This is a genomic window from Isoptericola sp. GX10416 (genome assembly GCF_056590155.1).
In genome coordinates, this window is record NZ_JBWPVO010000012.1 from 55,986 (window position 1) to 107,771 (window position 51,786).

The window sequence follows — 51,786 nt, forward strand, 5'->3', positions numbered from 1 at the left end:
GCACGCTGGTCGCGCACCATGTCCCACACCGACCCCGTCGCCCCGGCCTTCGGGTCCCACGCGCCGAGCACCAGGCGGTCGACCCGCGCCGCGACCAGCGCCCCCGCGCACATGACGCACGGCTCCAGCGTCACGACCAGGGTGCAGCCGTCCAGCCGCCACCCGCCGCGCTGCTCGGCCGCGGCGCGCAGGGCCAGCACCTCGGCGTGCGCCGTGGGGTCGCCCGTCTCCTCGCGGCGGTTGCGGCCGATGCCGAGCACCTGCCCGTCCGGGCCGACGACGACGGCGCCCACCGGCACGTCGTCCGTGGCCGTCGCGTGCGCCGCCTCGGCCAGGGCCGCTCCCATGAGCTCCGCCCAGACGGCGCGGCGGGCACCGAGGGAGGGCGGCGGGAAGGTGTCGTCCGGGGCTGACCGGTCGGCCGAGGGGTGGTCCACGCGGTCAGGCTACCGACACGTCCGCGGAGCCGGTCGTTGCGCCGGGGGACAATTCACCCGAGGTCGGACCTTCCCCTCGACACCGACATGATGCTCTAATAGCATGCGTCCCCGTTTCCTGCCCGCTGAGCGCCTCGGTTCGCGCTCGCGCCCACCCGCTGAAGGGATCACACAGCCGTGAAGAGAATGCTCGCGAGCGTCGCCACCGCCGCGCTCGCACTGGGAGGGCTCGTCGCCACCGCGATGCCCGCCTCCGCCCACACGCCGAAGGTCAGTGCCGACTGCCAGAACCTCACCGTCGACCTCCGGGCCTACGCCGACGGCTCGCAGTACAGCTGGTGGTACGGGAAGAAGCGTGGCGGCCACCACGGGTCCGAGGACAAGGTGAACACCGTCACGGTCACGGTCAACGGTGAGGTGGAGATCGAGGAGGCCTTCGGCAAGTCCTTCCGCCGGACCCTCGAGCTGGACCCCACGCAGAGCAACGAGTGGACCGTCGACGTCGACGCGTGGGACAACGACGTCTACGACTTCGACGAGGCCGGCACGACCGAGCCCTGCGTCGCGCCGTCGCCCCAGCCGGAGCCGGAGAACGAGATCCAGACCGCGTTCTACGTGTACCCGAAGCTGCGCGCGCACGAGCCCGCCGCTTGGCACAACTCGGGCAAGCAGACGCGGATCGCCGTCCGGGACGGTGCCGAGTTCTGGGAGACGCTGCCCGAGGAGTACCCGGGTGAGTACTTCGACGTCGCGGACCTGCCGGCGGACGTCTGCGAGTCCTGGGGCGTCCAGCAGGACATCGTCGGGATCCACCAGGGCTTCGACTGGGCCGACTACGTGCACATCACGTACCCCCACGGGCCGCTCTTCCAGGACCTCATCGCTCACCGTCACACCGACCTGAGCGAGTTCCTGCCCGAGTGCGGCGACCAGCCCAAGGAGAAGGTCACCCTGCCCGCCCCCTCGTCCGTCGAGCAGTGCGACGCCGAGGACTCCGTCGTGCTCCCCGAGAGCGAGCACGCGACGTACACCGAGAAGTGGAACGACGACCGCACCGAGGTCACCGTCACCGCGACGCCGCACGAGGGCGTCGAACTCACCGAGGACAGCGAGACCAGCTGGACGTTCACGTTCACCCATGAGCCCTGCGAGGTCGAGCTCGAGCCCGTGGTCGTGACGCCGGACCTCCCGACCGTCGAGGACCTGTGCGGTACCGAGAACGACGACGTCCGCCTCCCCGCGAACACGGACGAGGTCACCTACGAGACCACCGCCGACGGCATCGTCGCCACCCCGGCCGAGGGCTTCGCCTTCGGCGAGGAGCTCCCCGCCGAGTACACCGCGCAGAACGACGGCACGGCGATCTACACCCTCCCCGAGGGCTCCTTCACCGACGAGCCCTGCGAGCTGGTCCCGGGTGACATCGGCGCCGTCTGCGACGCCGAGACGCCGTACCTCGTCTACGAGGTCTCCCTGCCCGAGGGTTCCGAGGCCGCCGGCGAGAACCCGCTGACGGTCACGTTCCTCAACCCGGACGGTGAGGACCACGTCACCACCGACCTCCCGCTCGAGGGCCGCCTGCTGTGGCCGGGCGCCTCCGCCGAGGAGCCGCTGCAGTGGCCGGGCTGGGAGCAGCTCGAGGACGGCTCGTACGTCGAGACCGACGACAACTACGCGTGGACGCGCGACGGCGTCCAGGTCCAGTTCGAGGTCAACCCGGACTACTCGATGGTCGTGAACTACCCGCCGGCCTCCGAGGAGTGCGCCGACGCGCCCAGCGATCTCCGTGAGGCACCCGCGCAGACCGTCGTCGACGTCCCCGTGGACGCCGAGGAGGTCGCCGCCCAGGAGGACGAGCTCGCGGTGACGGGTGCGACCATCGGTGTCGCCGCCGCCGTGGCACTCCTGCTGGTCGGTGGTGGTGTCGCACTGTTCGTCGTGCGCCGTCGCCTCCAGCAGAGCTGACCTGCTCACGACTGAGCACTGAACGGCGAAGGGCCCGACCGGCACGACCGGTCGGGCCCTTCGCCGTGCTGACGGCCGAGCGGTCATCGTGCCCCGGTACGGTGTGACCATGCGCCTGCACGTCACCGACCACCCGCTGGTCGCCCACAAGCTCAGCGTCCTGCGGGACGAGTCGACGCCGTCGCCCATCTTCCGGCTGCTGGTCGACGAGCTCGTCACCCTGCTCGCCTACGAGGCCACCCGTGACGTGCGGACCGTGCCCAAGGAGATCACCACCCCGGTCACCACGACGACGGGCGTCAAGCTGAGCGATCCCAGCCCGATCGTCATCCCGATCCTGCGCGCGGGCCTGGGCATGCTCGAGGGCATGACCCGCCTGCTCCCGACCGCCGAGGTCGGGTTCCTCGGTCTGCAGCGGGACGAGGAGACGTTCGAGGCCGTCACGTACGCCAACCGGCTGCCCGACGACCTCACCGACCGCCAGGTGTTCCTGCTCGACCCGATGCTCGCCACCGGCGCCACCCTGGTCGCGGCGATCGACTACGTGCTCGAGCGCGGCGCCCACGACGTCACGGCCGTGTGCCTGCTCGCCGCGCCGGAGGGGTTGCAGGTGCTCCAGGACGCGATCGGTGACCGCGTGGACGTGCAGGTCGTCGTCGCCGCCGTCGACGAACGGCTCAACGAGAAGAAGTACATCGTGCCGGGGCTCGGCGACGCCGGGGACCGGCTCTACGGCGTGGTGTGAGCGACCGCGTGGCGTGAGCGACGGCCGTCCCGCGTCAGCGGTACTCGCAGAGGCCCGTCTTCTCCCACTGCTTCCACTGGCCCATCCACACGCCGTCCCACTGCTCGGACTCGTACCAGCGCTTGCCGTGGTCGTGACCCTTGCCACGATCACGGCCCTTGCCGTGACCGTGCTCGCCGGCGGGCGGTGCGCCGTCCCAGTCCAGGTAGCGGTAGGCGTGGCCGTTCCACGACCGCACGTCGCCGCTGGCGTACTTCGCTCCCCAGGCGATCCGTTCGGCACACCACCCGGCCTCTGCCGCAGTGAACGTCTCGACCTCGAGCTTCGTCGACCAGTCGCCGGCGGTCACCGTCCACGTCCCGCCCTGACGGCCGTCGACGCGTCGGCTCTCGACCGCACCGGTCTCGCCGGCCGCCACGACGATCTTCTGGGCGTGGCCGTGCGGGCCCTCGACGCGGAAGGTCGTGCGCACGGTCGATCGGCTGTTGTCGAGAAGCACACCGACCTTCCGCCACGACGTGGCGTGATCGCCGTGCAGGTCCATCTGGACGTCACCCTCGTCGAGGCGGGCCCGGGGTTCACGGACGACGCACCGGGCGGAATCGTGCGACGCCTCCCGCTCGGCGGTGAACTCGCGCCCCTCGATGGTGCGTGCGAGGCGGACGGTCACGCTCCCTGAGCCGGTGCGCCACGAACCGTCGTCGATCACGAACCGGGTGGATCCGCGTGCCGCGAGGTCCCGCGTCTCGACACCCTCCCCGCGGCGCAGCAGCGTCGCCGCCCAGGCCCGGTGGTCGTCGCCGGCGACCTCCACGACGACCTGCGCGGTTCCCGCGTCGCACTGCGCGGCGGCGGAGACGTCGACGGCGGCCGGCCATCCGGGCGCCTCGGCACAGCTGTCGAAGCCGACGTCGATCCCCCGCAGCTCGACGCCGTCGGCGAGCACGGTGCCGGACGCCGTGCCCCAGGGGACGCTCAGCTCGAGGGTGCCCTTCGCCCCGGCGGCGAGGCGGACCTCGTCGGTGCTCCCGCCGGCCCGGGCCCTGAAGACCACCGGCAGGGTCGAGCCGGTGTTGTCGACCGGGATGGTGAAGGTGCGCGCCGACGTCTCGCTCGCGGCGTCGTAGGTGCAGGCCTCCGCCGCCTCGGCCCGGCCCGCGGCGGGGGCGATCCGCGCTCCGTCGTAGGCGGCGGTCGGGGCGACGGCCGGCACGACGCCGGAGGTCGGCTGGTCGCCGTCGGAGTCGGTCACCCATCGGTACAGGTTGAACGTGGCGGTGCCGGCGGCGAGATCGCCGCCACCGGTCGTGCGCCCGAGGTCGACCGACTCCCCCGCGCCGAGACGCACGGCGTCGGTGGTCCCGCCGGCGGCCGTCAGCGACGCCTGCATCGGTTCGCCCGTCCGGTTGGTGATCGTGCCCTCGATGCGGACCTTCCCGCCGTCGTTGAGCACGGTGGCCGCTGTCTGCACGTCCCAGCTCGGGTCGTAGCACTCGGCGGAGCCGTGGGTCCCGGCCGTGACCGTCCGGCTGTACGTGGTGCCGCCGACCACCGTCGACACCGTCCAGGTGCCGGCGCCGGCGGGGACGCGCAGCCCGTCGGGTGCCGTGAGTGTCGTCGACTCGCCCGGGGCCAGCGTCGAGGGGGTCGAGACCTTCGTGCCGGCGGCCTCGAGCGTGGCGGAGATCGTGCGGCCGGTGAGGTTGGTGTAGGTGCCGGTGACGACGGCGTCCGCCGTGGCCAGCCCGCCGGTGGCGCGGCACGACGCCTGCATCGACGACACCCCGGCGTTGGCACCCTGCCACCCGCGGGGCGCCGTGACGACGGCGACGGAGCGGACCGTCGGGACGCCATCCAGCGCGGGGACCACCGTGACGTCGTAGCTGCCCTGCGCGGTGGTACCGTCGGCGACCACGGCGGCGCTGCCCGAGACGGACTCTCCGGGAGCGAGCCCGGCCCCCGTGCACAGCCACACCGAGGCGCCGTCGTCGGCCGAACCGTCGCGGGCGGTGCAGTCGAGTCCTCCACCGACGCCGTGCGGGACGAGCCCGGCAGGGACGCGGACCTTCGCCGTCCATCCGGCGTCGACCGGCTGGTCGCCGCTGTTCCGCACGGTGAAGGGGATCTCTGCCAGGCCAGGGTTGGCGACGGAGGTCGCGCCGGCGGCCGCCGCGGTGAGCTCCGGGCCGAAGTACTCGACCCGGACCGGATCGAGCGCGACGCTGCGGGCGTCCACGCCGTCGGCCCACGTCTGCGCGGAGACGGTGTACGAGCCGCCGTCCCGCACGACGAGAGGGACGGTCACGGTCCGCGCCTCGCCCGGCGCCAGCGTGCCCACAGCGCAGAGGGTGTCCTGCGGCCTCGTCGTCGGTGTGCAGGCCAACGACTCGGACGTCGGGTGATGGGTCCCGGCGGAGGCGCCGGACGGCGTCGACGTCGACGCGAGCCCGACGCCCTCGGGGAGCGTGAGGAGCACGTGCGAGCCCGCGGCCGCGGTCTCGCCGAGGTTCGTGACCCGCAGCGCCAGGTCGTTCGTGACCCGCGGCTCGAGGTCGGCGTCCGGTTCGGCGACGGCGACGACCACCTCGGCGGGCGTCGGGACGTGGACGTCGTCCGCGACCAGCTCGGCGTCCTTCAGGAAGGGGATGTTCGTCGGGTCCGTCGGGTCGTCGCTCGGTGCCGGCGTCGGGTCGCTCGGTGCCGGCGTCGGGTCGGCGGAGGGCCACGGCAGGCTCTCGGCGGAGTGCAGCGGCGGCTCCGGGACCCCCGGGAGTTCCTCGGAACCGATGGCACCGAGCACGCTGACCACACCGGCGGCAGCGACGGCGACAGCGCCGGTGGAGGCCGCCACGGTCGCTCCCGAGACCCCGGCCGTGGTCGCGGCGACGGCAGTGGTCGTCGTGCTGGCGGTGACCGTGGTCGCTCCAGCGGTGGCAGCAGTCGCGGCACCTCCGGTCGCGGCACCACCTGTCGCCGCGCCCGCGGTGGTGGTCGTGCCGGCAGCGGCACCGACCCCGGCCGAGACGCCCGAGGTGGCCCCCGCCGTCGCGCCCCCGACCGATCCCGTGACGCCCGCACCGACACCACCCGCGGTGCCCGCGGCACCGGCGGCACCCGCAGCTCCGACCGCGCCTCCGGTGACGAGACCCAGCGGCAGCGCCCCCAGCACTGCCATCCCGGCCACACCGACGACCAGCGGCGCGACGACGCCACGCATGCCGTGCGCCACGTCGCCCAGCTCGAGGACCAACGTCCGGCAGTCGCCGCAGCCGTCGAGGTGGGTGTCGACCTGGGCGATCTCGCGGCGGGCGAGGCTGCCCCGGACGTACCCGCCGAGCAGCGCGTTGACCTGGCGGCACGAGTCGGCGGGCTCCGCCGTGAGGTGCTCCTGCAGGTAACCGACCCGCAGCCCTTCGCGCGCGCGGTAGGCGAGGGCGGAGACCCCGTTGGGCGTGAGCCCCAGGATCGGCGCCACCTGGGCGGGCGTGAGCTGTTCGATCTCGGTGTACCACAGCACCGCCTGCCACCGTTCCGGCAGCCCCTGGTAGGCCCGCGCCACGATGGTGCTCTCGAACCCGGCCAGCGTGGGGTCCTCGGGCGAGGCCGACGGGCCGAGGGCGGCCTCGAAGGTCCAGTCGTCCGCCGTCGGGCGCGTGCGCTGAGCACGGCGAGCGAGGTCGGCGGCGAGCCGACGCACCACGGTGAAGAGGTAGGCCCGGAAGTGGGTGTCGGGGCCGTCGCCGTGCTGCAGGACCCCCAGCACGCGGTGGAACGCCTCGGAGACCACGTCGTCCGCGTCGCTCACCGTCGTGACGTACTGGCGGGCGAGGACCCGCGCCGCAGAGGCGTGCCGCTCGTAGAGGGCGCCATAGGCGTCGAGACTGCCGCTGCGCACCTCAAGGATCAGCTCGCCATCGCTGGGAGCTGATCCGTCCGAACCCACGTAGACGTCGGTCACGTCGCAACCCGCTTCTTCGTCACTCCCCCGAGCGTGCCCGCACCCAGCAGAGCACGGACGGCGTCACTCTACGCTGGATCATGGCCGGCGGGGTGCTGGGCGGAGGGTGAATCATCAGTGGCGCGATTCACCCTCACCGGTTGGCGCGAACTGCGTCATGATGGAGACCTATGAAAGTCCCTCCACCATGAGTTTCCCACCCAGCGGTGCACCCGCCGCCGCCACCCGTGAACGCTGGCGCACCGCCAGCCTCACGGAGGTATGGCTGCGCCCCGGCGACTGGTACCACCCTGCCGTGGACGCGCTGGTCGAGGCGGTCGAGGCGGGGCGCAGCCCGGAGGCTGCCTCGCACCGGCTGGGCACGGCACGCAGCGCCGCGGGCATCGGCCTCGACGAGACGCTGGACGACGTCGCCTGCCTCTACCGGTCCGTCGGGGCGCCGCTCGACGTGGATGCGGTCCGCGGTGCCGCGCAGGGCTGGGTGCTGGTGCGCGAGCGGGACCCGGCACCCCGGGGCATCCGCGACCCTGCCACCGGGCTGCCGACGTCCGCCTACCTCGGCGAACGGCTGCGGGAGACGTACGGCCGTGCCGCCGGGAACGAGCAGGACGCCTCCGACTCGCACTGCCTCGTCGTCCTCGACGTGGCGGTGGACGAGCTGGACGCCTGGCAGCGCATGGGGCGGGCCGCGTCGGTCGGCAGGACGCTGGGACAGGTCTTCGGTGACGGCCACCCGATGGCGTCGCTCAGCGACGGCGTGTTCGCGGTCCTCTGTGAGCGGAGCGCCGCCACGGCACGGCTGGCGCAGTCGGTCCGCAAGATCGTCGAGCGCAACGCGGAGGTCCTGGGCGTCGCGGAGAGCCTGCGCCGCCCGGTGCGCGTGTGGGTCGAGCGGCTGCCGGAGTCCCACCAGGCCGCCCTGGAGCTGATGCGGAACCTGCGCCGCTGACCGGCCGTCCCATGACGAGGGCCCCGGACGCTGCCGTCCGGGGCCCTCGTCATGTCCGGCGACCTGTCATGCCGTGGTGAAGGTGAGACAGTCCGCGTGGCTCGGGTCCTGCGGTCCGGCGCCGACGCGGATGGCGCTGGCCGCACACTCCAGGTCCTCGTTGTGGACACAGTCCGTGCGCTGGCAGGCACCGACGTGCGCCACGACCTTCTCGAGCCCGCCCTTGGTGCTGAGCGGGATGAACGTCGCGCAGGAGGCGTCCCCGGGGACGCCCGCGATCGTCACGGCCCCCGCGTGGCAGTCGTGGTCGTGGTTGTAGCTGCAGCCGTCCACGGTGCAGCTGGTGACCTCGGGCATCTCCATCAGGGTGGTCATGATCTCGCTCCTCGCGTCAGGTCTCGCACTCGCCGATATCTCGATGATAGGCGTGAATGAGATTCCTGCACAGGAAAGCGAGATATTCACCAGCGGTAAGGAAAGCCTTACCAGAGAAGAATCTATTGACGAAAGAATGCCGTTCCTGAAAGCAGGCGCTCAGTCGCGGTGCGGCGCCGGGCGCCACAGCACGAGCGCTCCGCCCTGCTCGCGGCGCGACTCGACGTACAGCTCGGTGCGCCGCACCCGCTGCCCGCGCGGCACCGCCACCACGTCGCCACCGGTCCCGGCGGCGAACACGCGGCCCTCGGCACGCTCGCGCTCGGCCAGGAGGCTCGCGAGCTCGTCCAGGCGGTGCTCGAGCACCATGACGTGCTGCTCGAGGTCGAGGATGCGCTTGACCCCGGCGAGGTTGATGCCCTCGCTCTGCGCGAGGTGCTGCACCTCGAGCAGGCGGGCCACGTCGCGGCGGGAGTAGCGCCGTCCGCGGCCACGGGTCCGCCGCGGCACGACCAGTCCGAGCCGGTCGTACTGGCGCAGCGTCTGCGGGTGCAGCCCCGTGAGCTGCGCGGCCTGCGAGACCGTCAGCACGGGTGCGTCGTCGGTGACCATGTGGACCTCCTTCGCTCCCTGACGTGGTCCGGCGGACCAGCCCTTACTGTGCGGCCTGGGCGGCCAGCGCGGCGCGCACGTCCTCGCCGTCGGCCTCCGCGGCGAACTCCTCCAGAGCCTTCTTCGCGGCCCGGCTCAGCTTCTGCGGCACCACCACCTGCACGCTCACGAGCAGGTCGCCGGTACGCTTCGCCGTCGCCACGCCGCGGCCCTTGACGCGCAGCACCCGGCCCGACGGCGTGCCCGCCGGCACCTTGAGCCGCACCTTCTCGCCCGAGAGCGTCGGGACCTCGACCGTGGTGCCCAGCGCGGCCTCCGCGAAGGTGACCGGGAGGGTCATGCGCAGGTTGACGCCGTCGATCGAGAACACCGGGTGCTCGCTGACGTGCACCGCGATGAGCAGGTCGCCCGCGGCCCCGCCGGCCGTGCCCGGACGGCCCTTGCCGCGCAGCCTGATCTTCTGCCCGTCGTGCACCCCGGCCGGGATGCGCGCGGTGATCTTCTTGCCGTCCACGGTGAGCTCGACCGTGGTGCCCTCGACGGCGGCGCGGAACGGGAGCGTGGCGCGCGTCTCGACGTCTGGCCCCCGGCGCTGCTGCGGGCCTCCGAACCCGGCCGGCCGGCCGGTGCCCGCGCCGCCGAACATCGAGCCGAGGATGTCCTCGAACCCCGCACCGCCGGACTGGTACTGCTGGTACTGCGACCCGGGGCGCGCTCCACCGCCGAACATCGAGCTGAAGACGTCCTCGAACCCACCGGACGCGCCGCCCGGGCCCGCGTTGAAGCGCGCGCCGCCACCGGCCATCGACCGCACGGCGTCGTACTGCTGGCGCTGCTCGGTGTCCGAGAGCACCGCGTAGGCCTCGCCGATCTCCTTGAACCGGGACTCGGCGGAGGCGTCACCGGGGTTCTGGTCCGGGTGGTACTGGCGGGCCAGCTTTCGGTATGCCTTCTTGATGGCCGCCTGGTCGGCGTCCTTGGGGACGCCGAGCGCGGCGTAGAAGTCCTTCTCGATCCAGTCCTGACCGGTCACGACGTCCCTTCCTCACCTTCTCCGACGGTTGTGGGCGCGATTTCTGGCCCGTTTTGCCCGTGATGGCCGGGTATGGAGCCCAGAAATCGCGCCCACAACGATCACTCGGGTCCGACGACGCCTACGCGGGCGGCGCGGACCACCTTGTCACCGATGCGGTAGCCCGGCTCGATCACCAGGTTGATCGTGGCGACCTCGACCTCGGCGTCCGCGTTGTGCATCAGCGCCTCGTGCAGCGTGGGGTCGAACTCCTCGCCCACGCGGCCGAACCGCTCGATGCCGAACTTCGTCAGCGACACGTCGAGCTTCTCCGCGATGGCCGCCATCGGGCCCGACAGCTCGGCGTGCTGCTTGGCACGCTCGATGTCGTCGAGGACCGGCAGCAGCGCGACGAGCACGTCCTGCGTGCCCTGGGTCCGCGCGACCTCCTGGTCGCGCAGCGCCCGGTTGCGGTAGTTCGTGAAGCTCGCGCGCTCCCGCTGCAGGGCGTCGAGGTTCTCCGCCGCCTGGGCCTTGGCCCGCAGCAGCTCGGAGTCCTCGACCGCCTCGCCCGAGGGCTCGAAGTCGAGCGCCTCCAGCGGGTCGCCGGCGTCGGCCGCCGCACCCGCGCCGTCGGCCGCGTCCGACGGCGCGGCCTCCGGACGCTTCTCGCCCGAGGTGGGGTCGACCTTGCGCTTGTCCCGGAACTGGAAGGGGGTGTCCCCCGAGCGGCCCTCCTCGGGCTGCTCGGGGGTTCCCTGCGTCTCGTCGGGCGTCACTTGGCGTCCTTCTTGTCGTCCTCGTCGTCGACGATCTCGGCGTCGACGACGTCCTCGTCGGAGTTCTCGGACTCCGGCGTGGCGCCGTCCGCCGGCGCACCGTCCGCACCGGCGCCCGCGGCCTGCTCGGCCGAATAGATCGCCTCACCGATCTTCTGCGAGGACGTCCCGAGCTTCTCGTAGGCGGTCTTGACGGCGTCGGCGTCCTCGCCCTCCAGGGCGGTCTTGACGGCGGCGATGTCCGCCTCGACCTCGGAGACGACGTCGGCGGGGAGCTTGTCGCGGTTGTCCGCGACCTGCTTCTCCATCGAGTAGGCGAAGGACTCCGCCTGGTTGCGGGTCTCGGCCTCCTCGCGACGCTTCTTGTCCTCCTCGGCGTGCTCCTCCGCCTCCTTGACCATCCGGTCGATGTCCTCCTGCGGGAGGGCCGACCCACCGGTGATCTTCATCGACTGCTCGGTACCCGTGCCGCGGTCGCTGGCGGACACGTGCACGATGCCGTTCGCGTCGATGTCGAAGGTGACCTCGATCTGGGGGACGCCGCGCGGCGCCGGCGCGATGCCGGTCAGCTCGAACGTGCCCAGCGGCTTGTTGTCCCGGGTGAACTCGCGCTCGCCCTGGAAGACCTGGATCGCCACCGACGGCTGGTTGTCCTCGGCCGTGGAGAAGATCTCGCTCCGCTTGGTCGGGATCGCCGTGTTGCGCTCGATGAGCTTGGTCATCACGCCGCCCTTGGTCTCGATGCCGAGGGACAGCGGGGTGACGTCGATGAGCAGGATGTCCTTGCGCTCACCACCGATGACACCGGCCTGCAGGGCAGCGCCGACGGCGACGACCTCGTCCGGGTTGACGCCCTTGTTGGGCTCCTTGCCACCGGTGAGCTCACGCACGACGTCGGCCACGGCCGGCATGCGGGTGGAGCCGCCGACGAGGACCACGTGGTCGATCTCCGAGATGGAGACGCCCGCGTCACGGATGACGGCGTGGAACGGCTCCTTGGTGCGGTCGATGAGGTCCTGCGTCATCTGCTGGAACTGCGCGCGGGTCAGCTTCTCGTCCAGGTGGACGGGGCCGTTCTCGCTCATGGAGAGGTACTGCATCGAGATGTTGGTGCTCGTCGCGGACGAGAGCTCCTTCTTGGCCTGCTCGGCCGCCTCGCGCAGACGCTGCAGGGCGATCTTGTCCTTGGACAGGTCGACGCCCGCGGAGTTCTTCACCTGCTTGATGAGGTGCTCGACGATGCGCTGGTCCCAGTCGTCACCACCGAGGCGGTTGTCACCGGAGGTGGCGCGGACCTGGATCGTGGAGAAGTCGTCCTCGTCCTTGCCCACCTCGAGCAGGGAGACGTCGAACGTGCCGCCACCGAGGTCGAAGACGAGGATGAGCTCGTCCTCCTTGCCCCGGTCGAGGCCGTAGGCGAGGGCCGCGGCGGTCGGCTCGTTGACGATGCGCTGCACGTTGAGGCCGGCGATCTGCCCGGCGTCCTTCGTGGCCTGACGCTCGGCGTCGTTGAAGTACGCGGGGACGGTGATGACCGCGTCGGTGACGGGCTCGCCCAGGTACTCCTCGGCGTCGCGCTTCAGCTTGCCGAGCACGCGGGCGGAGATCTCCTGCGCGCTGTACTTCTTGTCGTCGATCTCCTGCGACCAGTCGGTGCCCATGTGGCGCTTGACCGACGCGATGGTGCGGTCGACGTTGGTGACGGCCTGCCGCTTGGCGACCTCACCCACGAGGACTTCGCCGTTCTTGGAGAACGCGACGACGGACGGGGTGGTGCGAGCGCCCTCGGCGTTCGCGATGACGGTGGGCTCGCCGCCCTCCAGGACGGCGACCACCGAGTTGGTGGTTCCGAGGTCGATGCCGACTGCACGAGCCATGGTGGTTGCTCTCCTTCGTGACGTGGATTGAGTCGTCTGCACTCAACTTAGGACGCGGTGCCGCGAGTGTCCAGCCAGCGGCGTCAAACTTGAGCCTGCCTGACTCAACCTTGCGCGCGGCGCGTATGTTCCCGCAGGCGGAACGGGCCGTTCGCTCTGAGCGAACGCGCAGACGTCGGCATCCTCGAACCCTCCGGCGGACGGTTCCGCCGAGGTCTACCAGGCGTCGGCGCTGCTGCAGATGATGGACCGGCTCGTGCCGGGCATCCAGCCCACCGCCCTCCCGAAGCCGCGGCGGGGATGAGCCGCGACCGCCCGCTCAGATCAGCTCGACGCCGTCGGCCTGCGGGCCCCGGTCGCTCTGCCGCACCTTGAACCGGACCCGGTCGCCCTCCTCGAGGACCTCGTCGCCCCGCACGACCGACACGTGCACGAACAGGTCGGCGCCCCCGGAGTCGGGCGAGATGAAACCGAAGCCGCGGTCCGCGTCGTAGCGCGCGACCGTGCCCTCGCCGCCGCGCACCGGCGCGCCCGATCCCGCGGGACGGTTCGACCGACCCCGGTCCGCGCCCCCGCGCGCACCGCCGGAACCTCGCACGAGCTGCACGTGGCGGGCGTTCGGCCCCCTGTCGCCGGCGACGACGTCGTACGTCACGCGGGCGCCCTCGACCAGCTCGGTCAGCCCGCCCGCGAGCGCCTTGGCGTGGACGAAGACGTCCTCACCGCCCGCGTCGGGGACGATGAACCCGAAGCCCTTGGTGCCGTCGTAGAAGGTCACTGTCCCGTCCGCGCCGTCAGAGGTCCCGGCGTCCGCGGCGGCCTGGGCCCCGAGCGGGAGCAGGTGGTCCGCCTGCGGCCCCTTCTCGCCGTCGACGACGAGGAACGCCACCCGCTGACCCTCCGAGATCACACCGCCGGTGACGATGGCCGAGCTGTGCACGAAGATCTCGCGCCCGTCGTCGGGCGTGACGAACCCGTACCCCTTGGCGGGCTCGTACCAGCTGACGGTGCCGAGCACGCCCACGGGGGCGTCGGCGGCCCGGTCTCCCGTGACTCGGACGCGGCGCGCCTGCGGGCCGCGGTCGCCCTCGCCCACCTCGAACTCGACGGACTGCCCCTCTCGGAGCAGCTTCGGACCGTCGTCGCCGACGATCTCGGACGCGTGCACGAACAGGTCATCGCCGTCGTTCCCGAGGTCGATGAAGCCGAACCCTCGGTCGGCGTCGAACCATCGAACTGTCCCCTGGGGCACCTAGAACTCCTCAACTCAACAGACATTGCTGTGGTCCAGTGTCCCCCGAGAGCGCCGCGGCCGGGTGCGCCCGGTCAGGCGAGAGGGTCCGCGACGAGGTCCCGCACGTGGTAGAACTCCTGGTCCCACAGCAGATAGACCAACCAGGTGGGCAGTCCGTACGACGCCTGCAGGTAGTCCTCCTGGGACGCGTGGATCTTCCAGCCTTCCTTCTTCTTGCCGACCTCGGCCGACATGGCGTACTCGGGGTCGGGTTGGTTCTCCACGACCAGCCGCCCCTGCTCGCCGCCGAACATCTCGAGCGCCTTCGTCGGGCTGATGGTGTAGACGAGGTGGTCGGGCCCCCGGTATGAGCCGCCCTCCTCGGCGAGCCGGGCGATCGCCAGCTCCGTGACGCGACCCATCTCCCTGTGGTCGAGGTGCCCCGTCGCGCCGGACGCCGGCCAGAATCCGACCACCACGTCCGGCCGGACGCGTCGCATGGTCGCGGCCAGCCGCTCGACGAGCTCCTCCTCGTCGACGTCGGGCACCCCGCCGTCCGGGTAGTCCCACACCTCGTGCTCGTCGACACCGAGGTTGAAGCTGTTCTTCAACGCCTCCGCCTCGCGGACGGCACCGAGGTCGCCCTGCCGCGCGACGAACGGCACCTGCTCCCCGGCCTCGCCCCGCGTCGCGGTGACCATCGCCGTGTAGGCACCGTCCAGGTCCTTCGCACGCCAGAACAGGCCGTTGACGGTCTGCTCGTCGTCCGGGTGGGCGAAGACGCCGAGCACGCGCTCGCCGTCCAGCTCGCCGACGACGGAGTCGACCTTGGTCGCGGTCGGCATGGCGAACAGGGAGCGGCCCGCCACGATCGCCCCGACGAGCAGGAGGACCACGACGGAGACGACGACGATCAGCGCGATGCGGCTCTTGCGCACGGGTGCTCCTTCAAGGCTACGGCCCCGTCGACGGCGACGGGTCGACGCATGCTACCGGCCGGCGCCGGGAGGTGAGCGGTAGCATCCCCAACTGTCCGGTGCCCCCGCTTTCTGCAGCCAGCCGAGGAGACCTCCCGTGTCCGACATCCTGGAGCACATGGCTGTCGCCGTGCAGGCCGCCCCCGACGACGCACCGTTGCGCGTCCAGTACGCACGGCTCCTCCTCCTGCACGACCGCCCCGCGGAGGCGCTCGAGAACGCCAGCACGGCCCTGCGCCTCGACCCCGCCGACGGTGATGCCCTGGCCCTCGTCACCGAGGCCGCGAGCGCTCTGACGAAGCGGTCGCCGGCCACGCCGGAGCCGGCACCCTCTCCGGAACCCGCTCCGGAAGCAGCGTCGTCGGAGGCTCACGGCTTCGACTGGGAGCGGGTGGAGGCGGAGCTGGGCGTCGACGTCCCGCGACCGTTCGTGGAGGACGCTCCTGCCGGCACGAGCGGCGAGCCGTCCCCCGTCCCCGTGCACGACGACGCCCCCTCGGCCGAGGGCCTGCTCGAGATGTCTCGCGAGACGATCACGCTGGACGACGTCGGTGGCCTGGAGCCTGTGAAGAAGCGCATCCGCGAGGCCTTCCTCGAGCCGATGCGCAACCAGTCGATAGCCCGGGCGTTCGGCAAGTCCCTGCGCGGCGGGCTGCTGCTGTACGGCCCTCCCGGGACGGGCAAGACGTTCATGGCCCGTGCGGTGGCCGGTGAGCTGGGCGCGCGCTTCCTCACGGTGACGCTCGCGGACATCCTCGACAAGTACATCGGGGAGAGCGAGCAGAACCTGCACGCGCTGTTCCAACGGGCTCGGGAGCTGGCACCCGCCGTCCTCTTCCTCGACGAGGTCGACGCGATCGGCGGGAAGCGCACGCAGTACACGGGGTCGTCGGGGATGCGGACGGTCGTGAACCAGCTCCTGCAGGAGATGGACGGCATGGGGTCCGACAACGACGGCCTGTTCGTCCTCGGCGCGACGAACCACCCCTGGGACGTCGACAGCGCCCTGCTGCGCCCCGGCAGGTTCGACCGCATGGTCCTCGTGCTCCCGCCGGACGCACCGGCGCGCGAGTCGATCCTGCGCCACTACCTGGAGGGTCGACCGATCGCCGGGATCTCGTTGTCCACGATCGTGGACCAGACCGACGGGTTCTCCGGCGCCGACCTGGAGCACCTGTGCGCCTCGGCCGCCGAGAAGGCGATGATGGACTCGATCGCCTCGGGCGAGATCCGGCCGATCACGATGGACGACGTGCGGTCCGCCTTGGCCGAGGTGCGGCCGTCGACGACAGCGTGGCTGCACTCCGCGCGGAACGTCGTGTCGTTCGCCAACAACGACGGGCGCTACGACGAGCTGGGGGCGTACCTGCGGTCGCGCCGGATGCTGTGAGCACCGGTTCCACGCCCCGGCCCGTGCAGGACCCGGTCGGCGGGTACGTCACGCGCGCCGAGATGCTGGTCGACGCCGGCCGGCCCGAGCAGGCGCTCGAGGGCGTCGAGGCCGCACTGGCCGAGCACCCGGACGACCCCCGCCTGCACCTGACGTCGGGGTGGCTCCACCTGCGCCTGCAGCGCTCCGCGGACGCGCAGCGGATCCTCGAGCAGGTCGTGGCGAGCTCGCCGGACGACGCGCAGGGGCACGTGCTGCTGTCCGTCGCGCTGCAGAACCGCAGCCGGCTGGCCGAGGCGCGGGCCGCCGTCGAACGCGCGATCGAGCTGCAGCCCGACGACGCCGCGACCCTCGTGCAGCACGCCGACGTGCTCACCAGCGGTCGCGTGCGACGCCCGGAGCGTGAGCTGGCGATGGACCGGGTCGCCCGGGCTCTTGAGCTCGAGCCGGAGAACCCGAGCCGGCTGCTCGGCGCCGCATCGATCCACGCACGGCTCGGGGAACGCGATCGTGCGCGCGCGCTCGTTCACCAAGGACTGGCGGTGGCTCCGCAGCACGAGGGCCTGCTCTACGCCGACGCCCAGCTCTCGGAGGACGACGGGCAGCACTCCCGTGCGCTCGTCGGGGTCCTTGCGCAGAACCCTGAGCACGCCGAGGCGGGCTACGTGCTGTTCCTGCGCGTCTGGCAACGCCTGCTCGCACCGATGGACACCGCCATCGCCGTCCTGACGACCAGCGCCCTCGCCGTGGCGTGGCAGATGAGCGACTCGCAGCACGTCTCCCTGCGGTTCTGGGCGGTGGTGCTCGCCGTCGCGCTCGGCATCTCCGCACTGCGGACCTGGTCGGTGCTGCGCCACGTCCCCCGCGTGCTGGTGCGCCGCAGCCTGCTGGACGGCACCTGGTCCGGACGGCTCGGTGCGGCCGCGCTGATCGCGGGCTGGGCGGGTTCGGTCCTCACGCTGGCCGCCCTCCTCGGGCTGCGCGACGCCGTCGCCGTCCGGTGGTTCCTCGTCCTCCTCGCGCTCACCCTGCTGGTCGCGGGGACCGGGTCGGCCATGCTGCCGGGCACCATGCTGCGGCACGCTCGGAGCGCCGGATACCTCTCCACCTCGGAGCCGGGACGCGCCCGCGCCGACGCGCTGCGTGCCAGCTATCGCGCGGCCACGGCGCGCCGGGCCGTGATCGTCGGGCTCGTCGCCCTGCTCAACGCGGCGGTCGCGGCGGGGGCGGCCCGTCCGGACGCACTGCCCGTCGCCGCTCTCGGCGCCGTCGCGTGGCTGCTGCCGGGCGTCCTGGTCGTCTGGCGGCTGCGTGCGCGCCGCGCCGTCGGGCTCGTCGTCCTCTTCGTGACCACCGTGGCGCTCGGCGCGGGCGGGCTGGTCGCCGTCGCGCACGTACCCGTCCTGCCGAACGAGCACGACGCCGACGGTCGGTACGTCACGACGCCCGGCTCCGGTGGCTCGGAACCGGCGTGCAGCGGGTCGCGCTACACCCGGATCAGCTGCGTCCTGCGCGAGAACCGGGAGCGGATGGAGGAGTGGGAGGAGCGCGAGCCGGTCGACATCCCGACCTTCGACGTGGAGGTCCCCGAGATCCCGGAGATCGTCGTGCCCGACCTCCCGGAGCTCGACGTCCCGGACGGACCGACTAACTGAGGTCAGTCCCAGGCCAGCGTCAGCACCCGCTGCCCGTCCGGCACGGGCGGCAGCTCGCAGAACTCGTCCCGGTCGTAGGAAAGTCCCTCCCAGACCGGTTCCGCCTGCAGCTCCTCCACACCGAGGCGCGCGTCCACGACGCCGGCGGGCAACGCCGTGCAGATCGCCACCGACTCCGCCGAGACGTCGTCGTAGCCGTCCTCGAACATCTCCTCGTGCAGTTGCACCCGCACCCACGCCACGGCGTCGTCGGCCTCGAGGTCCCGCAGCCGACCGGCGATCTCGGCGAGGCCGGGCCGTCCGTAGCCGTGCTGGTTCGGCGCGATCGAGTCCTCGACGTCGTTGCCGTCGAAGAACTCGGCGACGGTGAGCAGCGGGATCCGGTTGCCGCCATCGGCGGCGCGCGCCAGGATCTCTTCACGAGTGATCACGAGGACGATGCTAGAGCGCCGGCACACCGCCGCTGCACCTGATCCTCGACGAGAGGCATGCATGAGCACCGTCCTGTTCTGCCCGGTGATGTTCAACCTGGCCGAGACCACGCGCATGATCCAGGTCGCCCGCGCCCTCGACCCGGCGCACTCGGCCGTCTTCATGGGCTACGAGCACGACTACGTCGACCTGGTCCGCGACGCCGGGTTCCCCTACCGGGCGTGCGAGCCCGCCTGGACGCGTGCCGAACGGGACCAGGCGCTCGCGTTCGACCAGGGACGGTCGGTGCGCAGCCCGTTCACCACCGATCTGGTCCGCGAGCGCGTGCGGGTCGAGCGCAGCGTCGTCCGGGAGACCGGCGCCCGCGCGATGGTGACCGGCTCGAACCTCACGTCGTTCCTCTCGGCCCGGGCCGAGGGCGTCCCGCTGTACTACCCGGTCCCGTTCGCGCTGACCGGGCCGCAGGTGGCGCAGACCCGCCGGATGGGGTTCGTGCGCGGCCGGAGCGGCCTGGCCCGGGCGGCGGACCGGGTCGCGACGTCGGCCTTCCGCTGGGTCTACACCTCCGCGCCGCTCGCCCCGCGGGCGCTCACGACCGTCGCCCGGGAGCACGGAGTCCCGGCGCCGCGCACCGTCGCCGAGCTGATCCGGGCCGACCACAACCTGCTCACCGAGACGGCCTGGGAGCTCGAGGGCGTCGACCTGCCGGACGACTTCGAGCGCGTCGGCCCGATCTTCGCCCACCTCGACGCGCCGCTGCCGGCTGTCGTCGAGGAGCTGGCCGCCGCCCCGGAGCCGTTGGTGTACCTCGGGCTCGGGTCGTCGGCGAGCCGTGCGCTGGTGCTGAGAACGGCGCGAGCGCTCGGCGACCTGCCGGTGAACGTCGTCGCGCCCGTGCGTCACTACCTGCGGGACGACGACGTCCTGCCGCCGAACGTGCACGTCACCGACCTGCTGCCCGCCCACCGGCTCGGCGGGCTGGTCGGCGCCGCCGTGCTGCACGGCGGGCAGGGCACGGTGCAGACCACGTGCGCGACGGGCGTGCCGTTCGTCGGCATGGGCCTCCAGCCGGAGCAGACGTGGAACGTGCGCCGCTGCGAGGAGCGCGGCAACGCCGTCGTCGTCTCGCCGCGGCGGGTGGGCACGCAGGACTTCCGCACGGGGGTGCACCGCGCACTGTTCGACCCGGCCGTACGGGCCGCCGCAGCCGAGGTCCGGGAGGCCTCCGCGGGCGAGGACGGCGCCGCGGCCACCGCGCGCGTCATCGAGCGCGGCCTCGCCTGAGGCACGCGTGAGCAGCTCCCCGGCGAACCTCAGCGCACGCGCGCGATCGCGAACCCGTCCCAGCCCTTCGAGCCGACCGTCTGTAGCGCCGTCGCCTCGAGCCGCGGGTCGTTGCCGAGCGCGTGCAGGAACGCCCGCGAGCCCTGGACGCTCGGGTCGTCGCTGGACGGGTCGACGACGGCGCCGCGGCGCACCACGTTGTCACCCACGATCACGCTGCCGGAGCGTGTCAGCCGCAGCGCGAGCTCGAGGTAGGCCGCCATGTTCGCCTTGTCGGCGTCGAGGAACACGAGGTCGTAGGGCTCGGTGCCGGACTCGGTGAGACGGGCCAGCACGTCGAGCGCCGGACCGACCGCGATCTCGACCCGCTCGCCGACGTCGGCCCGCGCAAGGTTCTCCTGCGCCACCTCGGCGTGCCGGGGGTCGAGCTCGACGGTGGTGACGTGCCCGTGCGCCCCGACGGCCCGCGCGAGCCAGATGGTGCTGTAGCCGGCGAGCGTCCCCAGCTCGAGGACCCGCCGCGCGCCAGCCATCCGCGCCACGAGGGCGAGGAACGCCCCCTGGTTCGGGGCCACCTCGATCGGCGGCAGGCCACGCTCCCGCCCCAGCTCACGGGCGGCAACCAGCGCCTCGTCCTCTGCGACCAGCTCGCCCACCAGGTAGTCGTCGACGGTCGTCCACACATCGTCAGCAGCCATGTCCTGATCCTGGCACACGGCCCGGTCCGCCGTCCCGGACGTCCCCGGAAATTCGCTCGATCCCGTCGCTGCCTCCGCACTACCGTCCCCGTCATGGGAACTCTCTGCTGCGCGCCGTCGACGGCGCTGCTCTTCCGCGACCGCCGCGCCTGACGGCGCGTCCGCGGGTCCACCACGCCACGCGCCGTCGTCCGGGACGTCCTCGCACCCCGGCCGCGCGTCATCTCGTCATGCCCTGACGCTCGTCGGGGTGCTCCGTATCTCTCGCTCGGAGCGCACCCGTGTCTACCCGTTCCCGCCATGGCGGCCGCCATGAGCTCGGCCAGAACTTCCTCGTCCACCGCCCCACCATCGACCGCATCGTCGGTCTCGTCGCCGCCACCGACGGCCCGGTCCTCGAGATCGGGGCCGGCGACGGTGCCCTCACCGTCCCGCTGGCCCGGCTCGGCCGCGACCTGACCGCGATCGATCTCGACGAGCACCTCGTCCGGCGACTGCGACGCCGCCTGCCGGACGTGCGCGTCGAGCACGCGGACGTGCTGCGCCACCCTCTCGACCGGCCGGTCGTGGTCAGCAACGTCCCGTTCCACGTCACCACCCCCGTGCTGCGGCGCCTCCTCTCCCGCGACAGCTGGGAGCACGCCGTCCTGCTCACCCAGTGGGAGGTGGCCCGCAAGCGGGCCGGTGTGGGCGGGACGACGATGATGACGGCGCAAGCCGGGCCGTGGTTCACGTTCACGCTGCACGGACGGGTCCCGGCCCGCCACTTCCGGCCTGTCCCGGGGGCCGACGGCGGCCTGCTGGCCGTGGCCCGCCGCTCGGAACCGCTCGTCCCGGCCCGCGAGCGCAACGCCTACGAGGCGTTCGTCCGTCGGGTCTTCACGGGGCGAGGCCGCACCCTGGCCGACGTCGCCGCCGGCGCCACCAGGACGCCTCGCCGCGAGGCGCACGCGCTGCTGGCCGCCTGCGGCGTGGCAGCCAGGGCGCTGCCGCGCGACCTGGCTCCGGGGCACTGGGCTCACCTCTGGCGCTCGCTCCGAGCCCGGTAGGGCGTACCGCGGCGGCGCCGCGCGACTAAACTCGCACGATGCTCACCTCGTTGCGCCGCGCCGTCGCAGGCCTCTTCTGGCGGATCAGCCGGTGGACCCTCCGCAGCGAGCCGGTCCCTGACCGGGCGGGAATCCTCATCGGCGCTCCGCACACCTCGAACTGGGACTTCGTGCTGATGCTCGCCATCTCGTGGCGGCTCGGCATGGACATCCGCTGGCTGGGCAAGCACACGCTGTTCAGCGGCTGGAAGGGGCCGGTCATGCGGCGGCTGGGCGGCATCCCCGTCGACCGCCGCGACCCGTCGCGCGTGGTGGTCGACGTCCTGGACCACGTCTCCCGGGGCGAGGTCTTCCACCTGGTCGTCACGCCGGAGGGCACCCGTTCGGGCGACGGCTGGAAGTCCGGCTTCTACCGCATCGCCCAGGAGGCCGGGCTGCCGGTCACCCTCGGCTACGTGGACCGCACCACGATGACCACCGGGCTGGGGCCCACGCTGGAGCTGACCGGTGACGTCGGCGCCGACATGGACCGCATCCGCACCTTCTACGCCGACAAGGCCGGCTACAACCCTGAGCTGCGCACCGAACCGCGGCTGCGCTCGGAGTCCGAGGGCGGGTAGATAGGCTCGCCCTCATGCCGCTCCCGTTCTCCCTGCACGACGGCGTCACCCTGCGGCTGCTGCGGCCCGGCGACGGAGCTGCTCTCGCCGACGCCTACTCCCGCAACCGCGATCACCTGGCGCCGTGGGAGCCGGCGCGGACCGAGGCGTTCTTCACGGCCGAGCGCCAGACCGCGCAGGTCTTCGCCGGGCTCCGCGAGCACGAGGCCGGGCGGCAGTGGCCGCTCGTCCTGGAACGCAGCGGTGAGATCGTCGGCCGGGTCAACGTCAACGACGTCGTCGGGGGCGTGTTCCAGAACGGTCACCTGGGCTACTGGGTCGACGTCGGTCTGGCCGGCCGCGGGATCATGTCCGCGGCGGTGCACGCCACGGTCGCTCTCGCCCGCGACGACCTCGGGCTGCACCGCCTGCAGGCGGCGACGCTCCCTCACAACACGGCGTCCCAGCGCGTGCTGGAGCGTGCCGGGTTCGAGCGCATCGGCACGGCTCCGCAGTACCTGCGCATCGCGGGCGAGTGGCAGGATCACCTGCTGTTCCAGCGGATCCTGCCGGAGACCGGCACGAACCCCGCCTGACCGCCGCAGGTCGTCAGGCGGGACTCCTGCGAGCACGGTCGCTAGCCGTGCGCCACGATGACGGGGCAGGACACGTCCCGGGTCAGCCGGTCGGCCACCGAGCGCAGGATCCGGCCCGTGATCGGCGTGTGCCTGCGCCCTCCGACCACGACCAGGTCGTGGCGGCTGAGGCGGGGGGTCAGGACGTCGATCGTCGTGCCGTGCGCCACCTCGACCGACCACTGCACGGTCGGGTACTTCTCCGCCCAGCGCCGCATCTCCTCGTGCAGACTGGCGATCGCCTCGTCTTCGTACTGGTGCACCCAGGCCCCCGCCGCGGCATACGGCCCGGCGACGAAGCTCTGTGCCAGCGCATGGATGGCCACGAGCGGTGCCGCGGCGTGCCGGGCCTCGTCGAAGGCCAGGTCGAGCACCCGGCCGAGGTGGTCGTCGAAGTCCACGGCGGCGACGACCCGCCACACCGGCCCGACGGCGTCGGCCGGGCACGCGGACCGCTGCGCGACGGGATCGATCGGCACCACCGCGACCGCTCCCCGCGCCATCGCCGAGACCGCTGCGGACACCGAGCCCAGCACCAGCCGGTCGACGGCGTGCAGGCCGCGCCTGCCCACGACGACCAGCTGGGCCGCGGCCGAGCGCTCGACGAGCACCCCGGCGGCCGCGCCCTCGGCGACCTCCACGTCGACGTCGGCGGCGTCCGGCACGAGCCCGGGTCGCTGCCGGCGCGCGTCCGCCAGGTGGTCCAGCGCCTTGTCGCCCACGTCCTGCGCCTCGGCGCGCAGAGCCGCCGGGCCGAGTCCGTAACCGTCGACATAGGGCACGGTGGTGACCTCGTAGGCGGTGAGCACCGTCAGCCCGGTCCGGCGACGCACCGCCTCGGCAGCCGCCCACTCCATGGCCTGCTCGCCCGCCGGCGATCCGTCGATCCCGACGACGACTCCGTACCGCATGGTGCTCATGGCGTCCTCCTCCGCTCCAGGACTCCAGTACGCCACAGCGGCACGGGTCCGCGGCAGGGGCACCCGCCCCCTCCGGGGAGGCCGAAGGTCCCGGGCCGGACAGCTCGGACGCCGCTACCGTGAACCCATGACCGACGACGCGGACGTCCTGCTCGAGGCGGTGCTGTCCGTCGGCCGCGGTCTCGAGCTGGAGGGGACCCTGCATCGCGTCGTCCAGGCGGCGGCGGACATGGTCGACGCCCGCTACGCCGCCCTCGGCATCGTCGGGGACGACGGCCAGATCGCCCAGTTCATCACCGTGGGGCTGAGCGAGGAGGAGATCCAGGCCATCGGCCCCTACCCGCGCGGAAAGGGTCTCCTCGGAGAGCTGATCCGGCACCCGGTCCCCGTGCGGCTGCCCGACCTGAGCGCGGATCCACGCTCGGTCGGGTTCCCGGCGAACCACCCGCCGATGCGGTCGTTCCTCGGGGTCCCCCTGCGGGTGCACGGCAACCCGTTCGGCAACCTCTACCTCACCGACAAGCGGGGCGAGGGCGAGTTCACCCCCGAGGACCAGCATCTCGTCGAGGCCCTGGCCTCTGCCGCGAGCGTCGCCGTCGAGAACTCCCGGCTCTACAGCGAGGCGACGTTGCGGGAGCGATGGGCGCACGGCAACGACGAGATCTCCCGCCGGGTGCTCGAGGGCGACCCGCCCGAGCTCGTGCTCGACGCCGTCGCCCAGGAGGCGCTGCAGGTCGCCGCTGCGGACGTCGCGGTGCTGGTCACCGTCAGCGGAGACGCGGACGGCCACCTCCGGGTGCGCTCGGCGCACGGTCCCGGCACCGAGGGCCTGGTGGGCACGCTCGTCCCCGTCGAGGGCACGTTCGCCGCGGAGGCCTACACCTCCGGCCGGCCGGTCGTCACTCCTGACGCCGCGTCCGACCGTCGGCAGACGCTCTCGTTCAACCCGCCGAGCGTCGTCGGGCCGCTCGCCGCGCTGCCGCTCGGCGGCCCTGGCAGGACGTCCGGCGTCCTGACCGTCGGGCGACGGCTCGGCACGCAGGCGTTCCCCCGGGTGGTCATCGACGCGCTGTCCGCGTTCGCGTCCCAGGCGGCGCTCGCCCTGGAGCTCGCCGAACGACGTCACGACGCCGAACGGCTCGCCGTCGTCCGCGACCGGGACCGCATCGCGCGGGACCTGCACGACCTGGCGATCCAGCGCCTGTACGCCACCGGCCTGTCGCTGGAGGGGGTCGGCCGACGGCTGCAGGACCGGCCCGACGCGGCGGCCGACGCCGACCGGGTCACCCGTGCCGTCACCGACCTGGACGAGACGATCAGCCTGATCCGCACCACGATCCGCGGCCTGCAGCCCTCCACGGGCGCGGTGCGGCGTGTCGGCCTGCGCGCCCGTCTCGTCGCCGAGGCCGACGCCGCCTCCCGCACCCTGGGCTTCACCCCGGCGCTGCACATGGCCGGGCCGGTGGACACGTTGGTGCCGACGACCATGGCGGACCACCTCGTGGCGGTGCTGCGGGAGGCGCTGTCCAACGTCGCCCGCCACGCCGCGGCACGCCGTGTCGGCGTCGAGCTCGTCGCGGGCGACGACGTCGTCCTCACGGTGTCCGACGACGGCCGCGGGATCCCCGCTGACGCCCCGCGCAGCGGCCTGGCGAACCTCGAGCGCCGTGCCGCCGAGCTGGACGGGACGTTCAGCGTCGAACGGACCCGGCCGGGCACCACGCTGCGCTGGCGCGTCCCGCTGAACCGGTAGCTGCGCCGTCGGCGGCCGCTGTCTCAGGTGCTGCGCTCACGGGTGCTGCTCGAGGCGGGTCGAGAGCACGGCCGCCTGGACGCGGCGCTCCAGGCCGAGCTTCGCCAGAACGCTGGAGACGTAGTTCTTGACCGTCTTCTCGGCGAGGTACAGCTCGGCGCCGATCTGCCGGTTCGTGAGCCCTTGGCCGATCAGCGCCAGGACGCGGCGTTCCTGCGCGGTGAGGTCCCCGAGCGGGTCCGCCGCGGGATGGTCCTGCGCACGCATGCGCTCCATGACCAGCCGGGCCGCCCGCGGGTCGAGCGTCGACCCGCCCGCCGCGACCGTCCGGATCGCCGACAGCAGGTCGCTGCCGCGCACCTGCTTGAGGACGTAGCCGGCGGCCCCGGCCAGGATCGCGTCGAACAGCGCCTCGTCGTCGTCGAACGACGTGAGCATCAGGCAGGCCACGTCGGTGCCGGATCGCAGCTCCCGGCAGACGCTCACGCCGTCGCCGTCGGGCAGCCGGACGTCCAGCACGGCAACGTCCGGCCGCAGGGCCGGGATCCGGGCCAGCGCCTCGGCAGCCGACCCCGCCTCGCCGACGACCTCGAGGTCCGGCTCGGCCTCGAGGAGGTCGGCGACGCCGCGGCGCACCACCTCGTGGTCGTCCACGAGGAAGACCCGCACCGTCTGTTCGCTCATGGCGGTCACGCTACGCGTGCGAGGCGGTCAGCGCTGCTCGTGCGCCACGATGATCGGGCACTCGACGTCCCGGCCGAGACGGTCGGCGTCCGACCGGAAGATCCGCCCGAGGATCGGGGCGTGCGGACGGCCCCCGATGACCGCCAGGTCGTGCCGGCTCAGCCGGCGGGCCAGCACGTCGACGATCGACCCGCGTGCCGTCTCGACGGTCCACTGCACGTCCGGGTACTTCTGCTGCCAGGCGTCCAGCTCCTCGCGCAGACGAGCCGTCACGTCGCTCGCGTTCTCGTGCGCCCAGGCGGTCTCCATCGCGTACGGTCCGGCGATGAACTCCGAGCGCAGCGCGTGGACGAGCAGCAGCGGGACGCCGGCGTGCTGGGCCTCCTCGAACGCGACGTCGAGGACGCGACCCAGGTGCTCGTCGAAGTCGACGGCCGCCACAACCCGCCACACCGCTGCGATGACGTCGCCCGGGCAGTCCGAGTCGGCCGCGACGGGGTCGAACGGCACGATGGCCACCGGCCCCCTCGCCCTGGCCGACACGACCCCGGAGACGGACCCCAGGACGACCCGGTCGAAGGCGTTCAGGCCGCGCCGGCCGACGACGACGAGAGCGCTGGTCGCCGAGCGGTCGACGAGCGCGCCCGCTGCCGAACCGCTGACCGTCTCCCAGCTGATGTCGTCCGCCTCCGGCACCTGGCTCGCACACTCCTCGCGGGCCTTCGTCAGGTGCTCGGCAGCCCGTCCGACGACCGCGGCGGCCTCCTCTCGCATCGCGTCGGGACCGATGCCGTAGCCCGTGGCGCCCGGGACGGTCGCGACGTCGTACGCGCTCACCACCGTCAGAGGTGCCTTGCGGCGGACGGCCTCGGCCGCCGCCCAGTAGAGCGCCTGGTTGCTGTCCGTCGAGCCGTCGACGCCGACGACTACTCCGTGACGCTTGCTCATCACGTCCTCCTCGGTCGCTGTACTTCCATGGTGTGGCACCGACGACCTCGAGGCCAGGGACGGCCTCGAGGCGGTCGACGCGGACGATCCCGCGACGCGCTCAGCGCAGGACCGGGTAACGCTTGACCAGGTCTGTCGCTGCCCAGCGGCGCCCGAGACCGAACGTGTCGCCGGCGGCGACGGCGGCCAGGCCGATCAGGGCGACGGCCTCGATGAGGTGGTCGTCCAGGAACGGGTTGGTGTCGATCGGCAGGGCAGCCATCCACATCATGACCAGCAGCAGGGCACCCGAGACGGCGGCGACCCGCATCCCGATGCCGAGCGCGAGCGCCAGGCCGATGCCGAGCAGGCCGAGCATGAACAGCCAGTCGATGACGGCGACCCCGGCCAGCGCCCCGAAGAACCCGGCGAACGGGCCCTCGACGTGGCTCAGGAAGCCCTCCGTCGGCGAACCACCGGAGATCCAGGCGTTCTCGGCCGGTGTCGCCAGTCCCAGACCGAACGTCTTGTCCGCGAAGGCCCACAGGAACTGGAAGGCGATGAGCAGCCGGAGCACCGCGAACGTGATCGCAGCGACGGGCGAGAGCCCGGTGCGAGCCGGTGCGGTGGGGACGCCCTGCGTGTCCCGGACGGTGGTGGTCATGGTTCCTCCTTCGGCCGGGAGCCCGGCCCTCGCTGCCCGGTCATCTCCGGGCGACGAGACCAGCATCGCTGCGGTGCGCCACACCTTGGCAGGGGGAAACGACCCCCACCTGGGGGTACGTCGGCCCTGATCGGCGGGCCAAAGGTCCCGATCAGGACACGCGGGGCGCCGAGAGAGCGTCGCCGCACCCCGCGCTCTCAGCTGCCGACGGGCGTCTTCGCTCCGTCAGTGCCGTCGTCGGCCGTCTGGTCCACGTCCTCCGCAGCCCCGGCGTCCTCCGGCGCCGCGTCCTGGGGCGCCGCACCGTCCGTCGTCACGCCGTCCGTCGTCACGCCGGGGGCGGGGATGACCGCCACCACCTGCGGCGCAGTCAGCCGTGCCGCACGCCGACGACGGCGGCGCCGCACCAGCAGCACCGGCACGAGCACGAGGAGGGCGAGCAGGAGCAGCCCGGCGACGATCGCGGCCAGGCCGATCCACAGCGCGCGATCGGCCTGTTCGGAGGTCTCGTCCGCGAGCGCCGCCGCCCGGTCGAGCTCTCCGGCCGCGAGAGCGGTCCGCGCCTTCTGCGCCGTGGACTCGGCGTCGAGCAACGACTCGCCGAGCTCGGTGACCGGGCCGCTGTCCGCGGCGACGGCCCCGGACGCCTCGCTGACCTGCTCTATCGTGGTGGCGGCCTGCGGGAGCAGCGTCGCGAGCTCGGTGTAGCGGGCTTCGGTGCCGGCGTCCTCGTACGCGGCGCGCACCGTCTCCGGGACGTCGAGGCCGGTCGTCTCCGCAGCCTGCTGGACGGCGACCGCCTGCGGTGCGAGGGGGTCGAGCGCAGCCACCGCGTCCGCGGCCTCGTCGAACTTCCAGTCCGTCATGTCCCGCCGAAGGCCCAGCGGCACCTGCCACGCGCCGTCGGCCTCGTCGAGGTCCGCGTAGGCCGCACGGGCGTCGGTGCGCTGACCGAGCAGGGCCGCCCCGGCGCCGTCGACGACCCACTTCTCGTAGGCCTTCGTCCCGTCCACGCCACCCCGTTCGGCGACGAGGTCGAGGAACCGCTGCCAGTCCACCCGCCCGTGGTTCCTGCGGGTGTCACCCGGCTGTTCGTAGGCGCCCTCGCCGGCGTAGGCGGCCGAGACGACCGCGGTGAACTGCTCGTCGTCGAGGTCGCCCAACAGCCCGTGCACGGCGGTGTACGCGGCCGCGTAGGCGTACGTCTCGGTGTCGAGCTCGCGCGTGGACTCGGTCCAGTCGAGCAGCGGCAGGGCGCCGGCAGCCTGCCGCTTCGGGGCCTTGCGGGGCTTGCCCTCGCCGTCGACGGCGGCGATCACGCGGTACGCCGTGGTCTCGGTCAGCCCTTCGTAGAGCCAGCGGCCGTCGAACCGCTCGTCGTCGAACCAGGCGTGGCCCAGCTCGTGGAAGAGGGTGGCCTCGTCGAGCTCCTCGCCCAGGACGATCTCGTCCCCCGCGTCGTCGAACCACGCGTAGCCGAGCACCTGCGGGGAGACGTCCTCGCGGATGACCTCGATGCGGCCGGGCCACGGCGCGCCGAGGAACGATTCCAGGACGGGCATGCCGACGGCCACGCGGTCGGCCGCGAACTTCCGCCACGTCTTGTCCCCGGGGAAGCTCTGCAGGGTCAGGGTGGCGTCGCCGACCGTGACCTTTTTCTCGTCCGCTCTGGCGGGATCGCGCACCGACACGGCAGCCCACACCCCCCAGTCGTCGGTGGCCTCGTCCAGCGAGTACACGGTCTTCTTGCCCTGCTGCTCGGCGGTGAAGTCGGCGGTGGCGTCGAACGTCATCGCCTTCGGCACGACCACCTCGACACTGACCCTGCCCGGGTCGCCGGTGGCCTGCGCGGCGAAGGTGCCGTACCCGGGGCCGACGCGGGTCCACCGGTCGGAGCGGATCGGAGCACCACCGATCTCGTACGTCCACACGATGGTGCGGCTGCGTCCGTAGCGCAGCGGCGAGAACTTCGCGGTGGCCCACTGGACGTTCGGGTCCTCGGGCTCGGCCTTGAGGTCCACGGTGAGCGACGAGCCGCCGCTCGTGGCCCGCACGTTCTTGGCGCTGGTCGGCACGCCGATGCCGTAGGAGTCCCAGTAGTAGTACGTGTTGCCGCGGTCCGGCGTCACGTTGGTGATCGTCGTCGTGACCTTCGCCGTCACGGCGCCCTTGCCCTTGACGACGAACCGGGCGTGCGACTCCTCGGTGATCCCGTTGGCGGCGGCAGCGGGTGGGGCCACCGCCGGTGCGACGAGCAGGCCGCCCAGCCCGAGCGCGAGGGCGAGCACCGCCGTCGTCCCTCGGCGGAACATGCGCCCCGGTGTGATCGTTCGGGTCCGGTCCGCGCGTGCCACGTCTGCTCCGTCGTGTCGTTCGTCCGACGACCCGTCGGTCGTCGGGCCTGATCGTAGCTGTACCGGCAGGTGTCCGGTCGGCGTCCCGCCATGTAGACAGGGAGCGCTCCCCGCTCGCGCGACCATCACCCGTGGGGTAGACCGGAGGCATCGGTCTGGACATCGGGGGATGCCATGGAGAACGAGGCGGGCGCGACCACCATCGCGTTGTTGACGGCGTGCACTGATCCGGACCTCGGGATCCGATCACGGATCGTCCAGGAGCTCCTCGACGAGGCGAGCCGGGACCCCCGGCTGGCCCGTCAGGTGATGACCACGATGCTCACCGCGTCCGTGATGTCCCTGCGCGCCTACACGGACGTCGCCGAGCGGGACCCGCACGAGGTGCTGCAGGCGCTCGGCCTGTCCTGGTCCGCGCGGACGCTCGGTGTCTGACCCACCCGCCGAGGTGGTACCGCCGTCGCCGAGGTCGTAGCGCTGCCCGCTACCGCCGTCGTCCGCGGAGCTTGTCGATCTCGCGCCGCTCCCGCTTGGTGGGCCGGCCGGCGCCCCGTTCCCGGAGCCCGACGGCGGCACGTTCCTCGCGCGTCGGCACCGGCGGGCTCTGGTCCTCGTAGGCCTTGGCGGCGATCGGCGCGCCGACCCGCTTGGGGACCAGCTCGCGCACGACGACGATGCGCTCCCGCAAGGGATCGCGCCACGTGATGCGGTCGCCGACCGTCACGGACGTCGCCGGTTTGGCGACCGTGCCGTTGACCCGGACACGGCCGGCGCGCAGCGTGGAGGCGGAGACGGAGCGGCTCTTGAAGAGCCGCACCGCCCACAGCCAGATGTCGACCCGCATCCGCCTACTCTCCCACGACCGCACGTCCGGCCGGGTACTACCTCGACGACGTCGGTACTACCTCGCGACGGCGGCGGTCGCGATCCGCTGGTCCACCGCCGTCACCGCGTGGACCTCGCCCGTCAGGGTGAGCGTCGCTCGGGGTGTCGCGGTCCCGGGGATGTCCCGGCGTGCGACCGCCTTCTCGTTGGTGATCGCGCCCCCGGTGGCCTCCTCCAGGTCGTCGAGACCTGCCCCGTCCGTCGCGGTGGCGTGCGAGCCGACCCACACCTGGACGTCGCCCGGCTCGACGACGCGCCGGTGGCTACGGTCGGTGAACGCGAACCGCGCGGCCGGCACGGCGAACGCGACGACCACCGACTCCTGCGGAGCGAGCTCGACCCGCTCGTAGGCCAGCAGCTGGACCACCGGTCGGGGCAGCGAGCCCACGACGTCGCGCCCGTACAGCTGGACGACGTCGGCACCCGCCACGTCGCCCGTGTTCGTCACGCGCACGGACACCGTGAACGAGCCGTGCGTCGGCGCCGAGGCGTCGACCTCCAGCTCCGAGTAGCCGAACTCCGTGTAGGACAGCCCGAACCCGAAGGGGCGCGCCGGCGTCGAGTCGGCCGACGTGACGTCGCTCGGACCGCCGAGGATCGGGTGCAGGTAGGTGTACGGCTGCGCCCCGGCCGATCGCGGCAGGGACACGGGCAGCCGCCCGGACGGGACGACGCCGCCGGCGACCACGCCCGAGATCGCCGTGCCACCCTCCTCGCCGGGGAAGAACGACTGGACCACCGCGGCCGGCCGCCGGTCGCCTTCGAGCGCCCAGTCGATCGCGTACGGGCGCCCGGAGACGACGACCATGACGACCGGGGTCCCCGTGGCGACGAGCGCCTCGACGAGCTGACGCTGCGCGCCCGGCAGGTCGAGCGACTCGACGTCGTTCCCCTCGCCGACGGTGCCGCGCCCGAACAGGCCGGCCTGGTCGCCGACGACGACGATCGCGACGTCCGCGGAGCGCGCCGCCGCGACGGCCTCGCCGAACCCGGAGGTGTCCGTCCCGTCGACCTCGCAGCCGCGGGCGTGCACGAGCGTGGGCTGCTGCACGCCGGCGTCGGCGAAGGCACCGCCCAGCGCCTCGAACACGGTCGGGATCTCGAAGCCCAGCGGGTGCTCCGGGTGGTGCGCCAGCACGTGGTTGGCGAACGAGTAGCACCCCATGAGCGCGTCGGCCCGGTGGGCGTTGGGCCCGACGACCGCCACCCGGCGCGGCGCCTCCGACCAACCGCTCAGCGGGAGCGTGCCGTCGTTGGACAGCAGGACCACGGACTCCTCGGCGAGCCGCCGCGCCACGGCGCGGTGCCGCGGCGAGTCCAGGTCGACGGTGCTGGGCGGCTCACCGGTGAAGGCGTCCAGGTCGAGCAGCCCGAGCTCTTCCTTCTGCGCCAGCGCCCGCAGCACGGCCCGGTCCACGAACGCCTCGTCGACCCGGCCGTCCCGCACCGCCTCGGCGAGCGGGGCGAGGTAGGCGTCACCGGTCGGGAGCTCGATGTCGAGACCGGCGGCGAGCGCTTGCCCGGCGGCGTCGCCACGATCAGCCGCCACGGCGTGCATGACCTGCAGGAACGCCACTCCGAAGTAGTCGGCCACCACGACGCCGTCGAAGCCCCACTCGTCCCGCAGGATCTCGGTGAGGTACTCGTGGGCGGCATGGTTGGGCACGCCGTCGAGGTCGTTGTACGACGCCATGACGGAGCGCGCACCGCCGTCACGCACAGCCATCTCGAACGGAGGCAGGTACGTGTCGGCGACCTCGCGCGGACCGGCAGAGACCGGGGCGTGGTTGCGCCCTGCCCGCGAGCCGGAGTACCCGACGAAGTGCTTGAGGGTGGCGTGCACCCCGGCGCCCTGGAGGCCCCGGACGTACGACGTCCCGACCGTGCCGACCACATACGGGTCCTCGGCGATGCACTCGTCGACACGGCCCCAACGCGGGTCCTGCACGACGTCGAGCACGGGTGCGAGGCCCTGGTGGATACCGAGCGTGCGCATCGAGTCGCCGATCACGGCGCCCATCTCCTCGACGAGCGCCGGGTCGAACGACGCGCCCCAGGCGAGCGGCGTCGGGAACGTGGCGGCCTGCCACGCGGCGAGGCCGGTGAGGCACTCCTCGTGCACCAGCGCCGGGATGCCCAGCCTGGTCGAGGCCTTGAGCCGGCGCTGCTCGTCCCACAGCCAGCGGGCACGCTCCACCGGCTCGACCGGGCGGGTGCCGTACACCCGCGTGTAGTGGCCGATCCCGTGCCGGGTGACCTCGCCGAGCCGGTCGGACCCTGCCTGCCCTGCCGCCATCTCGCCCTGCATGGGCGCGACGACCTCCCCGCCCTGGTCGAGCCAGTACCCGACGATCTGGGCGAGCTTCTCCTCGAGGGTCATCTCCGCGTGCAGCGCGGCGACCCTGTCGGAGACCTGCGGGGCGGCAGGTGCCGGCCTGGTCTGGCCCTCGACCACGGTCTCGGTCGGCATGCGGTCCTCTCTCTGCGCGGTCATCCCTTCACCGCGCCCTGCAGTCCGTTGACGATGCGCTTCTGCATCGCCAGGAAGAACACGAGCGCCGGGATCATGGCGAGCGTGGTGAACGCGAACACACCGGCGGTGTCGGACGAGTGCTCGGAGGAGAAGTCGGCGACACCGAGCGGCAGGGTCTTCATGTCGCCCTGCAGCAGGAGCAACGGCAGCAGGTAGGCGTTCCACGACCCGACGAACGCGAGGACGCCGACGGTGACCATGCCCGGTCCGGACAGCGGGATGAGGATCCGCCAGAAGAACCCGATCCGGCTGGTGCCGTCGAGCTGCGCGGCCTCCTCCAGCTCCTGCGGCAGCGCCTGCAGGAACGGTCGCAGGATGACCACGGTCATCGGTAGCGCGAACGCCGCCTGCGGCAGCGCCACGCCCCACCAGGTGTTGCCGAGCCCGAAGTTCTGCGTGAGCAGGATGAACAGCGGGATCACCGCGACCGTGGCTGGGAAGAGGAGCCCGGCGACGAACAGCATGAACAGGGCCTCGCGCCCCTTGAACGCGTACCGCGCCAGCGGGTACGCCGCCATGACACCGAAGATCACGACGATCGCGGTGGTGATCACGGCGACGATCACCGAGTTGAGCGTGTACTGCCAGAACGACGGGTTGGTGACGACGCCCGCGTAGTTGCTGAAGATCCACGGGTCCGGCAGGGCTGCCGGGTTCTGCGTGAGCTGGCCGTTGCTGCGGAAACCGCCCAGCACGCCGTAGACGACGGGCCCGAGGGTCACGCAGACGACCACGAACGCGATCGCGTAGACGACCGGGTTGCCGCCCTGGAACTTGCCCGCGCTGCCCCGGCGGCGCTTGGCCGGCTGGGTCACGGCTGGAGTCTGAGTCGACGTGGTCATCACGCCACCCCCTTGGCGTCTCGGCGCAGGATCAGTCGCTGGTAGAGCACCGCCATGACCAGCGCGATCAGGAACAGGATCACGGAGGCGGCACCGGCGATCCCGAAGTTGTTGCTCCGGGTGCCCTCGTTGACGAGGAAGATGGCCATCGTGCTGGTGGCGTTCGCCGGACCGCCCTTGGTCAGGATCCAGACCATGTCGAACAGCTGCAACGACCCGATCATGGACAGGAAGCCCCAGGTACGGATCGTGGGGCCGAGCAGCGGGACGGTGATCCGGCGCTGCACCTGCCACCAGGAGGCGCCGTCGAGCTGGGCGGCCTCGTAGAGCTCTTCGGGCACGCCCTGCAGACCCGCGAGGAAGAGGATCACGGCCAGGCCGAGGTACTTCCAGGTCAGGATCGCGACGACGGTCCACAACGCCAGGTCCATGTCGCCGAGCCAGCCCTGGGCCGGCGGCTCGAGGCCGACCGACTTCAGGAGCGTGTCGATCACGCCGTACTGCGGCTGGACGAGCTGGAACCAGATGACACCGGCCACGACCTCGGCGAGGACGTACGGCACGAAGATGATCGTGCGGAGCGCGCCCTGGCCCCACATCTTGCGGTTCAGCAGGAGTGCGATCGCGAGTCCCAGCGGGAGCTGGATGGCGATCGACAGCACGACGATGAGGAGGTTGTTCATCAGCGAACCGATGAACACGTCGTTGTTGAGGATCGAGACGTAGTTCGAGAGCCCGACGAAGTCCACCATGGGACCTCGGCCGTTCCACCGGAACGCCGACATCTGGACGGCCGTGATGACCGGCCAGACGATGAAGAGGATGAGCATCGCGAGAGCCGGCGCTACGAAGAACGCGATCTCGAGGTACTTGCGTCGTTCTGAGCGCTTCGCCCGCCGCCCTCCAGCCGACGGTCCGGCTGCCGGGCGACCCTTGCGGGTCGCACCGGCAGCCGGACCGGAGGAGGTGGCAGGCGAGACGTCCGTCGCGACGGCCGCGTCGTCTGCCATCTCGGTCACCCCTGCGCTGCCGCGGCTTCTTCGATGGCGTCGACGACGTCCTGCGGGCCGGCCTCACCGGCGAACAGCAGGGCGATCTCGTCGTTCATCGCGTTACCGATGGACTGACCCAGACGGGTGTCCAGGTAGAGCTGGGCCTCACCGCCGCCGTCACGGACGGGGATGAGCTGCGCCAGCGTCTCGTTGGCCACCGAGTCGGTCGCCGCCGGGTTGGTCGGCAGACCCATGTCGAGCTCGGCGAAGCCCGTCTGAACCTCGTCGGAGACCAGGTACTCGGCGAAGTCGACCGCGACGTCCGGAGCGTCGTTGGAGACCGCCCAGGCGTCACCGCCACCCATCTGGTCGCTCGGGTCACCGGCCTGGCCGGGGAAGGTGGGGTAGGCGAACCAGCCGAGCCAGTCCGGCACGGTCTCGTCCTCGCGCAGACCACCGACGACACCGGGCTCCCAGTGACCGGCGAGCTCCATGCCGACGCGCTCGCTGGCCAGCAGGCCGGAGGCCGACGTCGGGCCCTCCTGCGCGCCCGTGGCCAGGAAGCCGGGGTTGAACGGCTCCTTGTCGAGGATGTCCTGGACGTTCTCACCGGCCTTGATGAAGCACTCGTCGGAGTAGTCACCGGACTCGATGGCGGCCTCGACGGTGTCGAAGGTGCACTCGCGGACGACGCCGTAGTACCAGTAGTGCGCGGCGGGCCACTTGTCCCCGGCGCCGACCGAGGCCGGGTCGATCCCGGCCGCCTTCAGCTGGTCGACGTAGCCGTAGAACTCGTCGATCGTCGGGCTGTCCGACACGTCGCTGATGCCGGCTTCCTCGAAGAGGTCCTTGTTGTACCAGAAGCCCACGATGCCCATCGAGAACGGCAGCGCGTAGACGCTGTCGTCCACGGTGTACTGACCGGTGAACGCGGAGATCTTCTCGACGCTCTCCGCGGCGTCCTCGGTGAGGTCGCGGAGCAGCCCGGCGTCGACGTCGTTCTGCAGCTCGCCGCCACCACGGCTCATGAAGACGTCCGGGATGCCCGAACCGGCCTGCATGGCAGCCTGGAGCTTGGTCAGCATGTCCTCGTGCTGCATGGCCTCGATCTGGACCGTGACGCCAGGGTTGGCCTCCTCGAAGTCCGCGGCGACCTGGTCGTAGTACTCCTTGCCCTCGCCGGTGTTCGAGTTGTGCCACCACTCGACGGTGGCCTCGCCACCCTCGGCGGTGTTCTCGGAGTCGGGCGACTCCTGGTCAGCCGTTCCCTGACCGGCACAGGCGCCTGCCAGGAGGGCGATGGTCGCCCCGAGCGCGACGGCGGTCGCGCCTCGCATCTTCCTCGTCATCGTGGAACCCCTTGGTCGTCGTCGACAGTGGTACTTCTGGTACTGCGGCTACGGGCGGGCCACGTGCACTCGGTGTCGCGGCTGCCCGTCCGATTCCTACCTTGGCAGGCGACCCGCAAATCCGTCAATCGTTTTCGATAACGGTTTCGACACGGCCGGACGGGGTGCGCCGCACGCCCTGGTTCCCGGATACTCTCGTCCTGTGAGCACCGCCGCCGACCCGCAACCCGCGGGAACCCAGTCCGGACCCATCGTGGGTCGCGTGACGATCTCCGACGTCGCGCGGGTCGCGGGCGTCTCCGTCGCCACGGTCTCGAAGGTCGTCAACCACCGCTACGGAGTTGCGCCGTCGACGGCGGAGCGGGTCCTCGGCGTCGTCGCCGAGCTCGGCTACGAGTCCTCGCTGGTCGCCCGCAGCCTGCGCCGGCAGTCGACCAACGTCGTCGGCGTCCTGGTGGCCGAGTTCGAGCCCTACTCCACCGAGCTGCTCAAGGGCATCTCCTCCGCCGTCGACGGCACCGGCTACGAGCTCCTCGCGTACTCCGGCGGCACCGACGGCGGCGCCATCACGGGGTGGGAGCGCCGCTCGCTCTCCCGGCTCGCCGGGACCCTCATCGACGCCGCCATCGTCGTCACCCCCACCATGGTGCTGTCCGAGGCCAACGGCATCCCGGTGGTCGCCATCGACCCGCACACCGGCCCCGAGGGCACGCACACCGTGGACTCGGACAACACCACCGGCGCGCGCGAGGCCGTCGAGCACCTGCTCGCCCTCGGCCACCGCCGCATCGCCCACCTCGGCGGCCGCCCCGACCTCGAGTCGGCACGCCTCCGCGAGCTCGGCTACCGCCAGGCGCTCGAGGCCGCCGGGCTCACCGTCGACCAGTCGCTGATCCGGGTGGGCGGCTACCGCCCCAACACCGCGGACACCCCGGCGCGCGAGCTGCTGGCGCCGTCCCGCGGCGAACGCCCCACCGCCGTCTTCGCCGCGAACGACCAGTCCGCCATCCACGTCATCGAGGTGGCGCACGACCTCGGCCTGCGCGTCCCCGAAGACCTGTCGGTGGTGGGCTTCGACAACGTTCCCGAGTCCCTGACCACCACGCCCGCGCTGACCACCGTGTCGCAGCCGCTGCACGAGATGGGCACCGAGGCGCTGCGCATGGTGCTCGACCTGCTCGAGGGCGCACCGCGCGAGCAGCACCTGCGCCTGCCGACGTCGCTCGTCGCCCGCGGCAGCACCGGCCCGGTCGGCGCCTGACCCGTCCGCCCCGGCCTCAGGCCGGACGCCCGCCGAGCCAGCGCTCCACCGCGTCGAGCCGCCGCGAGGTCTGCCGCGGCCAGTCCGCCTCCTGGACGCGGTGCGGCCCCGTCGCCAGGGACAGCAGGACACCCGCGGTGCGGGCGGAGAGCTCGTCCGCGTCGACGACGTCCCCGAACCCCTTCGCGTACTCCAGGGCCAGGCGGTGCAACCCGTCGGCGTCCCAGCCGCGCAGCAGGGAGAGCGTCTCGACGTGCGCGACGAGGCACGCGAGGTCGTCCGCCCGCCGGCCCGGCCCCGCCGAGTCGACGTCGAGCAGGCCCGTGATGCGCCCGTCCTGCCCGAGCATGATCTGCGACTCGTACAGGTCGCCGTGGGTCGGCTCCGTCGCCGGCTGACCGGCGATCCGGCCCGCGACGACGGCGGCGAGCTGCGCCGCGCGATCAGCCTCGGACGGCATCGCCGCCCCGATCACCGACGCATAGTGGGCCGCGTTCTCGCTCCACGAGGCCCGGTACGGCAGGTCCGCGACGCCGTCGGGCAGCTGTTCCAGGAGGTCGACGACGTCACCCGCCGCCGGCACCGGACCGCCGTCGCGCACCGCGTGGCGCATCGACTCCCCCGGCAGCGGGGCGATGACGAGCAGCCCGTCGGTGTTGCGGCCCAACGGCTTCGGCACCGGGAGGCCGGCGCCCGCGAGCAGTGCGTGCCGCGCGTAGAGCTCGTCGCCCTTCTCCGGCCGGACGACCTTGAGGAAGACCCGGGCACCCGGCGTGCTGGCCTCGATGACGGCCCGGCGCGTCGGGCGGTAGGCGCGCACCCGCAGCGTCACCGGCCCGCGCGCGACCTCCGGCACACCCAGGTCCCCCAGGAGCGTGCTGACCGCCTCGACGTCGTAGGCCGTGGCCAGCGCCGGCAGGCCGGGATCGCCCGGGAACCGCCACACCGCGACCGCGTGCTCGCCGTCGTCCAGCGTCAGCACACCCGGGACGTGCTGGTCGCCCGGCCGCCCCAGCGACGCCCCGAGCGTCTCGGTGCGCACCTGCGGCTCCGTGCCGCCGATCACCCAGCGCACGCGTGCCCGGTAGGCGACGGTCGTGGAGCGGCCCGGACGGTGGTCGACCTGGCGGACCGACCAGTCCACGAGCTCGCCACCCGCGGTGGACACGGCCGTCGCGAGCAGCTCCGTGGCGTCGTCGCCGGTGAGGAGCTCGAGGTTGCTGGTTCTCATCACCCCATCCTCACCACGATCGGCCCGGAGCGCGCGGGATCCGCCCAACGCGGTGGCAGCAGGTCGCGGACGGGCGCGCGCACGCTGCCCGCGATCACTACCGTAGGCGCCATGACGACCTCTCCTGTCGACGCCACGACCACGTCCGCCTGGGACGAGCTGCTGCAGCATCATCGCGAGTTCCAGGGGGACCTGCGCGGCTGGTTCGCCGCCGATCCCGGCCGCGCCGAGCGCCACAGCCACACCGCCGGCGACCTGTTCGTCGACCTGTCCAAGAACCTCGCGACCGACGAGACCTACCAGCTGCTCGTCCGCCTCGCCGGGGAGGTCGACCTCCCCGCACGCATCGAGGCGATGTTCACCGGCAAGCACATCAACGTCACCGAGGACCGCGCCGTGCTGCACACCGCGCTGCGCCGGGCGCCGGGGACCCAGCCGCCGCTCGTCGTCGACGGTCAGGACGTCGACGCGGACGTCGCCCGCGAGCTCGACCGGCTCAGCGCCTTCGCGGACCAGGTGCGCTCCGGGAAGTGGACCGGGGTGACCGGCAAGCCCGTCGAGACGATCGTCAACATCGGCATCGGCGGATCCGACCTCGGTCCCGTCATGGTCTACGAGGCCCTGCGCCCGTACCTGCGCGACGGCCTGGAGGCCCGGTTCGTCTCGAACATCGACCCGACCGACGTCGCGCAGAAGACCGCCGGTCTCGACCCCGAGACGACGCTGTTCATCGTCGCCTCCAAGACCTTCGGCACGCTCGAGACCCTGACCAACGCCCGCCTCGCACGGGCCTGGCTCTGGGAGGCCCTCGTCGCGTCCGGCGCGATCGAGGACACCGACGAGGCGCGACAGGCCGCCGTCGGACAGCACTTCGTGGCCGTGTCCACGGCGCTCGACAAGGTCGCCGCGTTCGGCATCGACCCGGACAACGCCTTCGGGTTCTGGGACTGGGTGGGCGGCCGTTACTCGGTGGACTCCGCGATCGGCCTGTCCCTGGCGATCGCGTTCGGGCCGGACCGATTCCGCGAGCTGCTCGCCGGCTTCCGCACGATGGACGAGCACTTCCGCACCACGCCCCTCGAGCGGAACGTCCCCGCTCTGATGGGGCTGCTCAACGTCTGGTACACGAACTTCCTCGACGCCCACACCCACGCCGTCCTGCCGTACGCCCAGCAGCTCCACCGGTTCCCGGCCTACCTGCAGCAGCTCACCATGGAGTCCAACGGCAAGTCGGTGCGCTGGGACGGCTCGCCCGTGACCACCCAGACCGGCGAGGTCTTCTGGGGGGAGCCCGGCACCAACGGCCAGCACGCGTTCTACCAGCTCATCCACCAGGGCACCCGCACCATCCCGGCGGACTTCATCGCGTTCGCGACGCCGGCCTACCCGCTGACCGACAGCGAGGGCGACGGGAAGGCCGTGCAGCCCGGCGCCGACGTGCACGAGCTGTTCCTCGCCAACTTCTTCGCGCAGACCAAGGCGCTGGCGTTCGGCAAGACGGCCGAGGAGGTCCGCGCCGAGGGCACCGACGAGGCGATCGTCCCGGCCCGCGTGTTCTCCGGCAACCGGCCGACGACGTCGATCATGGCGCCCGCCCTCACGCCGTCCGCGCTCGGCCAGCTCGTGGCGCTGTACGAGCACATCACGTTCGTCGAGGGTGTCGTGTGGGGCATCGACTCGTTCGACCAGTGGGGCGTGGAGCTCGGCAAGAAGCTCGCCCTGGAGATCGCGCCGGCCGTCTCCGGCGACGACGCCACACTGGCCGAGCAGGACTCCTCGACCGCCGCGCTGATCCGGTACTACCGGGAGCGGCGGGCTTGAGAGCACGGACGCCCCGGCGGGCGGGAGCGCGGCCTCAGTAGGGTTTGGGCCATGCCTCCACTCGATCCGCGGGCGATCCTGGCCGACCGGCCGACGGCCCGCCCGTCGGTCGGCACGGTCGTCACGATCGCCGTGTCGTCGTTGTGCCTGGTCATCGCTCTGACGGTCATGCTGCACGACGGCGCCACGGGCGTCCCGGCGGCCGTCGTGCTCGCGCTCGTCCCGCTGCCGCTGCTGCTCGCGGGCATCCTGGCGCTCGACCGGCTGGAGCCGGAGCCGCCCGATGTCCTGATCGCCGCCTTCGGGTGGGGTGCGGGGGTCGCGGTGCTCCTGGCGATGCTCCTCAACACCGCCGGGCTGGACCTGGTGTGGGCACCGATGCTCGGCAACGAGCTCGGGAGGTACGCCATGGCGGCGGTCACCGCCCCCGTGGTCGAGGAGGTCCTCAAGGGCGCGGTGCTGGTGGGGCTGCTGTGGTTCCGCCGCAGCGAGCTCAACGGTCCGACGGACGGCATCATCTACGGATCGATGGTGGCGCTCGGCTTCGCCGTGGTGGAGAACATCAGCTACTACGCCTTCGCCCCACCGGGCACCCTGGCGCTGACGTTCACCGTGCGCGGACTCGTCTCCCCGCTCCTGCACCCGTTGTGCACGTCGCTCATGGGCATCGGCGTCGCGGCGGCGGCCCTGCGCCGTCCCGGCCGGAGCAGGACGGTCCCGGTGCTCGCCGGGCTGGCAGGTGCGGTCGCCCTGCACTCGGCGTGGAACGCGTCGTCGGCGTTCGGGCTGCCGGGCCTCGGTGCGGCCTACCTCGCCGGGCTCGGGGTGCTCGTCGCCCTGGCGGTCGTGCTGCACCGCGACCGGCAGCGCATCGTCGCCCTGATCCGCACCCACCTGCCGCAGTACCGCGAGACCGGCGTCGTCACGCCGCCCGACCTGTGGATGCTGTCCTCGCTGCACCGCAGACGCCGGGCCCGCGAACAGGTCCGGGCCGCCCTCGGGCGCGGGCCCGCTCGCGCGTTGGCGGACTACCAGCAGGCCGCGACGGAGCTCGCCATGCTGCACCGCCGACGCGCCCTCGGTCTGGTGCCCGACGACGCGTTCGTCGCGCGCCGCGACCCCCTGCTGCTCCTGATGCACCATGCCCGTGCGGTGTTCGCGCTGCCCGCCCTGCCGCGTCCTGCCTGGCGAGGCTGACCGTCCGCGCTGGTCAGGAGGAGGCTTTCGTCCTGCCTGTCGCTTCGCCGAGAACGCGGTGACGGTCAGAGCGAGTCAGCCGTTCAGCAGCGTGCACCGCATCATGGATGGGCCAGGCGCTAGCCCGCGGTGTGGTCGACCCCGCCTCCCGAGGCACTCCGCCGGAGGCCGAGCGCGATCGTCGCGCCGACGGCCACGTGCTCGGCGACCAGGAACCCCACGGCCTCCCGCGTCGCCGCGCCCAGCGGGCCGGCCAAGGAGCCGAGCAGCACCACGCCGCACAGCACGAGCCACACCCGGTCACCGCCGCCGGGCAGCCGCCGCAGCAGCGCACGCACGCCCCAGCCGAGCAGCCCGGCCGCGAGCCCGGCCACGACGACGTCGACCAGCCCCACCTCGCGCAGGCCGCCACCGGTCCTCGCGACCAGCTCCGCGCCGCTCACGGTCGCCACCGTCCACACCACCGCAGCGACCGCCGCGGCCAGCAGCGGTACGCCCCACGCCGGGGTCCGACGGCGGAGCACCCCGCCGCGCCGCCCGGTCCCGTTCCCGTCCGGAATCATCCGTCCCGTCGTCTGATGGGTCATCGTCCCGTCTCCTCCCGCCGGCGCTGCCGGTCCGTCCTCGGATGCTGTCGGTACCCAGCGTGCGAGCCCCGGGGCGACCTGCGCCTCGGCCGGAGGGAGGTCGCTGCCGGGACCTCCGTCGTCGGGCACCCCGACCGGAGCCGGGGACGCCCCCGACCTTCGTCGGTGTCGGGACCCGGCGGGCAGCCGTAGCGTTCCTGCCATGCACGTCCCTCCCGCGTCCCTCCCGCGACGCCTGCTCATCGGCGCCTGGCTGGCGATCGCCGCGCTGACCGCCGTGGTGGTCGTGACCTCGAACCTCGACGTCCGCACCGGGCTGCTCCTCGAGGTCGCCGTCGCGCTGGCGGCGCTCGGGCTGACGGCCCTGCTGTTCACTCGGCACACGGTCGCCGCGGCACTCGGGCTCGCGGCACTGGCCGCGCTCTCTCCCGCCGCGACGCCTGCCGCCACGGCCGCGACGCTGCAGGTGGCCCGGAGCCGCCCGATCCGCACCGCCCTGCTCGTCGCCGTCGCCGGGACGCTGGGGCACGCCGTCCAGGCGCTGTGGCACCCCGTCCCCCTCCCGCTCGTCTGGTGGCTGCTGTGCGACGTCGCGGTGCACGCCGCGCTGCTCGGCTGGGGGGCGTACTGGCAGGAGCGGGCGCTCGTGCTGTGGTCGCTGCGCGACCGCGCCCGGCGTGCTGAGGCCGAGCAGGAGCAGCGGGTGGCCGAGGCTCGCACGGCCGAGCGCACCCGGATCGCGCGCGAGATGCACGACACCCTGGCCCACCGGCTCTCCCTCCTCGCGGCGACCGCCGGGGCGCTGGAGTACCGGCCCGACGCCGACCCGGCAGCGCTCGCCGCGGCGGCCGGCCGCGTGCGTTCCGGCGTCAGCGACGCGCTCGAGGACCTCCGCCAGGTGATCCGCCTGCTGCGCGCGGACGGCCTCGACCACGCACCGGACCTCGACGACGTCGCGGGCCTCGTCGAGGAGGCGCGGGAGGCCGGGAGCGCCGTCTCCTACGACGCGCCGGCAGCCGGTTCCGCCGAGGTGCCACCGGCCGTGCGGACCACGCTCTTCCGCGTGGTCCAGGAAGGTCTCACCAACGCGCGCCGGCACGCCGCGGGCGCGGCCGTCCGGGTCGAGCTCGAGATCGGACCCGGTGAGGCCACGGTGCGCGTGGCCGACGACGGCGGTCGGCCGGGCGCACCGGGCGACGGCCCGGGCAGCGGCACAGGGATCGTCGGGCTGCACGAGCGGGTGACGCTCCTCGGCGGCCGGTTCGACGCGGGCCCGCGTGCCGGCGGAGGTTTCACCCTCGCGGCCTGGCTACCGTGGGACCGATGACCGATTCCCCGCAGCGCAGCGTGCGCGTCGTGCTCGTGGACGACGACGCGCTCGTGCGCGCCGGTCTGCGCCTCATGCTCGACGGCGCCGACGGCATCCGGGTGGTCGCCGAGGCGGCGGACGGCGGTGAGGTCCCCGGTGTGCTCGACGCCCACCCGGCGGACGTCGTCCTCATGGACCTGCGCATGCCCGGCGTCGGGGGGATCGACGCGACGCGCACCGTCCGGGCACGGCCGTCACCGCCCGCCGTCGTCGTCCTGACCACCTTCGACACGGCCGAGGAGGTCGGCGGCGCCCTGCACGCCGGCGCCGCCGGCTACCTCCTCAAAGACATGCCGCCCGCCCGGATCGCGGCCGCGGTCAGGTCGGCCGCGGCGGGCGAGCCGGTGCTGGCGCCCGACGTCGCACGGCGGCTCATGGAGACCGTCGCCGGTACCGGCGGTGCCCGGGAACGGGCGCGCGCGGCCCTGGGGGCCCTGACGGCCCGCGAGCGCGACGTCGCCGCGGAGCTCGGCCGGGGCGCCTCCAACGCCGAGATCGCGACCCGCCTCCACCTCAGCGTGCCCACGGTCAAGGCGCACGTCTCCCAGCTCCTGGACAAGCTCGGCCTGGAGAACCGCACCCAGGTGGCGCTGCTCGTGCACGACGCGCAGGGCTGAGCGCCGCGGCGCCCCGTCGTCATCCTCAGCCGGGCACGACGGCGCAGCCCCGCGGGTCCAGCACCAAGCCCACCTTGTCGTCGGCCGCCGGCACGCTGCCGTCCGTGCGGGCGACCAGCCGCTCCTCGCCCGCACCCAGGTCCGCGTCCACGGTGACCTCGGTGCGACCGCGCCGGAACGTGGTCGCGACGACGACGCCGTGCCGCACCTCACCGCCCACCGACGCGCCACCGGAAGCGCCACCCGAGCCGCCGTCGACCACCCGCAGGCCCGCCGGACCGACCGCGAGGAGACCGTCGGCGTGCGGCAGGAACGTCTGGTACCCGAGGAACTCCGCGACCTCGCGCGTGGCGGGTGCCCGCCACAATGCCTCCGGCGCCGCGACCTGAGCGAGCCGGCCCGCCGACATCACCGCCACCCGGTCCGCCACCGTGAACGCCTCGTCGTGGTCGTGGGTGACGAACACCGCTGTCGTGCCCGTCGCGTGCAGGACAGCCCGGATCTCGACGGCCAGCCGCTCGCGCAGGCCCCGGTCGAGGGCCGAGAGCGGCTCGTCGAGGAGCAGCAGCCGCGGCCGGGGGGCCAGGGCGCGCGCCAGCGCCACCCGCTGCTTCTCCCCGCCCGACAGCTCGGCCACCGGTCGCCCGCCGAACCCCGTGAGCCCCACCAGGGCCAGGAGCTCGGACACCCGCTCGGCCCGCTCCGCCCGCGGCCGGTCGGCCAGCCCGTAGGCCACGTTCCCCGCGACGTCGCGGTGCGGGAACAGCTGGCCCTCCTGGAACAGCAGCCCGAACCCCCGACGGTGCACGGGCACGCCCGCCAGGTCGGCACCGTCGAACGCCACGGAACCCGCCGCCACCGGCTCGAGGCCGGCCACCGCCCGCAGGAGCGAGGACTTGCCGCAGCCGCTGGGCCCCAGCAGCGCCAGCACCTCGCCGGCCGCGACGTCGAGCGAGACGCCGTCGACCGCCGTCGTGCCCGCGTGCCCGCGCCGCTGCCCGTAGCGGACGACGACGTCGCGCACGGCCAGGCCGACACCACGCTCCTGCGAGACCGCCATCAGAACTCCCCTCCGCCGCCGTCGGCACGCATCCGTTCCGCCACCATCATGACCGTCGCGGTAAGCAGCGCCAGCACCACCGACGCCGCGAGCGCCATCCCGTAGTTCTCCGCGCCGGGCTGCCCGACGAGCCGGTAGATCACCACCGGCAGCGTCGCGGCGTCCGGCCGGGCCAGGAACGACGTCGCGCCGAACTCCCCGAGCGACACCGCGAAGGCGAACCCCACGGCGAGCCCCAGCGACCGCGCCGCCAGGGCGAGGTCCACGCTGGCCAGCACCCGGCCCGGCGGCGCGCCGAGCACCGCCGCCGTCTCCCGCAACCGCGGGTCGATCGCCCGCAGCACCGGCAGCATCGTGCGGACCACGAGCGGGATGGCGACGACCGCCTGCGCGATCGGCACCAGCAGCCCCGACGTGCGCAGGTCGACGTCCAGACCCAGCGGCCGGTCGAGCGTCAGGAGGAACCCGAACCCGACCGTCACCGCCGACACCCCCAGCGGGAGCATGAACACCGCGTCGAGCCCCCCGACGGCGCGCCGCAGGCCGTGCGAACGCGGCCGGCGCGAGACGACCAGCACCACCAGCCCGCCGACCACCACGGCGATCAGCGTGGCGAGGGCCGCGATCCGCAACGAGTTCGCCGTCGCCTCCCACACGGTCACGGTCAGCGCGTTGCGCCCGCCCGTCGTCCCCAGCGCGACATAGTTCGCGAGCGACCAGGCGCCGTCGGGCCCCCGGAACGACCGCAGGACGAGACCCGCGAGCGGGAACGCGACCAGCCCGCAGACGACGACGGCGGTCGCCACCGCGGGCAGCACGTCCCGGACGGAGCGCAGGTCCAGCGGATGGGCGCCCGACCGCTCGCCCGTGAGCTGCAAGGCCCGCTCGCGCCGGGCACGCAGGCGGCCGCTGACCAGCAGCGCGGCCACGACCACCACGAGCTGCAGCACGCTGAGCACGGCCGCGGCACGCAGGTCCAGGAACTGCGTGGTGCGGATCCAGATCTCCGTCTCGATCGTGCCGTACCGCATGCCGCCGAGCACGAGGACGACGCCGAACGCCGTCGAGCAGAACAGGAAGACGACCGACGCCGCCGAGGCGATCGCCGGACCCAGCGCCGGCAGCGTCACCGTGCGGAAGGCGCGCCACGGCGTCGCACCGAGAGCCCGCGCAGCCTGCTCGGCACGGGGATCCAGCCGTTCCCACAGCCCGCCCACCGTGCGGACCACCACCGAGTAGTTGAAGAACACGAGCGCGACCACCACGCCCGCGAAGCTCTCCTCCCACCCGAGCCACCCCAGCGGCCCCGACGGCGTGAACAGATGCCGGAACGCGACACCGACGACGACGGTCGGCAGCACGAACGGGACCGTCACCAGCCCACGCAGCAACGTCCGCCCGGGGAACCGGCACCGGTACAGCAGGTAGGCGCCCGGGATGCCGAGCAGCACGCTCAGCACCGTCCCCACGGACGCCTGCGCGAGCGTCTGCCCCACCACCCGCCACGTGCGCGGCTGACCCAGGACCTCCGCGAAGCCGGAGAGGTCGAGCGTGCGCCCGCCCGCGCCGTCGTCCGCGAAGAAGCCCTGGACGACCAGCGCGACCACCGGCCAGGCGAAGAAGACGGCGAGGAACACCAGAGGGACACCGACCGCGGCCCCCCAGCCCAGCCACGCCTGCCGGGGCCGGCGCCGCAGGCTCACCCGGAGTTGCGTCGGGTGACCCTGCGGCTCCGCTCCGGGCGAGTGGCTTGCTCCGCTGCGCCCCTCACCCTCGCGTCGCCTCCGGCTCACCCGGGTTTGCGTCGGGTGACCCTGCGGCTCCGCTCCGGGCGAGTGGCTTGCTCCGCTGCGCCCCTCACCCTCGCGTCGCCTCCGGCTCACCCGATGACCGTGGCCGTCCACTGCTCGATCCACTCGTCACGGTGCGCCGCGATCTCCTCCGCGGCGACCTCGTGCGGCTCCTCGGCGAGCGGCGCGAACTGCTCCCACTCGGTGGGCAGCTCCACGGACTCGTCCGCGGGATACATGTACATGCTGCCCGGGACGTCCGCCTGCACCGGCTCCGACGTCAGGAAGTCGACCAGCGCCCGGGCGCCGTCCGGGTTGTCGGACCCCGCGAGGACGCCCGCATACTCGACCTGGCGGAAGCAGGTGTCCAGCAACGCCGCGGTGGTCGAGGCGCTGCCGTCCTCGGTGACCGTGGCCGCCGGCGACGTCGCGTACGACAGCACGATCGGTCGCTCGCCGCCCTCGCCCCCGCCCGAGAAGTCGACGTAGTACGCGTCCGACCAGCCGTCCGTGACGCGCAGACCGTTGTCCGCGAGCTCGGCCCAGTAGTCCTGCCATCCGTCCTCGCCGAACGCGCTGACGGTGGCCAGCAGGAACGCGAAGCCGGGCGACGACGTCGCCGGGTTGGTGACGACGGTCAGGTCGGCGTACTCCTCCTCGGTGAGGTCCTCGAAGGTGGCCGGCGGCTGGATGCCCGCGTCCTCGAACCAGGCCGTGTCGACGTTGAGGCAGACGTCGCCACGGTCGATCGGGGTCAGGGCCTCCAGGCCCGGCTCCGCCTGCGCGGTCACCGACGGGTCGAGGTCCGTCGGCGTGTAGGGCTCGAACACCCCCGCCTCCACGGCGCGTGACGCGAACGTGTTGTCCACGCCGTACACCACGTCCCCGAGCGGGCTGTCCTGCGTCAGGACGAGCTGGTTGACCAGCGTGCCCGCGTCGCCGGCGGCCACGTGCTCGACCTGCAGCCCCGTCTTCGACTCGAAGGACTCCAGCAGCCCGTCGCTCAGGGCGAAGGAGTCGTGGGTGACCAGCGTGACGGTGCCCGAGAGCTCGCCGTCGGTCGACGACCCACCGGACTCCCCCGGGGCCTCGCTGCCCGAGCAGGCGGCCAGTGCGGGCAGCAGGCCGACAGCGGCGACCGTCGCCAGGGTGCGGCGGGTACGGATGATCATTCGTCCTCCTCAGACGGATCTGAAGGGGGGCCGTCGTCCATGTCCACGGACGACGGGATCGAGAAGCCCGACTTCCTCCACCGGTGCTAACCGGGTCAGGTTCGAGGGTCTGCGGAGATCCGCACTCTCAGCGCTCGGTGGCGCTCCCCTGTCGTTCCCTCCGAGCCTACACACCGTGCGCACGCTACGGTGGTGACGTCCGTCGGGCGGACCCCTCGCGAGCCTCGCCCGATGCCGCCGTCTGGTACTGGAGGATCCGTGGATCACCTTGAGCTCTCCCCGCAGTCCGAGCCGTCGCTGGGCCTCAAGATCGGGACGGTCGCGGCGACGTTCGCGGCCGGGTGGGTCGCGCAGAAGCTCATCAAGGTGATCTGGGAGAAGGCCACGGGGAACGACGCCCCGATCGACCTGGACGCAGACGACATCCCGATCGTGCAGGCGATCACGTTCGCGGCCGTCACCGGCGGCGTCGCCGTCCTCGCCCGGCGGCTCGCCCGGCAGGGTGTCACCAAGGCCGTGGACCGGCGGGCCAAGCAGGTCTCCGTGGTCTGAGGCCCGGACCGGCGCAGGCGCGCTCAGCCGCGGGTGCGCTGCCGCCGTCGGGCCAGCTGCGCCTCGTGCCCACGAGGCCGCTCCACGGTGTGGACGGCGGCCAGGGCCGCCTCGAGCCGCACCGCCGGGTCGCCGTCGGCGCCGGCCATCGCCTCGACGATCTGAGCGGCCGCAGCCTGCAGCGGTATCTGGGCCCGTGCGGCCGCCTCGCCGAGCTTGTCGCCGGCCTCGGCCTCCGCGATGCCGTGCACCACCATGAACGCACCCTTGGCCTGCTCGACAGCAGAGGCCGACACCATGGCCCGTCCCACGGCGCGCTGGGACTCGCGGTCCAGCGCCTCACGGGTCACCGGGCTGACGTCCAGCACATAGCCTGCGACGTGCGTGATCTCGCCGTCGTCGGTGAGGTGCGCCTGCCCCGTCACCACGACCGTCCGCGCCTTCCCGTGCGGGTCGACGATCCGGTGGGCGCTGCTGAACGGCCTTCCCGACCGCATCGCCACCACGGCGGTCCGCGAGACCCGGCTGCGATCGTCGGGGTGCGTGCGAGACCTCAGCGCGTCCATGCTCGGCTCGATCTCGCCGGGCTCACGCCCGTGCATCCGGTACACCTCGTCGGACCACCAGGTGCGGCCCGAGTCGAGCTCGACCCGGTACCGGCCCACGACGAGCTGTACACCGGCTGCGAGAACTTCGGCCGCGCCGGCCAGGCCGGCACCCCCGACGGTGCGGTGCGACGACGAACCGCTCATGACATCTCCCCGGGTTCCGGGCTCAGCACCCGGTCAGGACTCGTGTGCCGCCCACCGTACTCCCGAGGCCCAGAACTGCCACCGGAGGAGGCGTTCCGTCATCCGACGGGGGTCGGGTCGGACACTTCCTCCTCCCCTGCCCCGGACGACTCGGCGGCTGCGGCAGCACGCTCGCTGCGGTGCGCGCGGACCGAGTAGACGACCGCACCCACCCAGACGGCAGCCACGACCGCGAGAATCACCGTCGTCACGGCACCGCCCACCGACACCAGATCGGTGCCGAGCAGCGTGCGCGTGTTCGTCAGCACGATGACCCCACCGACCGCGGAACCCAGGACGCGCGGCGGCACCCACCGCACGATCCAGGCAGCGATCGGTGCGGCGATCAGCCCGCCGATCAGCAGCGCGATCGCCCAGGAGCCGTCGATCCCGGCCGTCCCGAGGCCGACGAGGAAGCCGAGGCTGGCCGCCACCGCGACGAAGAACTCGCTGGTGTCGATCGAACCGACGACCTTGCGGGGCTCGAGACGTCCGCTCGCGAGGATCGCGGGGGTACCGACGGGCCCCCAGCCGCCCCCGCCGGTGGCGTCCATGAACCCGGCCACCAGGCCGAGCGGCGTCAGGAAGCGGCGGCGCAGCGGCTGCCCGATCCGGTCGGTGCGCAGCCCGCGGAAGGTGAACCGGAACAGGACGTAGACCCCCAGGCCGAGCAGCAGCACCGACATGAGCGGGCCGGCGATCTCCGTGGAGAGCCAGGACAGGAACGTCGCGCCGGCGAACGCGCCGACCGCGCCGGGCAGGCCGATGCGCGCCACGACCCGCCAGTCGACGTTGCCGAAGCGCCAGTGCGATGCACCGGAGGCGAGCGTCGTCCCGATCTCGGCCAGGTGGACCGTGGCCGAGGCTGCGGCCGGGTTCGTGCCGATCATCAGCAGCAGGGTCGTGGAGGTGACCCCGTAGGCCATGCCCAGGCTGCCGTCGACGAGCTGCGCCCCGAGTCCGACGAGAGCGAGCAGTACGAGAGTGGGCACGAGAGCCTCCGACGTGGGAACGACGAGTTACTCGACATACCCTATCGGTCCAATCAGTTTAATGTCGAGGGGTGTCTCGGGAACGTCGCACCGAGCGTGACCCGGGCGGCTCCGACGGAGCCGTTCCGTCAGGGGTTCTCCCACGCCTCGTCGTCGTCCACCAGGAGCCGGACCTCCGCCGGGATCGTCCCCGTAGCGAGATCCGCGAGAGTCACCTGGGACAGCACCGCCCGAACGTTCGCGCGCAGCGCCACCCAGACGTGCAGCAGCGATGCGGCAGACCCCGAGTAGCCCAGGTCGGACGGGCGCTGGTCACGCACGTACACCAGGGGGCCGTCCACGGCCCGGACGACGTCGGCCACCGAGACCTCGGCTGCGGGCCGGGCCAGGACGTACCCGCCGCCGGCCCCGCGGCGGCTCGCCACGATGCCCTCACGGCGCAGGTCACGAAGGATCGCCTCGAGGAACCGGTGCGGCACCTGCTGGGCGGAGGCCAGAACCTCGGCTGACACGGGATGCTCGTCGGTCGCGGCCGCCAGCTCCACGGACGCGCGCACTGCGTAATCAGCCTTTGCCGAGATCCTCACCCGTGCCGCCTCTCAGCCTGCTCCGCCATCGGTCTCCTTGCCGGTCGATCAGCGACGGACACCGACGACCTGCCCGAACATGATAGGTCCCACCCAGTGGGAAGTTCCGTCGGGGGTATGCAGCGAGGCCCCCCGCACCGTGTGGTGTGGGGGGCCTGGCTGTGAAGGGTGTCCGGCGGCGTCCTACTCTCCCA

General features: G+C 72.8%; 46 protein-coding genes and 1 riboswitch (1 of these 47 cut by a window edge). Of the genes, 17 read left to right on the forward strand and 29 right to left on the reverse strand.

What is annotated here, in order from left to right; genetic code table 11:
• On the reverse strand, window positions 1–347 hold the 5' portion of the coding sequence (locus ACWAT2_RS15915; protein WP_402377135.1) for a nucleoside deaminase. It extends 88 nt beyond the left edge of the window; only the first 347 of its 435 coding nucleotides appear in the window; its start codon is at window positions 345–347; its stop codon lies off the left edge, out of view.
• Window positions 348–614: 267 nt separating this feature from the next.
• Here ACWAT2_RS15915 and ACWAT2_RS15920 point away from each other — a divergent pair, with 267 nt between their 5' ends.
• Together ACWAT2_RS15920 and upp are read left to right on the forward strand one after the other, a co-directional pair.
• Window positions 615–2,402 carry a hypothetical protein gene (locus tag ACWAT2_RS15920; protein ID WP_402377016.1) on the forward strand — a complete coding sequence of 596 codons (1,788 nt, stop codon included), beginning with the start codon at window positions 615–617 and terminating at the stop codon, window positions 2,400–2,402.
• Window positions 2,403–2,511: 109 nt separating this feature from the next.
• Entirely contained in the window at window positions 2,512–3,147 is a 636-nt protein-coding gene (upp, locus tag ACWAT2_RS15925; RefSeq protein ID WP_402377019.1) for a uracil phosphoribosyltransferase, read from the forward strand.
• A 34-nt stretch (window positions 3,148–3,181) separates the two neighbouring features.
• Here upp and ACWAT2_RS15930 read toward each other — a convergent pair whose 3' ends face one another.
• A complete protein-coding gene (locus ACWAT2_RS15930; RefSeq protein ID WP_402377022.1) occupies window positions 3,182–7,105 on the reverse strand; it encodes a sigma-70 family RNA polymerase sigma factor in 3,924 nt (1,307 codons plus the stop codon).
• Between the two features lie 187 nt (window positions 7,106–7,292).
• Here ACWAT2_RS15930 and ACWAT2_RS15935 point away from each other — a divergent pair, with 187 nt between their 5' ends.
• Entirely contained in the window at window positions 7,293–8,054 is a 762-nt protein-coding gene (locus ACWAT2_RS15935) for a nucleotidyl cyclase domain-containing protein (protein ID WP_402377024.1), read from the forward strand.
• A 66-nt stretch (window positions 8,055–8,120) separates the two neighbouring features.
• On the opposite strand, the gene ACWAT2_RS15940 is transcribed toward ACWAT2_RS15935, so the two are convergent.
• The 7 genes from ACWAT2_RS15940 to ACWAT2_RS15970 all read right to left on the reverse strand — a co-directional run bounded on the left by ACWAT2_RS15940 (window position 8,121) and on the right by ACWAT2_RS15970 (window position 14,881).
• Entirely contained in the window at window positions 8,121–8,429 is a 309-nt protein-coding gene (locus ACWAT2_RS15940) for a DUF1540 domain-containing protein (protein WP_402377026.1), read from the reverse strand.
• Window positions 8,430–8,588: 159 nt separating this feature from the next.
• The gene (locus tag ACWAT2_RS15945) at window positions 8,589–9,041 is read right to left on the reverse strand and encodes a heat shock protein transcriptional repressor HspR (protein ID WP_402377028.1); all 453 of its coding nucleotides are present in this window, start codon (window positions 9,039–9,041) and stop codon (window positions 8,589–8,591) included.
• Between the two features lie 43 nt (window positions 9,042–9,084).
• Window positions 9,085–10,074, reverse strand: coding sequence for a DnaJ C-terminal domain-containing protein (locus ACWAT2_RS15950; protein WP_402377030.1), 990 nt, complete (start codon window positions 10,072–10,074; stop codon window positions 9,085–9,087).
• A gap of 101 nt (window positions 10,075–10,175) precedes the next feature.
• Window positions 10,176–10,832 (reverse strand): nucleotide exchange factor GrpE, encoded by a 657-nt coding sequence (gene grpE, locus ACWAT2_RS15955; protein WP_402377032.1) that lies wholly within the window; start codon window positions 10,830–10,832, stop codon window positions 10,176–10,178.
• On the reverse strand, window positions 10,829–12,709 hold the full coding sequence (dnaK, locus tag ACWAT2_RS15960) for a molecular chaperone DnaK (RefSeq protein ID WP_402377034.1): 1,881 nt from the start codon (window positions 12,707–12,709) through the stop codon (window positions 10,829–10,831). Before dnaK ends, grpE begins: the two co-directional genes overlap by 4 nt.
• A gap of 319 nt (window positions 12,710–13,028) precedes the next feature.
• A complete protein-coding gene (locus ACWAT2_RS15965) occupies window positions 13,029–13,961 on the reverse strand; it encodes a cold-shock protein (RefSeq protein WP_402377037.1) in 933 nt (310 codons plus the stop codon).
• A gap of 74 nt (window positions 13,962–14,035) precedes the next feature.
• A complete protein-coding gene (locus ACWAT2_RS15970; protein WP_402377040.1) occupies window positions 14,036–14,881 on the reverse strand; it encodes a PIG-L deacetylase family protein in 846 nt (281 codons plus the stop codon).
• A gap of 136 nt (window positions 14,882–15,017) precedes the next feature.
• Here ACWAT2_RS15970 and ACWAT2_RS15975 point away from each other — a divergent pair, with 136 nt between their 5' ends.
• Both ACWAT2_RS15975 and ACWAT2_RS15980 read left to right on the forward strand, forming a co-directional pair.
• Window positions 15,018–16,310: an AAA family ATPase gene (locus ACWAT2_RS15975; protein WP_402377043.1), complete on the forward strand. Its 1,293-nt coding sequence runs from the start codon at window positions 15,018–15,020 to the stop codon at window positions 16,308–16,310.
• The gene (locus ACWAT2_RS15980) at window positions 16,307–17,965 is read left to right on the forward strand and encodes a tetratricopeptide repeat protein (RefSeq protein WP_402377046.1); all 1,659 of its coding nucleotides are present in this window, start codon (window positions 16,307–16,309) and stop codon (window positions 17,963–17,965) included. The genes ACWAT2_RS15975 and ACWAT2_RS15980 overlap by 4 nt, the downstream gene beginning before the upstream one ends.
• Window positions 17,966–17,967: 2 nt before the next feature.
• Here the strand turns inward: ACWAT2_RS15980 and ACWAT2_RS15985 are convergent, their stop codons facing one another.
• Window positions 17,968–18,396, reverse strand: coding sequence for a hypothetical protein (locus tag ACWAT2_RS15985; protein ID WP_402377048.1), 429 nt, complete (start codon window positions 18,394–18,396; stop codon window positions 17,968–17,970).
• Between the two features lie 61 nt (window positions 18,397–18,457).
• Here ACWAT2_RS15985 and ACWAT2_RS15990 point away from each other — a divergent pair, with 61 nt between their 5' ends.
• Window positions 18,458–19,681: a glycosyltransferase gene (locus ACWAT2_RS15990; RefSeq protein ID WP_402377051.1), complete on the forward strand. Its 1,224-nt coding sequence runs from the start codon at window positions 18,458–18,460 to the stop codon at window positions 19,679–19,681.
• Between the two features lie 29 nt (window positions 19,682–19,710).
• On the opposite strand, the gene ACWAT2_RS15995 is transcribed toward ACWAT2_RS15990, so the two are convergent.
• Window positions 19,711–20,379, reverse strand: coding sequence for an O-methyltransferase (locus tag ACWAT2_RS15995; RefSeq protein WP_402377053.1), 669 nt, complete (start codon window positions 20,377–20,379; stop codon window positions 19,711–19,713).
• A gap of 281 nt (window positions 20,380–20,660) precedes the next feature.
• Here ACWAT2_RS15995 and erm point away from each other — a divergent pair, with 281 nt between their 5' ends.
• From erm to ACWAT2_RS16010, 3 genes are read left to right on the forward strand one after another with little or no spacing between them, the layout of a single operon-like run.
• On the forward strand, window positions 20,661–21,428 hold the full coding sequence (erm, locus tag ACWAT2_RS16000) for a 23S ribosomal RNA methyltransferase Erm (RefSeq protein WP_402377056.1): 768 nt from the start codon (window positions 20,661–20,663) through the stop codon (window positions 21,426–21,428).
• A gap of 38 nt (window positions 21,429–21,466) precedes the next feature.
• Window positions 21,467–22,048 carry a 1-acyl-sn-glycerol-3-phosphate acyltransferase gene (locus ACWAT2_RS16005; RefSeq protein ID WP_402377059.1) on the forward strand — a complete coding sequence of 194 codons (582 nt, stop codon included), beginning with the start codon at window positions 21,467–21,469 and terminating at the stop codon, window positions 22,046–22,048.
• A gap of 14 nt (window positions 22,049–22,062) precedes the next feature.
• Window positions 22,063–22,623 (forward strand): GNAT family N-acetyltransferase, encoded by a 561-nt coding sequence (locus ACWAT2_RS16010; protein WP_402377062.1) that lies wholly within the window; start codon window positions 22,063–22,065, stop codon window positions 22,621–22,623.
• Between the two features lie 41 nt (window positions 22,624–22,664).
• On the opposite strand, the gene ACWAT2_RS16015 is transcribed toward ACWAT2_RS16010, so the two are convergent.
• On the reverse strand, window positions 22,665–23,582 hold the full coding sequence (locus ACWAT2_RS16015; RefSeq protein ID WP_402377065.1) for a universal stress protein: 918 nt from the start codon (window positions 23,580–23,582) through the stop codon (window positions 22,665–22,667).
• A gap of 127 nt (window positions 23,583–23,709) precedes the next feature.
• Here ACWAT2_RS16015 and ACWAT2_RS16020 point away from each other — a divergent pair, with 127 nt between their 5' ends.
• Window positions 23,710–25,335 (forward strand): sensor histidine kinase, encoded by a 1,626-nt coding sequence (locus ACWAT2_RS16020; RefSeq protein ID WP_402377068.1) that lies wholly within the window; start codon window positions 23,710–23,712, stop codon window positions 25,333–25,335.
• Window positions 25,336–25,371: 36 nt separating this feature from the next.
• Here ACWAT2_RS16020 and ACWAT2_RS16025 read toward each other — a convergent pair whose 3' ends face one another.
• From ACWAT2_RS16025 to ACWAT2_RS16040, 4 genes are all read right to left on the reverse strand, one after another.
• Window positions 25,372–26,019 (reverse strand): response regulator, encoded by a 648-nt coding sequence (locus tag ACWAT2_RS16025; protein WP_402377070.1) that lies wholly within the window; start codon window positions 26,017–26,019, stop codon window positions 25,372–25,374.
• Window positions 26,020–26,046: 27 nt separating this feature from the next.
• A complete protein-coding gene (locus tag ACWAT2_RS16030; protein WP_402377073.1) occupies window positions 26,047–26,967 on the reverse strand; it encodes a universal stress protein in 921 nt (306 codons plus the stop codon).
• 100 nt (window positions 26,968–27,067) lie between these two features.
• Entirely contained in the window at window positions 27,068–27,610 is a 543-nt protein-coding gene (locus ACWAT2_RS16035) for a hypothetical protein (RefSeq protein ID WP_402377076.1), read from the reverse strand.
• A 197-nt stretch (window positions 27,611–27,807) separates the two neighbouring features.
• Window positions 27,808–29,964 carry a hypothetical protein gene (locus ACWAT2_RS16040; protein WP_402377079.1) on the reverse strand — a complete coding sequence of 719 codons (2,157 nt, stop codon included), beginning with the start codon at window positions 29,962–29,964 and terminating at the stop codon, window positions 27,808–27,810.
• Between the two features lie 174 nt (window positions 29,965–30,138).
• On the opposite strand from ACWAT2_RS16040, the gene ACWAT2_RS16045 reads away from it, so the two are divergent.
• The gene (locus tag ACWAT2_RS16045) at window positions 30,139–30,399 is read left to right on the forward strand and encodes a hypothetical protein (protein WP_402377081.1); all 261 of its coding nucleotides are present in this window, start codon (window positions 30,139–30,141) and stop codon (window positions 30,397–30,399) included.
• A gap of 49 nt (window positions 30,400–30,448) precedes the next feature.
• Here ACWAT2_RS16045 and ACWAT2_RS16050 read toward each other — a convergent pair whose 3' ends face one another.
• Genes ACWAT2_RS16050 through ACWAT2_RS16070 form a run of 5 tightly spaced genes read right to left on the reverse strand, consistent with a single transcriptional unit; the run spans window position 30,449 to window position 36,565 of the window.
• Entirely contained in the window at window positions 30,449–30,808 is a 360-nt protein-coding gene (locus ACWAT2_RS16050) for an RNA-binding S4 domain-containing protein (RefSeq protein WP_402377083.1), read from the reverse strand.
• A 57-nt stretch (window positions 30,809–30,865) separates the two neighbouring features.
• Window positions 30,866–33,319 carry a beta-xylosidase/alpha-l-arabinosidase gene (locus ACWAT2_RS16055; protein WP_402377086.1) on the reverse strand — a complete coding sequence of 818 codons (2,454 nt, stop codon included), beginning with the start codon at window positions 33,317–33,319 and terminating at the stop codon, window positions 30,866–30,868.
• 20 nt (window positions 33,320–33,339) lie between these two features.
• Window positions 33,340–34,224: a carbohydrate ABC transporter permease gene (locus tag ACWAT2_RS16060; RefSeq protein ID WP_402377089.1), complete on the reverse strand. Its 885-nt coding sequence runs from the start codon at window positions 34,222–34,224 to the stop codon at window positions 33,340–33,342.
• Window positions 34,224–35,234, reverse strand: coding sequence for a carbohydrate ABC transporter permease (locus ACWAT2_RS16065; RefSeq protein ID WP_402377092.1), 1,011 nt, complete (start codon window positions 35,232–35,234; stop codon window positions 34,224–34,226). Before ACWAT2_RS16065 ends, ACWAT2_RS16060 begins: the two co-directional genes overlap by 1 nt.
• Before the next feature lie 5 nt (window positions 35,235–35,239).
• The gene (locus ACWAT2_RS16070; protein WP_402377094.1) at window positions 35,240–36,565 is read right to left on the reverse strand and encodes an extracellular solute-binding protein; all 1,326 of its coding nucleotides are present in this window, start codon (window positions 36,563–36,565) and stop codon (window positions 35,240–35,242) included.
• Between the two features lie 202 nt (window positions 36,566–36,767).
• On the opposite strand from ACWAT2_RS16070, the gene ACWAT2_RS16075 reads away from it, so the two are divergent.
• Entirely contained in the window at window positions 36,768–37,826 is a 1,059-nt protein-coding gene (locus tag ACWAT2_RS16075; RefSeq protein ID WP_402377096.1) for a LacI family DNA-binding transcriptional regulator, read from the forward strand.
• 16 nt (window positions 37,827–37,842) lie between these two features.
• On the opposite strand, the gene ACWAT2_RS16080 is transcribed toward ACWAT2_RS16075, so the two are convergent.
• Window positions 37,843–39,057, reverse strand: coding sequence for an aminoglycoside phosphotransferase family protein (locus ACWAT2_RS16080; protein ID WP_402377099.1), 1,215 nt, complete (start codon window positions 39,055–39,057; stop codon window positions 37,843–37,845).
• 111 nt (window positions 39,058–39,168) lie between these two features.
• On the opposite strand from ACWAT2_RS16080, the gene pgi reads away from it, so the two are divergent.
• Both pgi and ACWAT2_RS16090 read left to right on the forward strand, forming a co-directional pair.
• Entirely contained in the window at window positions 39,169–40,878 is a 1,710-nt protein-coding gene (gene pgi / locus ACWAT2_RS16085; RefSeq protein WP_402377102.1) for a glucose-6-phosphate isomerase, read from the forward strand.
• A gap of 51 nt (window positions 40,879–40,929) precedes the next feature.
• Complete coding sequence (locus tag ACWAT2_RS16090) at window positions 40,930–42,075, forward strand: PrsW family intramembrane metalloprotease (protein WP_402377105.1); 1,146 nt, start codon at window positions 40,930–40,932, stop codon at window positions 42,073–42,075.
• A gap of 119 nt (window positions 42,076–42,194) precedes the next feature.
• Here ACWAT2_RS16090 and ACWAT2_RS16095 read toward each other — a convergent pair whose 3' ends face one another.
• Entirely contained in the window at window positions 42,195–42,662 is a 468-nt protein-coding gene (locus ACWAT2_RS16095; RefSeq protein WP_402377108.1) for a DUF6069 family protein, read from the reverse strand.
• 202 nt (window positions 42,663–42,864) lie between these two features.
• On the opposite strand from ACWAT2_RS16095, the gene ACWAT2_RS16100 reads away from it, so the two are divergent.
• Both ACWAT2_RS16100 and ACWAT2_RS16105 read left to right on the forward strand, forming a co-directional pair.
• Window positions 42,865–43,989, forward strand: coding sequence for a sensor histidine kinase (locus tag ACWAT2_RS16100; RefSeq protein ID WP_402377111.1), 1,125 nt, complete (start codon window positions 42,865–42,867; stop codon window positions 43,987–43,989).
• Window positions 43,986–44,648: a response regulator gene (locus tag ACWAT2_RS16105; RefSeq protein ID WP_402377114.1), complete on the forward strand. Its 663-nt coding sequence runs from the start codon at window positions 43,986–43,988 to the stop codon at window positions 44,646–44,648. The genes ACWAT2_RS16100 and ACWAT2_RS16105 overlap by 4 nt, the downstream gene beginning before the upstream one ends.
• Before the next feature lie 25 nt (window positions 44,649–44,673).
• Here the strand turns inward: ACWAT2_RS16105 and ACWAT2_RS16110 are convergent, their stop codons facing one another.
• From ACWAT2_RS16110 to ACWAT2_RS16120, 3 genes are all read right to left on the reverse strand, one after another.
• Window positions 44,674–45,708 carry an ABC transporter ATP-binding protein gene (locus ACWAT2_RS16110; RefSeq protein ID WP_402377117.1) on the reverse strand — a complete coding sequence of 345 codons (1,035 nt, stop codon included), beginning with the start codon at window positions 45,706–45,708 and terminating at the stop codon, window positions 44,674–44,676.
• Complete coding sequence (locus tag ACWAT2_RS16115; protein ID WP_402377120.1) at window positions 45,708–47,411, reverse strand: ABC transporter permease; 1,704 nt, start codon at window positions 47,409–47,411, stop codon at window positions 45,708–45,710. The genes ACWAT2_RS16110 and ACWAT2_RS16115 overlap by 1 nt, the downstream gene beginning before the upstream one ends.
• A gap of 176 nt (window positions 47,412–47,587) precedes the next feature.
• Window positions 47,588–48,670: a thiamine ABC transporter substrate-binding protein gene (locus ACWAT2_RS16120; RefSeq protein WP_402377123.1), complete on the reverse strand. Its 1,083-nt coding sequence runs from the start codon at window positions 48,668–48,670 to the stop codon at window positions 47,588–47,590.
• Between the two features lie 55 nt (window positions 48,671–48,725).
• A riboswitch (TPP riboswitch) is annotated at window positions 48,726–48,830 on the reverse strand.
• 98 nt (window positions 48,831–48,928) lie between these two features.
• Between ACWAT2_RS16120 and ACWAT2_RS16125 the strand changes: the two genes are divergently transcribed.
• On the forward strand, window positions 48,929–49,222 hold the full coding sequence (locus tag ACWAT2_RS16125; protein WP_402377125.1) for a DUF4235 domain-containing protein: 294 nt from the start codon (window positions 48,929–48,931) through the stop codon (window positions 49,220–49,222).
• Between the two features lie 23 nt (window positions 49,223–49,245).
• On the opposite strand, the gene ACWAT2_RS16130 is transcribed toward ACWAT2_RS16125, so the two are convergent.
• From ACWAT2_RS16130 to ACWAT2_RS16140, 3 genes are all read right to left on the reverse strand, one after another.
• Window positions 49,246–49,974 (reverse strand): PAS domain-containing protein, encoded by a 729-nt coding sequence (locus tag ACWAT2_RS16130; RefSeq protein WP_402377128.1) that lies wholly within the window; start codon window positions 49,972–49,974, stop codon window positions 49,246–49,248.
• Window positions 49,975–50,072: 98 nt separating this feature from the next.
• Window positions 50,073–51,005, reverse strand: a complete 933-nt coding sequence (locus ACWAT2_RS16135) for a sulfite exporter TauE/SafE family protein (protein ID WP_402377131.1) — start codon at window positions 51,003–51,005, stop codon at window positions 50,073–50,075.
• A gap of 128 nt (window positions 51,006–51,133) precedes the next feature.
• The gene (locus ACWAT2_RS16140) at window positions 51,134–51,592 is read right to left on the reverse strand and encodes an RrF2 family transcriptional regulator (RefSeq protein ID WP_402377133.1); all 459 of its coding nucleotides are present in this window, start codon (window positions 51,590–51,592) and stop codon (window positions 51,134–51,136) included.
• Window positions 51,593–51,786 lie beyond the last annotated feature (194 nt).

Coding starts and splice junctions, on each gene's coding strand:
- upp (WP_402377019.1), top strand. CDS start 2,512: ATGCGCCTGCACGTCACCGACCACCCGCTGGTCGCCCACAAGCTCAGC.
- ACWAT2_RS15935 (WP_402377024.1), top strand. CDS start 7,293: ATGAGTTTCCCACCCAGCGGTGCACCCGCCGCCGCCACCCGTGAACGC.
- ACWAT2_RS15940 (WP_402377026.1), bottom strand. CDS start 8,429: ATGACCACCCTGATGGAGATGCCCGAGGTCACCAGCTGCACCGTGGAC.
- ACWAT2_RS15945 (WP_402377028.1), bottom strand. CDS start 9,041: ATGGTCACCGACGACGCACCCGTGCTGACGGTCTCGCAGGCCGCGCAG.
- dnaK (WP_402377034.1), bottom strand. CDS start 12,709: ATGGCTCGTGCAGTCGGCATCGACCTCGGAACCACCAACTCGGTGGTC.
- ACWAT2_RS15990 (WP_402377051.1), top strand. CDS start 18,458: ATGAGCACCGTCCTGTTCTGCCCGGTGATGTTCAACCTGGCCGAGACC.
- ACWAT2_RS15995 (WP_402377053.1), bottom strand. CDS start 20,379: ATGGCTGCTGACGATGTGTGGACGACCGTCGACGACTACCTGGTGGGC.
- ACWAT2_RS16005 (WP_402377059.1), top strand. CDS start 21,467: ATGCTCACCTCGTTGCGCCGCGCCGTCGCAGGCCTCTTCTGGCGGATC.
- ACWAT2_RS16010 (WP_402377062.1), top strand. CDS start 22,063: ATGCCGCTCCCGTTCTCCCTGCACGACGGCGTCACCCTGCGGCTGCTG.
- ACWAT2_RS16015 (WP_402377065.1), bottom strand. CDS start 23,582: ATGAGCACCATGCGGTACGGAGTCGTCGTCGGGATCGACGGATCGCCG.
- ACWAT2_RS16020 (WP_402377068.1), top strand. CDS start 23,710: ATGACCGACGACGCGGACGTCCTGCTCGAGGCGGTGCTGTCCGTCGGC.
- ACWAT2_RS16025 (WP_402377070.1), bottom strand. CDS start 26,019: ATGAGCGAACAGACGGTGCGGGTCTTCCTCGTGGACGACCACGAGGTG.
- ACWAT2_RS16030 (WP_402377073.1), bottom strand. CDS start 26,967: ATGAGCAAGCGTCACGGAGTAGTCGTCGGCGTCGACGGCTCGACGGAC.
- ACWAT2_RS16035 (WP_402377076.1), bottom strand. CDS start 27,610: ATGACCACCACCGTCCGGGACACGCAGGGCGTCCCCACCGCACCGGCT.
- ACWAT2_RS16045 (WP_402377081.1), top strand. CDS start 30,139: ATGGAGAACGAGGCGGGCGCGACCACCATCGCGTTGTTGACGGCGTGC.
- ACWAT2_RS16050 (WP_402377083.1), bottom strand. CDS start 30,808: ATGCGGGTCGACATCTGGCTGTGGGCGGTGCGGCTCTTCAAGAGCCGC.
- ACWAT2_RS16055 (WP_402377086.1), bottom strand. CDS start 33,319: ATGCCGACCGAGACCGTGGTCGAGGGCCAGACCAGGCCGGCACCTGCC.
- ACWAT2_RS16060 (WP_402377089.1), bottom strand. CDS start 34,224: ATGACCACGTCGACTCAGACTCCAGCCGTGACCCAGCCGGCCAAGCGC.
- ACWAT2_RS16065 (WP_402377092.1), bottom strand. CDS start 35,234: ATGGCAGACGACGCGGCCGTCGCGACGGACGTCTCGCCTGCCACCTCC.
- ACWAT2_RS16070 (WP_402377094.1), bottom strand. CDS start 36,565: ATGACGAGGAAGATGCGAGGCGCGACCGCCGTCGCGCTCGGGGCGACC.
- ACWAT2_RS16080 (WP_402377099.1), bottom strand. CDS start 39,057: ATGAGAACCAGCAACCTCGAGCTCCTCACCGGCGACGACGCCACGGAG.
- pgi (WP_402377102.1), top strand. CDS start 39,169: ATGACGACCTCTCCTGTCGACGCCACGACCACGTCCGCCTGGGACGAG.
- ACWAT2_RS16090 (WP_402377105.1), top strand. CDS start 40,930: ATGCCTCCACTCGATCCGCGGGCGATCCTGGCCGACCGGCCGACGGCC.
- ACWAT2_RS16095 (WP_402377108.1), bottom strand. CDS start 42,662: ATGACCCATCAGACGACGGGACGGATGATTCCGGACGGGAACGGGACC.
- ACWAT2_RS16100 (WP_402377111.1), top strand. CDS start 42,865: ATGCACGTCCCTCCCGCGTCCCTCCCGCGACGCCTGCTCATCGGCGCC.
- ACWAT2_RS16105 (WP_402377114.1), top strand. CDS start 43,986: ATGACCGATTCCCCGCAGCGCAGCGTGCGCGTCGTGCTCGTGGACGAC.
- ACWAT2_RS16110 (WP_402377117.1), bottom strand. CDS start 45,708: ATGGCGGTCTCGCAGGAGCGTGGTGTCGGCCTGGCCGTGCGCGACGTC.
- ACWAT2_RS16120 (WP_402377123.1), bottom strand. CDS start 48,670: ATGATCATCCGTACCCGCCGCACCCTGGCGACGGTCGCCGCTGTCGGC.
- ACWAT2_RS16130 (WP_402377128.1), bottom strand. CDS start 49,974: ATGAGCGGTTCGTCGTCGCACCGCACCGTCGGGGGTGCCGGCCTGGCC.